The organism is Thioclava sp. PTB-PU3-1 (assembly GCF_055666785.1).
On record NZ_JBVNVL010000007.1, the window covers coordinates 1 to 56,679 of the forward strand.

Consider the following 56,679-nt stretch of genomic DNA (forward strand, 5'->3'; position numbering starts at 1 on the left):
GGGCTTGCCTCGGGACTTCCGGCCCGGGATGAAGGGCTTGATGCCCTTGTCCGGCAAGCCTTCACGATACCAGTCGGCGTCATAGCCCCGATCGGCCAACAGCCATTCGGCCTCGGGCAGGCTTGCTCAGCAGGGCCGCCGCACCGGTGTAGTCGCTGACCTGGCCGGCTGTCATGAAGAACTTGATCGGGCGGCCGTTCGCGTCCATGACGGCATGCAACTTGGTGTTCATGCCACCTGTTCTCCGGAAAACGATCCCCCGGATCGTTTTCTGATCTTCGAACTCCGCCCAATCAGCCGGCCACGCCCCCCTTATTCAACCGCAGGCTCGAAGCCGTGCGGTGCGCCTTGAGATACTTGCGCAGGCTCACTCGAACGCATGGCGTTCGCTTGCTCACATCGATCATCACTGTCTTCCGGTCGGCGGCCTCGGAAGCAAGCCCCTCCATCATCCGGGCGAAAATACCCCGTTCGTGGCTTCTCTCGGACCAGTGGCGTTCAGCCACTCACCTCCAGCGCTTCCATCGGTTTTAGAGGGTCTTCTGTGGACCATACTCTGGCGGCGCATCGGACCAACGCAAGCCATTACGATTGATGAAGACTATTCCGCTCACGACCCGCCGGTCATCGATCCGCGGTTTGCCATGGCTCTTTGGAAGTCAGGAAGGTCAGAAAACAGTCCAGTGGACTGTTATCCTGACGAACGGCCGCAGCCGCGCCATCTGCTCGTCGCTCAGCCAGAAAAGACTGCTCATCATGCCCCCATCAGTTCGGGAGCGTGAATTACGCCGGCGAGGCGGTCGCAAGCCGATAAATGGGTCCAGACCCAAGCTGGTCTATCGTTGATCCCAAGGCGTCAAGCTGAAACAGGAACGGGGCGAGGATGCACATCCTCGCCCCGTTTGGTTTTCGGCTGTCTCCCGCGTCAGAACTGCTTGGACAGTCTCAGCGAGATGCTGTTGCTGTGGCTGTTCGACCCCGAGGTGTTGCGCAGGTCGATGCTGAGCTGCGTGCCGCCCTTGAAGGCGATATTCGTGCCCAGCCCGATCGTGAGCAGGTCCTGATCGGATTGCGGCAGGTTCAGCACATATTGCGAGCCGTTCACCAGATCCGCATAGCTCATCCCCGCGGCGATATCGCGGTTCATCACCCGGTTATATTCCAGCCGGAAGTTCGGCGAGACCGTCCCGAAGCTTGTTTTTCGGGTGAAGCCGCCGCGCAGGCCAAAGTCGAACTGGGTCGAGCCGAAGCTTTGGCGGTCGAAGCTCAGCGCATCGGCCGGGTCCGCAGTGCGCTCGGTAAAGGCATTCAGATGCCCCGAGATCACCTGCATTCCCGCATAGGGCGAGAGCATCCAGTTATCCTGCCGGAACTCCATCCCGGCGCGGACCTGTGCGAAGACCTGAGAGCCATCGCGCGAACCATAGGCCATATCCGGCCCGCCCGAGATCGCGCGGCGACTGTCGAAGCCCAGCGTGCCATAGCCCGCCAGCACATCGACAAAGCCGCGTTCGCCGGTGCGGAAGGTCCCGTAGACCACCGCGTTCACGCTATGCCCGCTGGTCTTCGAGCCATCGCCGCCGATATCAGAGCGCCCGTTGCCATAGCCAAGCCCGAGCCCGAGGACCGCATCCGCGCTGGGTTGGTAGTCGAGACCCGCGCTGAGCCCGTTGCTATGAAGGTCGATTGCGCCGTCCTTCGTCAGGTTCAGCGTGCCCGCCGTCCAGATCGCGGTTTGCGGGCCGAACAGGTTCTCGGAGGTGCCGCTGGTCGAGACGGATGGGGTCGGCGCAGCAGCTGCGCCACGCGTAGCCCCTCGGCTCGGCGCGGGCGTACCGCCCGTCTTGTTCTCGAACGGATCGACCGGGTCGGCAAAACCGCGCGCGCGGGTCACGCTGGGAATGCCCAGACGCGCGCCGAAACTGTCGCGCAGGCCATTGCCGTCGCGCAGCGCTTCGAGATGCGAGGAGAAGTTCCCGATCTGCGTGCGGGCGAATTGCATCGCCATGGTGTTCTGCGCGGTCACGATCCCGATCACATCCGGATCCTGTGTCGGATCGGGCGCGACCTCGACCAGAACCGTCAGCGTGGCGCTGCCCGGCGCGTAGCTCGCATTGCCGGCGGTCGTGCCGGTGATCTGGCAGCTACCCGCCGCGACCGGCGTGACCACAGCGCCGCTGAGCGTGCAGACCGACGGCGTCGCGTTGCTTAGCGTCACCGTCAGGCCAGAGATCGCCGTCGCGGTTGCTGCGAAAGGCGCAGTGCCGATCCGCACCGGAGAGCTGACCGGGGCGAAGGTGATCGTATCGGTCTGGCGCGCCACGGTGGCGGTGATGGTGTAGCTTTGCGTCGCGATCCCATCGGCTGCGGTGGCTACCACGGTGATCGTGTTCGCCCCCGTCGCCAGCGAGACCGGTGCCGACGCGCTGCCCGAGGCGGTCGCATTGCCGTTCACGGTGAGGCTCGCGCCGCTATCCGTGGCCGTCGGCGTGACGGTGATCGAGCCCGTGCCATAGGGCAGGTCCACCGAATAGCCGCTCGTGCGCGAACTGAACACGGGGCTCAACGTGCCCTGGCTCACGCTCAGCGCCGAGAGCGTCGCGACATTTGACAGATAGGCGAACTGATCCGCGCTGGTGGCGCTCGAGGTGCCGCCCGGCGCGGTCACGCTTACATGCACCGTGCCGGTGCCCGAAGGCGCGGTCGCGGTGATCTGGCTGTCGGAATTGACGGTGAAGCCGCTCGCGGCCTTCCCCCCGAAGCTGACCGCCGTCGCGCCGGTGAAATCGCTCCCCGTCAGCGTGACGGAGGTGCCGCCGCTGGCCGACCCCTGTGCCGGGCTGATCGCGGTGATCGTGGGGGCGGCGCGCTGGATCGCGATGGTGATCGTGGCGCTTTGGAAGCTCGCATTCGGCGTGCTGGCATCATGGCCGCTTACGGTGAAGCTGTAGCTGCCATTGGCCGTGGGCGTGCCGCTGAGCGTGCCGGTGGCTGAGAGCGACAGCCCCGGCGGGAACGAGCCGGTCTTCGCGGCCGTGTCGAACGTGTAGGGCCCGGTGCCGCCCGAGACGCTCAGCGTGGCCGAGTAGCTCGTGCCGACCTGCCCATCCGACAGCGCGCCCGAGGTCACGGTGAAAGTGGGCGCCGAGACGGTGATCGTGACCGTCGCGGGAGCGGAGGTGCCCGTCGCGTTCGTGCCGGTATAGGTGAAGCTGTCCGCGCCGTGATAGCCCGCCGTGGGCGTATAGCTGATCGTGGTGCCGCTCACCTTGGTCGAGCCGTGGCTGGGCCCCGAGGCGACCGTGACCGATGTCGCCGCGCCGCCGGAGAAATTCAGCGGCACCGCGGTGTCGGTCGAGCCATATCCTACGGTGAGGCTCACGGCATTCGCGGTCGGCGCCGCCAGCGGCGAGACGCTGTTCGACGCGGCCGAGGCCGAGCCGGTGCCTGCAGAGTTGGTCGCGGTGACGGTGAAGCTGTAGCTAGTGCCGTTCGTGAGGCCCGACACGGTAATCGGCGAGCCGGTCCCGGTTCCGGTGAGCCCGCCCGGCGTGGAGGTCACGGTGTATCCGGTGATCGTCGCGCCGCCGTCGGAACCGGGTGGGGTGAAGCTGACCTCGGCTTGACTATCGCCCGCCTTCGCGGTGCCGATCGTCGGCGCGCCCGGTACGACCGCGTTCACGGCGAAGTTCTGCGTGACGGTCGGGGCGGGATTATAGGTGCTGTCGCCCGCCTGATCGGCGTCGATCGAGCAGGTGCCCCCTGAGACGAAGGTCAGCGCGCCACCTGCGGTGATCGTGCAGACTCCGGCGGTGGTCGAAGAGAAGCTGACCGTCAGGCCGGAGGACGCGGTTGCGTTCAGCGTCGGCGAGGTGCCGTAATCCTGCGCGCCCGGATTGGCGAAGGTGATGGTTTGGCCCGCCGTCGGCGTGACGCTGTTCGAGGGCGCTGAGAACCCGGCCGATCCGTAGCCGTTATCGGCGCTGACCGTGAACGTATAAGCCGTACCGGCGGTCAATCCGTTGACGGAGATCGACGTGCCGGTGCCATTCGCGGTTTTGTTTCCAGGTGAAGACACCACTGTGTAATCCTGGATCGGCGCGCCCCCGGTATCGGTGGGTGGGGTGAAGCTCACGGTGGCGCTCTCGACGCCGGCGACGGCTGTGACATTGGTGGGTGGCGGAGCCGTGGTCGGGTTGACGGTGAAACTCTGCGTGACGGTTTGCGCCGCAAGATAGCTGCCATTGCCCGCCTGATCTGCATCGACCGAGCAGGTGCCCGCCGAGACGAATGTCAGAGCGCCGCTCGAGGTGATCGTGCAGACGCTCGTCGTGGAGGACGTGAAGCTGACCGTCAGGCCGGACGAAGCGGTTGCGCTCAGCGTCGGCGAGGTGCCGTAGGTTTGCGCACCCGGATTGGTGAATGTGATTGTCTGAGCGGCCTTCGGGGTCACCGCGTTCGAGGCGCTGGAGGCAGGGCTCGTCCCGACGGAATTCGTCGCGGTGACGGTGAAGGTATAGCTGGTGCCGTTGGTCAGGCCCGTTACCGTAATCGGCGAGCTGCTCCCGGTACCGGTGAACCCGCCCTGCGTGGCGGTCACGGTGTATCCGGTGATCGTCGCGCCGCCATCGGAGGCGGGCGGGGTGAAGCTGACCTCGGCTTGTCCATCGCCCGCCGTCGCGGTGCCGATTGTGGGCGCGCCCGGCGCGACCGCGTTCACGGCGAAGCTCTGCGTGACGGTCGGGGCGGGGTTATAGGTGCCATCGCCCCCCTGATCGGCGTCGATCGTACAGGTGCCGGTCGAGATAAAGGTCAGAGCGCCACCAGAGGTGATGGTGCAGACCCCGGTGGTGGTCGAAGAAAAGCTTACCGGCAGGCCGGAGGACGCGGTTGCGCTCAGCGTCGGCGAGGTGCCGTAATTCTGCGCGCCCGGATTGGCGAAGGTGATCGTCTGTGCAGCCTTCGGCGTTACTGCGTTCGAGGGGTTCGAGGCCGGGCTCGTCCCGAAGTTATTCGTCGCGGTGACGGTGAAGGTATAGCTGGTGCCGTTCGTGAGGCCGTTCACTGTGATCGGGGAGGCGGTCGTGCCGGTTCCGGTGAAGCTACCCGGCGTTGAGGTCACGGTGTAGCCGGTGATCGGGTCGCCGCCATTCGAGGCTGGGGGCGAGAAGCTGACCTGCGCGCTGCTATCGGCGGCCGTGGCCGAGACATTCGTCGGTGCATCCGGTGCGGTCGCGGGGGCCGGGAAGGTGAATGTGACGGTGTAGGTGGTATTGGTTGTGGTATTTCCGCCCGAGGAGATGCCCGATGCGTAATAGAGCGTGACCGGAACTCCGCTGGCCGGATAGGTCGTCGGAGCGGTGTCCAGAGTGACCGTGTAAGTCGGGAAAATATAGGTGCCGGTGCTTGTGTCGAGATTCGGGGATACCGTGATCACCGCGCCTGAATTCGGATCCGTGAAGGTCTGGCTCGTGATCTGATTATTAACCGTGTCGCCCTGGATCGGCCAATAGGCGTTCGCGTTGACCCCCGTCGCGTCATAGAGGCCATATTGGACATCGAGACATTCCGCACTCACGTTGAGCGTCTTTGTCGACCCCTGCCCGCCATCCAATAACAGCGTCGTGCCGGTGCCGCAGGCGGCCAGAGAGGCGCTCGCCCCGGCGGTTGTCAGAAGCACGCCTGCCAGAAGTCGCAAAATGAAAATTCGGAGGGTCGAAATTCGCGTTATGCGAGAAAATCGGTTGGATGCCTTATTGACGGCGCATGCAATGCGACCGCTCAGCGTCAATGCCCTGAACATATCTTGTTGTCCCCACTGAAATTGCAGCGTGGCCCGGACGCATCAATGCAAATCGTCTGAAAATCCCCGTGGGGCAATTGGTAAAATAATGCGCGAGTCTCTGCTCCCTGATGTTGACGCTATGTCGCGTATTAATTTTCGTCAATCTTTAGCGCGTATTGCCGGGATCTTGCCGAAATGTGCCGACAGGGCTGTGGCGCGAAGAGCGCAGTCGCCGGGTGGCCAGGGGGCGTCATCTGCAGCGCTCTCGCGCGCGCATCGCGAGCTCCCGTTTGGGTAATTTGTCAATATAGTCCCACAACACATAGTTGTAAGTTGTCGCAGGACATATTCGCCCGTAGCCTCGCCTTAGAGGAGAATTCAAGGGAACAGTTCGATGGAACCATTTCTGGGCATGATCATGCCCGTAGCCTTCGATTTCGCGCCGCAGGGCTGGGCGTTGTGTAATGGACAGTTGATGAGCATCGCGCAGTATTCTGCGCTTTTCTCGCTTCTCGGGACCGAGTTCGGCGGGGACGGGCGGACCACGTTCGGCCTCCCGGATCTTCGTGGGCGCAGCCCGCGCGGTGCCACCATGCAGGCGCGCGGGCAAAAACTGGGGAGCGAGGCGGTCACGCTCACGGACGCCACGATGCCCAGCCACAGCCACCCTTTCGTGGCCTCGCAGCTGGCGATCGCGGGACGCGCGCCGATTGCGCCCGACGACATGGTGATCGCTTCGGGCAATATTCCCGCTGGCAATCTCTATGGCAGCGCCGAGGCGCCGGTCGCGCTGGCGCAGACCAATATCGGTCACACGGGCGGCGGAATCGCGCATCCCAACATGCAGCCCTCGCTTTGCGTCAATTACGTCATCGCCCTCCAGGGCATCTTCCCGCAGCGCGCGTAAAGCGCGCAACGGATCCGCCGGAACGGAGAGGATATATTCATGGACCCCATTGTCGGACAAATCACGCTGTTTGCCTTCCCGCGCACGCCGCGCGGCTGGCTCAGCTGTCAGGGGCAGTTGTTGCCCATCAACCAATATCAGATGCTGTTCTCGCTTATCGGAACCCAATATGGCGGCGACGGCGTCACGACTTTCGGCGTGCCGGATCTGCGCGGGCGCATTCCGCTCGGCATGGGACACGCGCCGGGGCTCTCGGTCTACAAGGTCGGCGACAAGGTCGGTGAGGAGACGGTCACGTTGAGCGTCGCGGAGATGCCGTCGCATTCCCACGCGATCCAGGCGTCGAGCCAGAGCCCGGCCGCCAACGCGACCGCCGTGCCCGGCCCGGAGGTCGAGTTCGCGACCGCAGATGGCACGGGTGTCACGCGCTACGCGGCCCAGCCCGGTGGCGCGCCCGCGACGCTGAACCCGGCCTCGATCGGGTCGAGCGGTGCGTCCCACCCGCACCAGAACATGATGCCGACCACGGTGATGAACTACTGCATCGCCTATGACGGTATTTACCCGCCGCGCTCGTAAGCGCGCCCGGTCTTTTCGGAAAGGACAGGATATGGACCCCATTCTTTGCACGGTCATGCCATTTCCCTACAATTTCATCCCCAAGGGTTGGATGCCTTGTGACGGGCAGGTCTTGCCGATGTCACAATACTCGGCGGTCTACTCGTTGATCGGGACGACCTATGGCGGGGACGGGCGCACGACCTTCGGGCTGCCCAATCTCAACGGAGGCAGTGGTTCGCCGTTGAGCGTCGTTGCCGGACAGGGCGTAGGGCCGGGGCTTACCCCTCGCGCGCTCGGCCAGCGGGTGGGCAGCGATACGGTGACGCTGACCGAAGCCGATCTGCCGCCGCATTCGCATTCGCTTTCGGTGTTTCCTGAAGGCACGGATGCGAGTGCCGCGCCGACTGCAGGCGATACCTGGATCTCGACGGGGGCCAATGGCTATACCGGCACGCCAATCCAGGATGCGACCAGCTTTGCGCCCGGCGCGATCGCACCCACTGGCGGCAGCCAGCCGCATGAGAACGATCAGCCGACGCTAGGGCTCGTCTATTGCATCGCCATGCAGGGTATCTACCCGAGCTTCGACTGAAAAAACCGCGCGCCCCGCGAGGCGCGCGACCTGCAATTCAAAGGGGCGGTCGCAGCGCGGCGCGCCCCTTTTTCGTGGGATGAGCTGCCGTGAGAAATCGCGACGCGCTCCGACCTGATCCGAACCCCTTGCCGAAGCGCCTCAATCCAGCGTCTGCCGATAGCGCAGCATCGAGATCAGCATGATCACCACGCCGATGATGAAGATCGCCCGCAAGTCGCCGGTGATGTCGGTCAGGTGCGCGCCTTTCAGCATCACCTTGCGCACGATGCGCAGGAAATGCGTGGCGGGGATCGCCGAGCCGATCACCTGCGCCCAGCCGGGCATGCCGGCGTAGGGGAACATGAAACCCGAGAGCAGGATGGTGGGCAGGATTGTCATGAAGCTCGCCTGCATGGCTTGCATCTGGGTGCGCACGAGGGTCGAGATCAGGAAGCCGAGGGCGAGGTTCACTACGATGTAGAGGTTGAACCCGATGAAGAAGGCCAGCCCCGATCCGAGGAACGGCACCCCGAACAGAAGCTTCCCGGCGATCAGGAACACGACGGTCTGGATGTAGCCGATCACGACATAGGGCAGGATCTTGCCCAGCATCACCTCGAGCGGCCGGACCGGTGTGGCGATCAGGGTCTCCATCGTGCCGCGCTCTGTCTCGCGCACGATCGCGATGGCGGTGATCAGCACCATCGTCATCGCGAGGATCACGGCGATCAGGCCGGGCACGATGTTCAGCGAGGTTTTGCTCGCCGGGTTGAATTGCTTGTGCACCACGACCGAGAAGGGCGGCGGTTGCCCTGCGACCGGGGCGAGGGGGCCCTGGAAGGTCTGCTTCACCGCAGTGTCGATGATCCCCGACAGCGCGCCGACAGCGGTGCCCACGGCCGTCGGGTCGGACGCGTCGGCGCTGACGAGCAGTTTCGGCGACAGGCCTCGCACGATGTCGCGCTCGAAATTGGGCGGAATGACCACGACGAAATTTGCCGTGCCGTCGCGGAGCGCCTGATCGCCTTCCTCAGCGCTGGTGACGATGCCCTCGAATTTGAAATAATCCGAGGTCTCCATGCCCGACAGCACCGCGCGCGCCACCGGGCTTTCATCGGCCATCTCGATCAGGGTGGGCAGGTGGTGCGGGTCGGAATTGATGATGTAGCCGAACATGACCAGCTGCAGGATCGGGATGCCGATCATCATCGCAAAGGTCATCCGGTCGCGCCGCATCTGGATGAATTCCTTGTAGAGCACCGCTCCAAAACGCGACAAAGAGAACCAACTCATGCGGAGGGGCCTCCGTTGATACCGAAATTGTCGGCCGCTGTCGCCATCAGGTAGATGAAGACCTCTTCAAGCTCGGCCTCTTTCTTCTCCCATTTGCGCGCGTCGTTCTCTCCGCTCTTTTCAGCGACGACCGCGTCGAGCCCGGCGCTGTCGGTCGAGGACACATGAAGCTGGGCGCCGAAGCGCGCGACCTGTTCGACCCGTGGATCGGCGCGCAGCTCTTCCTCCAACTGGATCAAGTCGGGGCCGGAGACCCGCCATGTGGTCAGGCCGACCTGATGCGGGATCTCGGCCGCCGGGCCGTCGATCAGCTTCTTCCCATAGGCGATGTAGGCGATGTAATCGCATTGCACCGCCTCATCCATGTAATGCGTCGAGACCAGCACCGTGACGCCCTGCTTGCTGAGCTGGCGGATTTCGTCCCAGAAGTCGCGCCGCGCCTTCGGGTCGACCCCGGCTGTGGGTTCGTCGAGAAGCAGGAGCGCGGGCTTGTGCTGCATGCAGGCGGCCAGCGCCAGACGCTGTTTCCACCCGCCCGACAGAGTGCCCGCCAACTGCTTGCCGCGCCCTTCGAGGCCTAGGGTCCGCAGGGTCTCGTCCACCACATTCTTGCGGTTCTTCACCCGATACATCCGCGCCATGAAGTCGAGGTTCTCGCGGATCGTCAGATCGCCATAGAGCGAGAACTTCTGCGTCATGTAGCCGACGTTTTCCTTGATCGCGCGCGCCTCCATGTGGATGTCGTAGCCGAGCGTGTGACCTTCGCCGCCATCGGGGGTGAGCAGGGCGCACATCATCCGGATCGTGGTGGTCTTGCCCGAACCGTTGGGCCCGATGAAGCCGTAGATCGCGCCTTTGGGCACTGACATATCGACCGCGTTTACCACCTTCTTGCCGTTGTAGATCTTCGTGAGCCCCTTCACGACGATCGCGGGCTCGCTCCGGTCGCTCACGCTGTCGGCGGGTGTCGTGCTCATTGCGGCCGCCTCAGGCTGACCGGCTGGCCCGGCAGGAGCGACACGCCCGCCGGGATTCGCGCCTCGGCCCGGAACACGAGCCGCGAGCGTTCTTCGCGCGAGTAGATGATCGGGGGCGTGTATTGCGGCTCTGAAGCCATCTTGCTGATCGTCACCTTGATGTCGGGGTCACAGCCGTCGCATTCCATCTCCAGCTGATCGCCAATGGCGAAATCCGCGCGCTCGGCCTCGGGCAGGAAGAACAGGACCTTGAGCGCGTTCGGCGGCAGGATAGACAGCACAGGCGCCCCGGCTGCGGCCACTTCCCCGGCCTTGTAATAGATCGTCTCGATCCGACCGGCCACGGGGGCGGTGACCGTCATGTCATCCAGCTGCGACCGCGCGAGATCGGCATCGGCCTGTGCTGCCTCAAGCGTTTTCTGGGCGGCCAGAACCTGCGCGCTGCGCGCGGGCAGGGCCGCCACTTCGAGCTGCGCCTTGAGCTGGGCCACCTGCGCCTCGGCTTCTTCCAGAGCGGCGCGGTCGACGTCCACCTTGGCCTGCGCGACGATCTCGCGGGCGAACAGGTCCTCGGTGCGTTTCAGCGCGGATTCCGCGAGATTACGATGCGCGATGGCTTGCTCCAGCGAGGCCTTGATCACCTCGATCTCGGGGTCGCGCGATCCGGTCTCGAGGTTGTTGAGATTGGCGCTGGCAGTCCCGATCTTGGCCTCGGCAGCCCGCAGCGCCGCCTGCTGTTTCGTCGAATCCATGTCGAAGAGGAACTGATCGGCCTTCACGTTGTCGCCTTCGATCGCCGCCAGCGTCTTGATGCGTCCGGTGACCGAAGGGGCGACATAGACGTATTCTCCCTCCACATAGCCGGAGTAATGCGGCACCGGGGCGTCCCCATAGCCGGGAATGATCGCGGTGAGCAGGGCGCTGATCCACGCAACAATGGTATCAAGCATCGGTCGAACCCTCCGGTGACAGGAAAACGCCGTGGAATAGAATGTCGAGGTGGTTCTCGATCAGCCGATCGAGCGACAGCCCGTCCTCCGGCACGACATCGAAGATCTCCGCAAGCAGAAGATGGACGACGATCGGGCCGATGATCGAGCGCAGGGTCAGTTCGGGATCGACCGGGCGCAACTGGCCTGACGCGATGCCCTGTCGGATGATTTCGGTGGCGGCGGGCAGGACGTGGTCGAACACCTCGCGCCGATACATCGCGGCGATCTCGGGGGCGACGACGGCCTCGCGGATCACGACCTTGGGCACCGCCAGCACTTTCGGATCCCCGAGCGAGGTCGCGATCAGCGAGAACAGCGCGCGCAGCGTGGAGCGCGCGTCGTCGGACGTCATCGCGACCAAGGATTGCGCCCGCGTGGCGATCGGAGAAACCGCCCGGCGCACCAAGCCTTCGAGGATCGCCTGTTTCGACGGGAAGTAGAGGTAGACGGCGCCCTTGGAGAGACCCGCCGTCTTGGCGATCTGCGCCACCGACGTATGGGCGTAACCCTTTTCATCGAAGAGCGAGAGCGCCGCGTCGAGCACCTCGTCAGGCCGCGCCTCTGCGCGACGTCGAAATTTGGGCTCGGGCGAGTCGGGATCTGTCATGGGGAGAAAATAACTGACCGGTCAGTCAGTAGCAAGAATATTGACACAGGTCCCTATATCTTTCGACAACTGCAGGAGAAAGACGGGGGCTAGGTCCGACGCCGTTGGTCTTTCGCGGAAGTTGAGGGAAAAATCGCTCAAGGCGAGCAGGCACCGTTGCGCCATGCTTCGCTCAGAGTTGCGCCGCCACGAGCACGAGCGCCACGATGGCGCGCGGGGCTTTGGGGCAAGCCTGTCTCAGCTTTCCCTGCTCACGCGGTGGCGGAGCCAGACGACACCGTCATCCAGCGTCTCGGTCTGCACCAGCTCCAGCGAATGCGCGGGGCCGGTGCCTTGTTCGTAGATCACGGGCGCGCCGCTATTGCCGTCGATCAGGGGCAGGATCAGGGTGCTGGTCGCGTCGATCAAACCTTTGGCGAGGAAGGTGCCGTTCAGCGTGCCGCCGCCTTCCAGCAGCAGCCGGTCGATCCCGAACCCCTCGGCGATGCGGCTCAGCGCGTCTTCGATATCGTCACCGTCGGGGCCGCCGAACACGACCGAGATTCCGCGGTCTATCAACCGCTCGACATGCGCCTGCGCGACGCGCTCGGAGAGCACGATCGCCATATGGTCGCCCTCGAGTTCGTCCGTATCCGGCAAGAGCCGCCCCTTTCGGTCGAATACGATGCCGAGGGTGCGGCCCGCCAGATCCGCCAGTCGATCGGGGCGCGGGGTGGGCGCGGGGTCGAGCATCGGTTCGACATGCGGCACCCAGCCTTCGAGCGAGGCGCGCCCGATGATCCAGCCTTGCCCCTCCAGACGCGCACCGACCGCATCGTAGATCGTCAGCAATTCGTCTTCGGAATAGGGCCACCCTTCGGTCTTCAACCGTCCGTCGAGCGTGGTGATCATGTGGCAAGTGATATGCGGCCGGGGCATTGCGGGGCCTTTTTTGGACAATTCGGGGGAAGAAGAAAGAGAAGGCCGAGCCGCGCGGGCCCGGCCCTCAAGGTCAGCCGTTATAGTCTTCGTCGGCGACTTTCTCGAGCCAGGTGACCGGCGAGCCGTCGATGCTTTCCTGCACCGCGATATGGCTCATCGCGGTCTCGGACGAGGCGCCATGCCAGTGCTTTTCGCCTGCCGGGAACCACACGACATCGCCTTGGCTGATCTCTTCGACAGGGCCGCCTTCGCGCTGAACGCGGCCGCGCCCGAAGGTGACGATCAGGGTCTGGCCCGCCGGGTGGGTGTGCCATGCGGTGCGCGCGCCGGGCTCGAAGGTGACGTGGCTGCCCGAGGTGCGGCCGGGCTCTTCGGCCTGAAACAGCGGATCGACGCGGACGGTGCCGGTGAACCAGTCTTCGGGGCCCTGCATCGAGGCGTTGGTGCCGGAGCGAATGATTTTCATGGGAAAACTCCTTTCTTGGGGTAGGGGCGCGCGGGCTTAGCCGCGCAGTTTTTCGAAACGATAGGTCAGGGCGGGACCGCCGGGTTGCCCATAGGCTAGCTCGGCGGTGACCATTGCAAAGGGCTCGACGAAACGCCCGGTGCGCAATCCGCCCGCATCAACCGGCGTAAAGCCGATATCTTCGATCAGCCCGCGGGCGACGGATTTCGCGCCGTCGTTATCGCCGTAGATCAAAAGCTGCGGCGGGTCGGCCTGTCCCTTGCGGGCGAAGACCGGGGCGAAGCTCTCGGAGGGAGAGGTGTTGAATGTGGCCACCCAGCGCGCATCGGGGCGCATGGTGGCGAGTTGCTCGGCCCCGGAGGTCTTGGGGCCGAGCACGAGATCGCTATTGCTCGTATCGAGCGGAACGCAGCAGTTGAGCACCACCTGGCCTGCCATGTCGCCGGCCTGAGCCAGCAAATCGTCGATGCGGCTCCAATGCACGGCGAGCAGGATCGCATCCGCATCCGCGACCGCCTCGGCCACGGAGGTCGCGCGCCCGCCGGTGTCGGCGGCGAGCCGGTCCAGCTTGGCCGGACTGCGCGAATAGGCGAAGCGCAGCTCGTGGCCGCATTGCGCCCAGATCCGTCCGAGCTTCGCGCCCATCAGTCCCGATCCGAGAATGGCGATCTTCATGGCAGGGTCCTTTATTCGGCGCGGTTCTCGAAGACGTCCTTGGCCACCGGCAGCGCCGAGAAGACCTTGGGCCAGCCCGCGTAGAAGGCCAGATGCGAGAGCATCGCGCCCGCTTCCTCCTGCGTCAGCCCGTTATCCATCGCGCGGTTGAGGTGGAAGGTCATCTGCTCGGGTTGGCCCGCCGCGATCAGGGCTGCGACGGTGACCATCGACCGGTCGCGCGGCGCGAGATCGGGGCGCAGCCAGAGGTCGCGGAACAGAAGTTCGCGGGTATTGTCGACCACGCCCATCGAGACATCGCCATAGGTGCCGCGCACGAAATTCTCGCGCGATTCTTCGGCCTCTTCATCGAGCGGCAGCAGGTCGACCTCTGCGCCGGGAAGGCTGTCCGCGGCGATCCCGCGCGCCTCGTAGACCGGGGCCATAGCTTCTGCGGCGGCGGTGGCGTTGCCCCAGCCGGTGTAGAAGGCGAGATGGGTGACGGTTTCCGACAGTTCGGCCGGCGTCACGCCGCTATCGAGTGCGAGTTCGACGAAACGCTGGAGGTTCCCGGTCTCATGGCGGGTCATCAGCGCCGCGAAGGTCACGAGCGAGCGGTCCCGCATGGACAGCTGTTCGCCGGTCCAGACCGAGCCGAGAAGGTCATTGGTGGAATAGGCTTCAAGCGCGGGGGCCGCGCGGCCAACGGCGTCGGGGATGGTGCGATCGAGCGCCTCGCCGGAGGCCGAGGACGCAATCAGGGCAAAGGCGGAAGCTGCAAAACGGGTTTTCATATCATCTCTCCTGTCGGGTTGATCTTGTCCTTCAGAGATGGGGGAGGCGGCACTCAGGTTAATGCCGCATCAAGCCAAGTCACTCATGAGCGAGATTCATCGAAAGGCCTGAAAGGCACCGCCGGGACAGGCCCGGCGGTGCGATGGTCTGGCTTAAAGCTGACCGCCATAGACGGGGAACATGCTCGCCTCGCCGTAATCCTTGATCTCCTCGATCGATTTCAGCGCCTCCATATCGGCGTCGGAAATCTCGAAATCGAGCGCCGCATTGGAGCGCATGTGATCGGGGTTGGCGGTCTTCGGTAGCGCGACCATGCCCAGTTGCAGCACGTAGCGGATCGACAGCTGCGGGACGCTGACGCCGTATTTCTCTGCCATCGCCTTGATCTCGGCATTGTCGAGGATCTGGCCGTGACCGATCGGCGAATAGGCCTCTGCGACCATGTCGTGGCTCTGGATATAGTCGATCAGCTCGAAGGGCGTGTTCGACACGTGCGCGAGGATCTGGTCGATCATCGGCTTGACCTTTGCGTTGTCGAGCAGGTTGTCGAGATCCGCCTTCTCGAAGTTCGACACGCCGATCGCGCGCAGTTTGCCCGCTTCATAGGCCTCTTCCAGCGCGCGCCACGCCTCGAGGTTGCCCTCGAAGTAGCCATCGTCACCGTGGAACTCGGTCCAGGGTTTCGGGCTGTGGATGATCATCAGGTCGATCTGGTCGAGCCCGAGCGTCTCGAGCGAGCCGTCGATGGCGGCTTTCGCATCGGCATAGTTCTTGATGCCCGCGTCGAGCTTCGTGGTCAGGAAGATCTCGTCGCGCGGAACACCGCAATTGCGGATGCCTTCGCCGACGCCGCGCTCGTTGCCATAGGCCTGCGCGGTGTCGATGTGGCGATAGCCCATCTCGACGGCGGCCTTCACCGCATCGGCCACCTTGTCATCGTCGATCATCCAGGTGCCAAGGCCCAGTTTCGGGATCTCGACGCCATTGGGGAGGGTAAGGGTTTCGTTCAGGATCATGTCTGGCTCCTTGCATTGGAGTGCGCCGCGCCCCTCATTTTTCAAGAGCACGGCTTCGGTTCATGTCCTGCAATCTAGGGCGAGATGCGCCACAGGATAATCGGCGGAATTTTTATAGCACTCATGAATGGCAAGCATGAATGCGCACGTTCATTCACCCGGGCGTGATAATAGGGGGCCGATCAGCCCCGCTCGCGCAGCGCTTCCAGCACGGCGCCGAAGGCGGAAGAAGGGCGCTGGCGACTGGGGTAATAAAGGTGAAATCCCGGGAAATAGGGGCAATATTCCTCGAGGCAGGCTTGCAGGGCGCCGCTTTCGAGATGGGGTGCGGCGAGCCGGTCCGGCACCAGCGCCAACCCGTGCCCATCTATCGCTGCATGCTGGACAAGGCCGATCGTGTTGAAACAGGCCTGACCGGAGACCTTCACCCGGATCTCGTGGCCCTCGGCATCCTCGAATTCCCAGGCATAGAGCGCGCCATGCGTCGCCAGCCGCAGGTTGATACAATTATGCTCGCTCAGATCATGCGGGGTCTGCGGCACGCCAGCCGTCTCGAAATAAGACGGCGCGCCGACGCAGAGCATCCGTTCGTCCGGGCCGATCCTTGTGGCGATCATCCCCTCGCTCACGCTGTCACCATAGCGCACCCCGGCATCGCATTGCGCCGAGGCCAGATCGGTGAAGCCGTAATCCATCACCAGCTCGACATTGATCGAGGGGTATTGCTTGAGCAGCGGCGAGAGCTTCGGCCAAAGCACGGTCTCGATCGCGTAATCGGTCGAGACGATGCGCACCGTGCCCGTGGGTTCGTCCTGCGCGTCATCAAGGGCGCGCAGCCGCGCCTCGATCATCTCGAAACAGGGGTTGAGCGTGGCCAGAAGATCCTCGCCCTCGAGCGTCGGCGCGACCGAGCGCGTGGTGCGCGTCAGCAACCGCAGCCCCAGCCGTTGCTCCAGCGCCTTGATCGTATGGCTCAGCGCGGATTGCGACACGTTGAGCCGTGCCGCGGCCTTGGTGAAGCTGCGCTCTTCGGCGACGGCGGCCAAGGCGATAAGATCGTTGATGTTTTCGCGCAGCATGAGGGAGGCCTCGCTGAATGTTGGTGTCGCCATCGGGCGGGTCTCCCTCACGATATATGCGCGTGGTTCATGACGTCCACGGATTATTCAGTCGTGGATCCGGCGGCGTCACTCCAGATAGTCTGTGTCGCTCACCTTCTCGCCCCAGGTCACGGCGGAGCCATCCACCACTTGCTGGATCGCGAAATGCGTCACATGGGTCGTGTCGGTCGCGCCATGCCAATGCTCGATGCCGGGCGGGCACCAGATCACGTCGCCTGCCTGCATCAGCTGCTTGGGCTGGCCGCGTTCCTGCACCCAGCCAGAGCCTGCCGTCACGACGAGCTTCTGACCTGCCGGATGGGTGTGCCAGGCCGAGCGCGCGCCGGGAAGGAAAGTCACTTCGCCCGCGCTCACATCGCCCATGTCAGGGCCGAAGACGGGGGCGACGAGCGCGGTGCCGGTGAAGGTATCAGAGCTGCCGATCGTGGCCGCGCGGCTCTCCGCCGGGGTCAGTTCCATCGACTGCGCGACGGCGGCGGGGGCGGCGAGAAGGACGGCGAGCGTCGTGAAGGTGCGGATCATCAGGGGTCTCCCTTGGATTGCGTTTCAATGGCGAGGCCGTGATCTCCCTGGCCTCGCTCTCATTGAGGTAAGGACCGCAGGCGCCGGGTTAATGCCGCAAAAGCCGGAAAGCCTCATGAGCAGGATTCATGGATGCTGTGCGCAAAGCGGTGATTATCTGCGGCGCGTCTCGCGGCATGTTGGAAGACAGGCGCCACCCTTCTTCCGGCGCTCTTCGTCAGTTCCCGAAAAAGGAGGCCCGAGATGTGCCAGTCCTGCAATGACACGTTCCAAACCCTGACCCGCGATGGCGAAAGCCGCCGCAATTTCCTGCGCAGCGGCGCCGCGCTGGCCGCAGCCCCCTTGGCGGCGAGCGTCGCCACGCAAGCGGCCGCGCAAGAGGCCGGCGCATCGCTCGAAGCCTCCGAGGTGCAGGCTTGGGCGGCCTTCGACACGGATGGCAGTTTCGCGCCCCATACGATCCCGCGCCGTGCCGCTGGCCCGAAGGATGTCGTGGTCGAGATCATGTATAGCTCGATCTGCCACTCGGACATTCACACCTACAAGGGCGACTGGGGGATGCCGCAGTTCCCGCTTGTTCCCGGTCACGAGATGGTCGGCCGTGTCGTCGGCATCGGCGCGGAAGTCACCAAGTTCCGCGAGGGCGATATCGCCGGGGTCGGCACGATGGTCGACAGCTGCGGCACCTGCGCCAATTGCCTTGCCGACCGCGAGCAGAACTGCCTCAACGGCACGACCTTCACCTATAATTCCGAGGACAAGATCTCGGGCGGGGTGACCTATGGCGGCTATTCCAAGAAGATCGTCGTGAAGGAAGACTTCGCGCTGCGCATCCCGCCAGGGGGCGATCTGGCCGGGTTCGCGCCGCTTCTTTGCGCGGGGATCACCACCTTCTCGCCGATCAATCACTGGGATCTGCAGCCCGGCCAGCGCTATGGCGTGATCGGCATGGGCGGTCTGGGCCATCTCGCGGTGAAGCTGGCGGCGGCGAAAGGGGCCGAGGTCGTCGTCTTCACCACTTCCGAGGACAAGATCGCCGATGCCAAGGCTTTCGGCGCCGCCGAGGCCTATCTCTGGTCCGACGAGGCCGCGATGCGGAGCCAGATGGGCAGCTTCGATCTGATGCTCTCGACCGTTCCGGTGGCCTATCCGATGCAGCAATTCCTGAACCTGCTCAAGCTCGACAAGACGCTGGTCAATGTTGGCGCGCTGTTCCCGATCGAGGGGGCGCATGGGATGATGATGGGCTTCGGGCGTCAGAGCCTCGCGGGCTCGATGACGGGCGGCATTGCCGAGACCCAGCGGGTGATCGACTTCGCCGCACATCACGGGGTCGCGGCCACCTATGAGATGATCACCCCCGAGCAGATCGGCGAAGCCTGCGAGAAGGTCGTGAACAAGCAGGCGCGCTATCGCTATGTGATCGACATGACCCAGGCCTGAAACGGCGACTGATGAGTGCCGCTCATCTGTGGCAGTATTGCGCGGGGGGTAATCCTCCCGCGCAATCGCGCATAGATTTGTCTCCAGCAGCAGGAGGGCATCGGCCATGAGCTTCACGAAGTTTCTGACACCCGTCGCGGCGCTATGGGTCGCCGCCAGCATGGCCTGCGCTCAGGAGACGAAAGGAGACAGCATGATCCCGATCACCGTGACCGCAGGCGAGACGGTTCTGACCGCCAAGCTCGAAGACACCCCGGCAGGGCGCGATTTCGCGGCGCTCATGCCGCTGGAGCTGACCCTGCGCGACTACCACGGCATCGAGAAGATCGCCGATCTGCCGCGCAAGCTCGACACGACCGGCGCACCGCGCGCCTACGAGCCGAAGACGGGCGACATCACGCTTTATGCGCCGTGGGGCAATCTCGCGATCTTCTACAAACCTTTCGCCAACTCGCCGGGCCTCGTGCGGCTGGGCGCGTTCGATGGGTCGCTCGAAGCGCTGATGAGCAATCCGACGGTTCGGTTCGAGCGGGTCGAGTGATCGCATACGGCCCTCGCGGCGTAGATCGGTAGCCCGACCCGGAAGGAGATGCCGTGACCGCTGCCGAGCCTTTGCCATTGACCGCCGCCACGCGCGCGGCTGGCGAGGACCGTCTGACGCGGTTCGCCCCGAAGATGGGCGCGGATTACGCGCAGGGGCGCAATTTCGATCACGGGGCGGGGCGGCATAGGGACGTCTCGCAACTTTCGCCCTATCTGCGACGCCGTCTTGTGCTGGAGCGTGAGGCGGTGGCGCGGGCGCTTGACGCGCATGGGCCGGAGGCTGCGGAGAAATTCGTGCAGGAGGTGCTCTGGCGGGGCTATTTCAAGGGCTGGCTGGAGCATCGCCCTGAGGTCTGGGCGCGCTATCGGGACGGATTGGCGCAAGACCTTGCCGCGCTCGACGACGCGCCCGATCTGGCCGCGCGCGTGGCCGAGGCCGAGGCGGGCCGCAGCGGGATCGCCTGTTTCGACGCGTGGGCGTGCGAGCTGCGCGAGACCGGCTATTTGCACAATCACGCCCGGATGTGGTTCGCCTCGATCTGGATTTTCACCTTGCGGCTACCGTGGCGGATCGGGGCGGATTTCTTCTATCGCCATCTGCTCGACGGCGATCCGGCCTCGAACACGCTCAGCTGGCGCTGGGTGGCGGGGCTGCATACGCGGGGCAAGTTCTACGCCGCCGAGGCCGGAAATATCGCGCGCTATACCGGCGGGCGGTTCGCGCCCGATCCCGCGCAATTGGCGGAGGTGAGCGCGGGGCTGGAGGCGGAACAGCCCGAAGGGCTGCCCCCGGTTGCGCCACTGCGCGCGCCGCGCGCGCCGCAGCCGGGGCTGCCCACGGCGCTTCTGATCACCGAGGAAGATTGCCGCGTCGAGGATTTCGATCTGAGCGCGTTCGATCTGCGCGGGGCGGCGACCCTCAGCGCCAGCCACCTGCGCTCGACGCGCGAGGTGGCGCCGCATGTCGCGCGGTTCGAGCGCGACGCACTTGCCGATGCCGCTGAGCGCGTCGGGGTGCCGGACGTGCAACGCCTGAAGGCCGGTGGCCCGTCCGCGCTGGTCGATTGGGCGCAAAGCTTCGGCGTGCGGCAACTCGTGACGCCTTACATTCCGACCGGACCGCTCGGCGATTGGCGCGAGAGCGCGGAGGCGGCGCTGGGCGAGCGCGACATCGCGCTGTGTGAGCTGACGCGGGAGTGGGATCGCGTGATCTGGCCCCATGCCACGGCCGGGTTCTTCAAGGTCAAAAAGAAGCTCCCCCAAATCCTTGCAGAGCTTGGCTTGGCCTGAGGGCAGGGGGAATTGCGCGCGCCCTTGCCGATCATCGCCGAGTGATCGCGCCGCTTCGGAATTTTCCTAGTCATCTCAAAGCTTTTGGGCTACGATTCCGACCAGACCCGGAAAACGGGCGTATTCGAGGCAGTAACGGCAGTATAGCCCATGACAGAAATGGCATTCGGCACCGTCCCCGTGCGGGCCGGTGAACCCGTCTTACCGAAATGGTGGCGCACGATCGACAAATGGGCGCTCGGCGCCGTTTTGGCGTTGTTCGGCCTTGGCATGTTGCTGGGGCTCGCAGCCTCGGTGCCGCTGGCAGAGCGTAACGGTCTTGAGCCTTTCTATTACGTCAAGCGACAGGCCTTCTTCGGGGTGGTGGCGCTGGGCGTGATGCTGGGCATCTCGATGCTCGACCCCAAACAGGTGCGCAGGCTGGGCGTGATCGGCTTCGTCGGCGCCTTCGTCGCGGTGATGCTGCTGCCGGTGCTGGGCACCGATTTCGGCAAGGGCGCGGTGCGGTGGTATTCCTTCGGCTTCGCGTCGATCCAGCCGTCCGAATTCCTCAAACCCGGTTTCGTCATCATCTCCGGCTGGTTCATGGCCGCAGCCCATGACGTCGGGGGCCCCAAGGGGCGGCTCTATTCCTTCCTGCTGATGGTCATCATCGTGGTGGCGCTCGCGCTTCAACCCGATTTCGGGCAGGCGTCGCTGGTGCTGTTCGCCTGGTCGGTGATGTATTTCATCTCGGGCGCGCCGATTGCGCTGCTCACGGGGATCGGGGCGCTGACCGTGGCGGGCGGCTTCTTTGCCTATAACTTCTCGGAACACTTCGCGCGCCGGATCAACGGCTTCCTCTCGACGGATGTCGATCCGCGCACCCAGATCGGTTACGCGACGAACGCGATCCAAGAGGGCGGGTTCTTCGGCGTCGGCGTGGGGCAGGGCTCGGTGAAATGGTCGCTGCCCGATGCGCATACCGACTTCATCATCGCGGTCGCGGCTGAGGAATACGGGCTGATCCTCGTCCTCGTGATCATCGCGCTTTACGCAACCGTGGTGATCCGGTCGCTGCTGCGCCTGATGCGCGAGCGCGATCCCTTCACCCGGCTTGCGGGCTCCGGTCTGGCCTGCGCCTTCGGCGTTCAGGCGATCATCAATATGGGCGTCGCGGTGCGCCTTCTGCCTGCGAAAGGCATGACTTTGCCGTTCGTCAGCTACGGGGGCTCTTCGGTCATTGCTTCGGGGATTGCGGTGGGTATGTTGCTCGCGCTGACTCGGACCCGGCCGCAGGGACAGATTTCGGATATTCTCGCCCGACGCGGTCGCTAAAACCCTCAGGAGGGGGACATGGCCAAGGACACGACCCCGCTACTGCTGATCGCCGCTGGCGGCACCGGCGGGCATATGTTCCCCGCACAGGCGCTGGCCGAGGCGATGGTGCGCCGGGGCTGGCGCGTGAAGCTGTCCACGGATGCGCGCGGCGCGCGCTACGCGGGCGGCTTTCCCCATACGGTGACGGTGGAGCAGATCGCCTCGGCGACGTTTGCGCGCGGTGGCGCGCTCGGCAAACTGGGCGTGCCGTTCAAGATCGCGGGCGGCGTGGCTTCGGCCATCCGCAAGAACCTGTCGGACAAGCCGACGGTGGTGGTGGGCTTCGGCGGCTATCCGACGATCCCGGCGCTGTCCTCGGCGGTGTTCCTGGGCATCCCCCGCGCCATTCACGAGCAGAACGGCATCATGGGCAAGGTGAACCGCGTCTTCGCCAAGAAGGTGAACCGCTTCGCCTGCGGCACCTGGCCGACCGATCTGCCAGAGGGCGTGCAGGGCGAGCATACGGGCAACCCGGTGCGGGCTGCCGTGCTGGAGCGGGCGGGCGCGGCCTATATCCCCCCGGGCGACTACCCGATGTCGGTCCTCGTGATCGGCGGCTCTCAGGGCGCGCGCATCCTGTCGGACACGGTTCCGGCGGCAATGGCGAGCCTTCCGGAAGCCGCCCGCGCCAATCTGCGCGTCTCCCATCAGGCGCGCCCCGAAGACCTCGACCGGGTCGTGGCCGCCTATGAGGCCGCGGGCATCAGCGCCGAGGTCGAGCCCTTCTTCAACGACGTGCCGCGCCGTCTCAGCGAATGCCAGCTGGTGATCTCGCGCGCCGGTGCGTCCTCGGTCGCGGATATCTCCGTCATCGGACGGCCCGCGATCCTGATCCCCTATGCCGCCGCCGCTGGCGATCACCAAGCGGCCAATGCGCGCGGTCTCGCAAAGACCGGCGGCGCGATCACCATCCCCGAGAGCCAGCTCTCGACCGAGAGCCTCGCGGATCAAATTTCACTGGTGCTGGACAACCCCGAGGGCGCGCTGCAGATGTCGCGCGCGGCCCTCTCCTACGGGGTGCCGGACGCCACCGAGCGGCTCGTCGCCCTCGTCGAAGACCTAGCAGGAAAGACTCAATGAACGCGACCAAACTGCCCGGAGAACTCGGCCCCATCCATTTCGTCGGTATCGGCGGGATCGGCATGTCCGGCATCGCCGAAGTGCTGATGACGCAAGGGTTCACGGTTCAGGGCTCGGATGCGAAATCCTCCAAGATCACCGACCGTCTGGCGAAGCTGGGCGCGACCATCTTCGAGGGCCAGCGCGCCGAGAATATCGGTGAGGCGGGCGTCGTGGTGATCTCGACCGCGATCAAGCCGGGCAATCCCGAGCTGGAAGAGGCGCGCCGTCGCGGTCTGCCGGTCGTGCGCCGCGCCGAGATGCTGGCCGAGCTGATGCGCCTGAAATCGAACATCGCAATCGGCGGCACCCACGGCAAGACGACGACCACGACGATGGTCGCGACGCTGCTCGACAAGGGCAATTTCGATCCGACCGTGATCAATGGCGGGATCATCCACGCTTATGGCTCGAACGCGCGCGCAGGCGCGGGCGAGTGGATGGTGGTGGAGGCCGACGAGAGCGACGGCTCGTTCAACCGTCTGCCCGCGACCATCGCCATCGTGACCAATATCGACCCCGAGCATATGGAGCATTGGGGCTCCTTCGATGCGCTGCGCAAAGGGTTTTACGATTTCGTCTCGAACATCCCTTTCTACGGGTTGGCTGTCTGCTGCACCGATCACCCGGAAGTGCAGACTCTGGTCGGCAAGCTCAACGACCGCCGCGTCGTGACGTTCGGCTTCAACGCGCAGGCCGATATCCGGGCGATCAACCTGCATTACGATGCGGGCGTCGCGCATTTCGACATCGCGCTGCAGGGCGAAGAGGGCAAGCCGGTGATCGAGGGCTGCACCCTGCCGATGCCGGGCGATCACAACGTCTCGAACGCGCTGGCCGCCGTTGCGGTGGCGCGCCATCTCGGGATGAAGATGGGCGAGATCAAGGAGGCTCTGGCGAGCTTCGGTGGCGTCAATCGGCGCTTCACCAAGGTCGGCGACGTGCTGGGCGGGGTCACGATCATCGATGATTACGGCCACCACCCGGTCGAGATTGCCGCCGTGCTGAAAGCCGCGCGTCAGGCGGTGAAGCCCGGTGCGCGGGTGATCGCGGTCCACCAGCCGCACCGCTATTCGCGCCTGCATTCGCTGTTCGACGATTTCTGCACCTGTTTCAACGAGGCCGATGTGGTCGCCATCGCCGAAGTTTTCTCGGCGGGCGAGGAACCGATCGAGGGGGCTACGCGCGACGATCTGGTCGCCGGGCTGATCGCGCATGGTCACCGTCATGCTCGTGCCATTTTGTCGGAAGATGATCTGGCTCGGCTGGTGCGTGAACAGGCGCGTCCCGGCGATATCGTCGTCTGCCTCGGGGCGGGGACGATCTCGACCTGGGCGAACAACCTGCCTGCGAAGCTGGGGGGCTGAGCAGGCGCCGGGGCGACCCGGCACGACATCGAAAAGACTTGCGGCGCTGCCACGTCGTCTCATGTGGGCAAGAAGGGCCGCGTCATGCGTGACGAGACGCATCTGAAACGCCGATTGGGTCCGTGGCTGATGACCGGCTACGGGGTCGGCGTCATGGTGGGCGCGGGTATCTATGTGCTGGTCGGCGCGGTCGCGGCGCAGGCCGGGATCTGGGCGCCGCTGGCCTTCGTGCTGGCAGGGTTGATCGCGGCGCCGTCGGCGCTGTCCTATGCCGAATTGTCCTCGCGTATCCCCGAAGCTGCAGGAGAGGCGGCCTATGTCGAGGAGGGTCTGCGCAGTCATGCGCTGGCGCTGATCGTGGGGCTGGGCATCGTGGTCGCGGGCACGGTTTCGGCGGCGGCGGTGCTGCGCGGCGGGGCGGGCTATCTGACGCTGCTGGTGCCGCTGCCGGTCGAGGGCGTGATGATCGCCTTCGGGCTGGTGCTGATCGGCGTCGCCTGCCTTGGTGTGCTGGAATCCGTGGGGCTCGCCGTGGCGCTGACGCTTGTCGAGGTGGTCGGGCTGGTTTTGGTGATCTGGGCGGGACTTTCGACCGACCCAAGCCCCGACCTCACGCCGCTGCCCGCGCCGCATTGGGCCGGGATCGCGGCGGCCGCATCGCTCGCCTTCTTCGCCTTCATCGGTTTCGAGGATATGGTGAACATGTCCGAGGAGATGCGCGACCCGATCCGCGACATGCCGCGCGCGATCCTCGCCGCGCTCGCGATCACCGCGATCCTCTATCTGACCGTAAGCTATGCCGCCGTGCGTGCAGTGCCGCTGGCCGATCTCGCCCGCTCCGAGCAGCCGCTGGCGCTGGTCTGGCAATCGGCGGGGCACGGGCCGGGCATCCTTGCCGCGATCGCGGTGGCGGCGGCGCTCAACGGAGTGCTCGCGCAGGTGGTGATGGCAGCGCGCGTGCTGTTCGGTCTTGGCCGCCGCAGTCCTGCGCTGTCCGTTTTTCATCAGGCGCATCCGCGCTTTGGCACGCCGGTCCTCGCGACTCTTCTTTGCGGTATGGCGATGATTGCGCTTGCGCTCGCTGCCCCGGTCGAGCAATTGGCCGGTATCACTTCGAAGGTGCTCCTGGGCGTCTTCCTTCTCGTTAACCTGTCGCTCGTCGCGCTGAAAAGCCGGTCCGACTATGCGCCGTTCAAAGTGCCTATGGCCGTTCCGGTCGTGGGCGCATTGGTCGCCGGAGCGGCCCTGATCGCAGCCCTGGGAGGTTTCTCATGACCGTCTCGCTCGTTCTTGCCTGTGTCTGGGCGCTCATTGCCACGCTGATCGCGATGGGACCGAGGCGGTTCCACTGGCCGGGCGCGTGGGGGCTGATCGCGTTGGGCGTGCCGCTGGTGGGCTGGGTGACCTATCAGAACGGCCCGATCATGGGGCTGCTGGTGCTGGCGGGCGGCATGTCTGTGCTGCGCTGGCCGGTCATTTTCCTTGTCCGTGCGCTGCGGGGTACGCGTGACCCCGCTGAATGAGATCGGGATCGCTTGCCTCGCCCTGCATGCGCGGCTACGAGATGCGCCATGACTGATTGTCCTTCGACCTATACCCCGCGCGGCGCGCTGACGCCGAACCGTCCGCTCGACTCGCTGACCTGGCTGCGCGTGGGCGGCCCGGCGGATTGGCTGTTCCAGCCTGCCGACGAGGAGGACCTTGCAGAGTTCCTCAAAGGGCTGCCCGAGGAGATCGCGGTCTTTCCGATGGGCGTAGGCTCGAACCTGATCGTGCGCGATGGGGGACTGCGGGCGGTGGTGATCCGCATGGGGCGGGGCTTCAACGGCATCGCCTGCGAGGGCGACACGGTCACCGCGGGCGCCGCGGCGCTCGACGCCCATGTCGCGCGCAAGGCGGCGCAGGCGGGGCTGGACCTGACTTTCCTGCGCACCATTCCCGGCGCGATCGGCGGGGCGGTGCGGATGAATGCGGGCTGCTACGGCTCTTACGTCGCCGATCACCTGATCGAAGCGCGCGTGATCACGCGGGCAGGGGAGCGGGTCACGCTCACGCCCGGGGATCTGAACTTCGCCTACCGTCAGAGCGATTTGCCCGAAGGCTGGGTGCTGACCGGCGCGACGTTCCGGGCGGAGGCCGGTGACCCCGACGCGCTTGAAGCGCATATGGCCGAGCAACTGGCCAAGCGCGACGCGACCCAACCCACCAAGGACCGCACCGCCGGATCGACCTTCCGCAACCCGGCGGGCTTTTCCTCGACGGGCCGGGCCGATGACACGCATGAGCTGAAGGCGTGGAAGGTCATCGACGACGCCGGAATGCGCGGCGCGCGCATCGGTGGCGCGCAAATGTCGGAAAAACACAGCAACTTTATGATCAACACTGGCGGGGCGACCGCGGCCGATCTCGAAAATCTCGGGGAAGAGGTGCGCAAAAAGGTTGTGCAATCGAGCGGAATTTCGCTAGAGTGGGAAATCATGCGTGTAGGAGAATTCGAGGCGTAAGACCTCCACCCTGCAACGCAATTACCGGACGGGGGTCAACCCCCGCATGAGGCGAAAGTAGCGGGTATGTCGAGCAGGGCATCCCACCGTGTGGCGGTTCTTCTGGGCGGCCCTTCTGCTGAGCGGGAGGTGTCTCTGTCCTCGGGGCGCGAATGCGCCAAGGCGTTGCGCACGGCGGGTTTCGAAGTGATCGAGATCGACGCGGGAGAGGATCTTCCGCAACGGCTGAGCGATGCCGCGCCCAATTGCGTTTTCAATGCTTTGCATGGTCGCTGGGGCGAGGATGGCTGCGTTCAGGGCATGCTCGAATGGCTCCGCGTCCCCTACACGCATTCCGGTGTGCTGGCCTCGGCGCTGGCGATGGACAAGGCGCGCGCCAAGCAAGCCTATGCCGCCGCGAACCTGCCGATCGTGCAATCCGTGATCGCGACCAAGGACGACGTGATGGCGCGGCACGTGCTGCCCGCGCCTTATGTCGTGAAGCCGAATAACGAGGGCTCGTCGGTCGGCGTCTATCTGGTGATGGATGGCGCGAACTCGCCGCCGCAGCTATCGGCCGAGATGCCCGAAGAGGTGATGGTCGAGACCTACGCCCCGGGCCGTGAGCTGACGGTTTCCGTGATGGGCGATCGCGCGCTTTGCGTGACCGAGATCATCACCGAGGGCTGGTACGACTATGACGCGAAATACCGCCCCGGCGGCTCGCGCCACGTTCTGCCCGCCGAGATCCCCGTCGAGATCACCGAAGCCTGCCTCGATTATGCGGTCCGCGCGCATCAGGTGCTGGGCTGCCGGGGCCTCTCGCGCACCGATTTCCGCTGGGACGAGGGCAGGGGGCTCGCCGGTCTCGTGCTGCTGGAGACCAACACCCAGCCCGGCATGACGCCCACGTCGCTTTCGCCCGAACAGGCCGCGCATTGCGGCATCGATTTCCCCGAGCTTTGCGCTTGGTTGGTGGAGGACGCCTCATGCGGCCGCTGAACGGTGCCCCGCCGCGCGAAGCCCCCGGGCATCGCCAAGGCCCTTCGGGCGGTATGGCCCCTCGCGTTTACCAACGCTCCAAACGTCCCGCCCGCCGCGATCCCGCGCCGTCGCGGCTTGCTTTCAAACTCGAACGGCTGTGGCTCACGCCTGCGGTGCGCGCCTTCACCCGGATCGGCGTGCCGATTGTTCTGATCGTCGCGGGTCTCGGCCTGTGGCTGGGCGATCCGGGCCGCCGCGCCGATCTCGTCGCGCAGGTGCAGGATGTGAAGGACGCGATCGAACATCGCCCCGAATTCATGGTCAAGCTGCTGAAGATCGAAGGCGCGAGTCCCGAGGTCGCCCATGCCGTGCGCGCGATGCTGCCGGTGGGGCTCCCTGCGTCCAGCTTCGATATCGACCTCGACGCCTATCGCGACACGATCCGCCGCCTCGATGCGGTGGCCGATGCGCGGCTGGTGATCCGCCCGGGCGGCGTGCTTGAGGCAGACGTGACCGAGCGCGTGCCCGCGATCCTCTGGCGCCAGCCGGGCGGGCTCGAAATGCTCGACGCGTCGGGCCACCGGGTTGCCACTCTGATTTCCCGCGAAGCGCGCCCCGATCTGCCGGTGATTTCCGGCATGGGCGCGGATAAGGCGGTGCCCGAGGCGCTGGAAATCATTGCCGATGCCGGTCCGCTTCTGTCGCGTCTGCGCGGGTTGGAGCGACTGGGCGAGCGCCGCTGGGATCTCGTGCTGGATCACGATCAGCGCATCATGCTTCCCGAGACGGATCCCGTCGCCGCACTCGACCGCATCCTCGCGCTCAACACCGCCGAGGATCTGCTTGCCCGCGATTTCACCGTGATTGATTTTCGAAACAAGGACCGTCCGACGATCCGGCTCAGCGATAACGCGCTCGCCGAATTCCGCCGGGTGCAGTCTGACATTCTCAAAGCGAGGGCCACGCAATGACCGATCTCTACGAGTTCCAGCGCGCAATGCGCAACATGCGTAAGGCAGCGATGCAACGGGGCGTGATCGCGCTTCTCGATATCGGCAGTTCCAAGATCGCCTGCCTCGTTCTGAAATTCGACAATCCGAACGGGTCCGAGGATGAGGACTCGCTGGCCGGGCACGCCTCGGTGCGGGTGATTGGGGCCGCGACGACGCGTTCGCGCGGGGTGCGCTTCGGCGAGATCGACGCGATGGCGGAGACCGAGCGCGCGATCCGGACCGCCGTGCAGGCCGCGCAGAAGATGGCCAATACCCGCGTCGATCACGTCATCGCCTGTTTCGCGGGCGCCGAGCCCCGGTCCTACGGGCTGGCGGGCGAGATCGAAGTGCAGGGCGATCAGGTCACCGAGGTCGATGTGAGCCGCGTGCTGGCATCGTGCGATATCCCGCCGCTCGGGGCAGGGCGCGAGGTGCTTCATGCGCAGCCGGTAAACTTCGCACTCGATCACCGCTCGGGTCTGGCCGATCCGCGGGGCCATGCGGGGCAGCGCCTCGCGGTCGACATGCATCTGCTGACCGTCTCCGACACCGCGATCCAGAACCTGATCTATTGCATCCGTCGCTGTGATCTCGAACTCGCGGGCATCGCCAGCTCGGCGTACGTTTCGGGCGTCTCCAGCCTCGTCGAGGACGAGCAGGAACTGGGCGCGGCCTGCATCGACATGGGCGGCGGCGCGACCGGCGTGTCGATCTTCATGAAGAAACACATGATCTATGCCGACGCGGTGCGGCTGGGCGGCGAGCATGTCACGCGCGACATCGCGGCGGGGCTGCGGGTGCCGATGTCGGTGGCCGAGCGGATCAAGACCTTCCACGGCGGCGTTGTCGCCACCGGCATGGACGATCGCGAGATGATCGAGCTGGGCGGCGACTCCGGCGACTGGGAAAAGGATCGCCGCCAGGTGAGCCGCGCCGAACTGATCGGAATAATGCGCCCGCGCGTCGAGGAAATCCTCGAAGACGTGCGCGCGATCCTCGATGCTGCGGGGTTCGAGCATCTGCCCTCGAAGCAGATCGTGCTGACGGGCGGGGCGAGCCAGATTCCCGGTCTCGACGGGCTGGCCGCGCGAATCCTCGGCCAGAATGTGCGGCTCGGGCGGCCCATGCGGGTGCAGGGTCTGCCGCAGGCCGCGACCGGCTCGGGCTTCTCTTCCGTGGTGGGTCTGTCGCTTTTCGCGGCGCATCCGCAAGACGAGTGGTGGGATTTCGAGATGCCCCCCGAAACGCTGGGCGGGCGCTCGCTGCGCCGGGCCATCCGCTGGTTCCGCGATAATTGGTGAAATGTTGCAAAAGTGAAAATTGACTGATCTCAGGCCCCTGTCGCGCGAAGTTCAAGTTCGCGTAGCGGCGGCGGTCTGGCCGCATCATCCACACAATATGCTGACGTCTGCGCGAAATACCGCTGGTCACGGAATCTGGAGCTCCAGATTTTGTGGTCCGAAGCGGTTTTTTACGTGACGCTGCGGCGATTCATCGCTAAAATCGGTCTAATTTCCATTGAAATCGGCCTGGGACAGGGTCGGGCAGCAACAACAGGCGGACATACCACATGGCGTTGAATTTGATGATGTCAGAGCACGAGGACCTGAAGCCCCGGATCACCGTATTCGGCGTCGGGGGCGCGGGCGGGAACGCGGTCAACAACATGATCGAGCAGCAGCTTGAGGGCGTGGAATTCGTGGTCGCGAATACCGACGCTCAGGCGCTGCAGCAGTCCAAGTCGCAGGCCCGGGTCCAGATGGGCACCAAGGTCACCGAGGGTCTGGGCGCAGGCGCACGTCCCACGGTGGGCGCGGCCGCGGCCGAAGAAAGCATCGAGGCGATCGTCGATCACCTCGCAGGCGCGCATATGTGCTTCATCACCGCCGGCATGGGCGGCGGCACCGGCACCGGCGCCGCTCCGATCATCGCGCAGGCCGCGCGTGAGCTGGGCGTGCTGACCGTCGGCGTCGTGACCAAGCCCTTCCAGTTCGAAGGCTCCAAGCGGATGCGTCAGGCCGAGCAGGGCCTCGAAGAGCTCCAGAAGGTCGTCGACACGCTGATCATCATTCCGAACCAGAACCTGTTCCGTCTGGCCAACGAGAAGACCACCTTCACCGAGGCCTTCTCGATGGCGGACGACGTTCTGTATCAGGGCGTCAAAGGCGTGACCGACCTGATGGTCCGTCCGGGCCTGATCAACCTCGACTTCGCCGACGTGCGTGCGGTGATGGACGAGATGGGCAAGGCGATGATGGGCACCGGCGAGGCGACGGGCGAAGATCGCGCAGTTCAGGCTGCCGAGAAGGCCATCGCGAACCCGCTCCTCGACGAGATCTCGCTGGCAGGCGCCAAGGGCGTGCTGATCAACATCACCGGCGGCTACGACCTGACGCTGTTCGAACTCGACGAAGCGGCAAACCGCATTCGCGAAGAGGTCGATGCGGATGCCAACATCATCGTCGGCTCGACGCTGGACCCCGACATGGAAGGCGCGATGCGTGTCTCCGTGGTCGCGACCGGTATAGATGCGCTGGCCACCCCGGCGGAAGTCCCGGTGCCGCGCCGCTCGCTCGCCGAGCCGCTGAAGCCCGCGGAAACCGCAGCCGAAGCTACCATCGAGCATGCGCCCGCTCCGGCGCCGCAGCCCGCTCCGGCCCCGCAGCCCGCGCCGCAGCAGGCACCGGCCGCTCAGGCAGCCCCGCAGCCCGCGCCGCAGCCGCAGCAGACCGCACAAGAGCGGACCCTGTTCGACGCGCCCGCAGCTCGCGCCACGATGGAGCAGCCGCGCGCTCAGGAAGCCGCTGACGACCTGCCGCCGCCGGCCTATCGTCCGCAGCCTGCGCCCGCGCAGGATCTGCATGTCGAAGACGGCGCGCATGACTATGTCGCACCGCGTCCGCGTCAGCCCGGCACCCCGTCGCCGGAAGCCCTGCGTCGTCTCGAGGCGGCGGTGAACAAGGCTCCGTCGAGCGCGCCCGCGCAGCGTCCGATGGCGGCGACTCGCCCGGCCGCACCGCAGCAGCCGCAACCGCAGCCGCAGGCAGAGCGTCCGCGCTTTGGCATCAATTCGCTGATCAATCGCATGACCGGCCACGGCCATGCCGAGCAGGGCCACGCGCCCCAGCAGCACGCTCCGCAGCAGCCCGCGCCGCAGCCCCAGCAGCAGCGTCCGCAGACCGCTCAGCCGCGTGCCGAGGCCTATGATGATGAGCAATCCGAGGATCAGGATCGCATCGAGATCCCGGCATTCCTGCGCCGTCAGGCGAATTAATCGCTCACAAAGACTTCACGAAACGTCGAAAAAGGCCTGCGAGAGCGGGCCTTTTTCTATTATAAATTAGGGGCTTATGTGCGTTTGCGCGGCGTTCCGCCCGATCGCGGACGCAATGTTTCAGGCCGTTACAAAGAGTGAATTGTTAACCCCGCCGTCTCTGACTAACTGATGCTGCGGCTCTCGGACCCGTGTGTTCGTGGATCGCCAGAGAAAAAAGTTGTGAGGTTATCGTGCAGACGACGCTTGCCAAATCCGTGGCCTTTTCCGGCGTTGGGCTCCATTCGGGCGCCCCGGTCGAGATGCATGTGCATCCGGCGCCTGCAGGCCATGGAATCGTGTTCCGTCGCACCGATGTGTCCGGCGTGAACCCGCGTGTGCCCGCTTTGTGGAGCAACGTGCCGAGCGCGACGCTCTGCACGCTGATCGAAAACGAGGACGGCGTTCAGGTCTCCACGATCGAGCACCTGATGGCGGCTCTCGTGGGCTCGGGCATCCACAATGCGCTGATCTCGCTGGACGGGCCGGAAGTGCCGATCCTCGACGGGTCTTCGGCCCAGTTCGTCGCGGCGTTCCGCGCGGCTGGTTTGCGTGAGCTTGCCGCTGAACTGCGCGCGATCCGCATTCTCAAGCCGGTCGAAGTGCGCAACGGTCAGGCCGTGGCGCGCATCGAACCTGCCGCGGGCCTCGAGATCGATTTTGCGATCGACTTCACCGACGCCGCGATCGGTCGTCAGAGCAAGCGCCTCAAGATGGCCAATGGCGCCTTCGTGCGCGAGTTGATGGACAGCCGCACCTTCTGCCGTCTCGCCGATGTCGACGCGATGCGCGAGAAAGGGCTCAGCCTCGGCGGCACTTTCGAGAATGCCGTGGTCGTCGATGGCGACAAGGTGCTCAGCCCCGGCGGTCTGCGTCACGCGGATGAACCCGTGCGCCACAAGATGCTCGATGCGCTTGGCGATCTCGCGCTTGCGGGCGCGCCGATCCTCGGTCGCTATCGTGGCAACCGCGCGGGTCACGCGATGACCAACCAGCTTCTGCGGGCGTTGTTCGAGCGCCCCGATGCGTGGTGCTGGGAAACCTGTTCGCCCGCGCAGGCTTACAGCTTGCCCGGCGCTGGTGTATGCTCGGCAGCGGCACTGGCATCGGCCTGAATGCATCGCGGCCCGGTCACGGGTTCGCGGGCATCGGGAAAAGGGGCGTCAAAACCCGCAAAGGCATTTTGCGCCCCGGATTTTTCTATGCTAGGACATGCCGAACGGCCTCCGAAACGGGGTAGTGATTGACGGGTCCGGGGCCTTTCTCCGGCAACGAAAGAGGGATGGGGCAGGGCATGGCGCGCGGCAAACTGGCGGCAGCGAAACTCGGGGCTCTTGGTCTTGTAATGGCGCTTTCCGCCTGCGGTACTGACCCGAACAAAGCACCGAACCTCGAAAACTTCACGGCCAAGCAAATCTACGAGCGTGGCGAATATGAGCTGGAGGTCGGCAATCCGCGCCGCCCCAATACCGCGCTGAAGTATTTCTCCGAGGTCGAGCGGCTTTACCCCTATTCGCAATGGGCCAAGCGCGCGTTGATCATGGAAGCCTATGCCCAGCATAAGGCGAAGAATTACGAAGAAGCCCGCGCTTCGGCGCAGCGATTCCTCGACACCTATCCCGGCGACGAAGATGCGGCCTATGCGCAATATCTTCTGGCGCTCAGCTATTACGATCAGATCGACGAGGTCGGCCGCGATCAGGGCCTGACCTTCCAGGCGCTGCAGGCGCTGCGCGACGTGATCGAGAAATACCCGGATTCGGAATATGCCCAGTCGGCGATCCTGAAATTCGACCTCGCCTTCGACCACCTCGCGGGCAAGGAGATGGAGATCGGGCGTTACTACCTCAAGCGCGGCAACTACACCGCGGCGATCAACCGCTTCCGCGTGGTGGTGGAGCAATTCCAAACGACGAGCCACACGCCCGAGGCGCTGGAACGTCTGGTGGAGGCCTATCTGGCGCTCGGCATCACCGATCAGGCGCAGACCGCAGGCGCGATCCTCGGCCACAACTTCCAGTCCTCGCCCTTCTATCAGGACGCTTTCAACCTGCTGCAAAAGCGTGGGTTGAAGCCCGAGGCGAAGGGCAACGGATGGCTGTCCAGCGTGTATCGTCAGGTGGTTCAGGGCAAGTGGCTCTGATCGGGGCCCTCATGGTCTGAAATGCTACATTCGCTGGATATCCGCGACATTCTGATTATCGAGAGGCTGGAGCTGGACTTCGGCCCCGGCCTCAATGTGCTGACCGGCGAGACCGGGGCGGGCAAGTCGATTCTGCTTGATTGTCTGGGCTTCGTGCTGGGCTGGCGCGGCCGGGCCGAACTGGTGCGTCAGGGCGCCGATCAGGGCGAGGTGACGGCGGTGTTCGAGCTGCCCTCCGATCACCCCGCGCGCGAGGTACTGGCCGAAGCGGGCATCCCTGTCTCGGACGAGTTGATCCTGCGCCGGGTGAATGCGCGCGACGGCCGCAAGACCGCGTGGATCAACGACCGCCGGGCGTCCGGTGACGTGCTGCGGCAGGTCTCCGCCTCGCTGGTGGAGCTGCACGGTCAATCCGACGATGGCGGTCTGCTCAACGAACGCGGTCACCGGGCGCTGCTCGATGCCTTCGCGGGCCATTCGGATCTGCTGGAGGCCACCCGCACGGCGTGGAAAGCCCGCGCGGCGGCGGCGCGCAAGCTGGAGGCGGCGCGCAGCTCGCTTGCAGCGGTGAAGGAGGAGGAAGAATTCCTGCGCTATGCGGTGAAGGAATTCGACACGCTCGATCCGAAACCCGGCGAGGAAGCCGAGCTCGACAGCCAGCGTCGCCTGATGCAGGGCGCCGCGAAAATCCGCGAAGATGTGTCGCGCGCCTTTGCCGCCCTCGGCCCGGAAGGGGCGGAGGGGATGATGCGCGACGCCGATCGCTGGCTGCAGGGCGCGGCGGACCGGGCCGAGGGGCGTCTCGACGCGCCGCTGGAAGCGTTGGAACGTGCCTTCCTCGAACTGGGTGAGGCCGCGCAGGGGGTGGAGACCGCGCTGGATGCGCTCGATTTCGATCCCCATGCCTTGGAGGCCTGCGAGGAACGTCTGTTCGCGATCCGTGGCCTTGCGCGCAAGCATGGTGTGCTCGCCGATGAACTTGCCGATTTCGCCGAAGGCCTGCGCGAGAAGCTTGCCGCCTTGGACGCGGGCGAAGAAGGGATCGGCGCGCTGGAAGCCGAGCTCGCCAAAGCAGGCGCGACCTATGACAAGGCTGCCGCTGCGCTGTCGAAGGCGCGTGCCGAGGCTGCAGGGCAGCTCGATGCCGCGATGGCGGGCGAATTGGCGCCGCTGAAGATGGACCGCGCCGTGTTCGAGACGCGGATCTCCGAGGGCGAGCCCGGTGCCGAGGGCACCGATACCGTGCGCTTCACCGTCGCCACCAACCCCGGCGCGCCGGCTGGACCGCTCAACAAGATCGCGTCGGGCGGCGAGCTGTCACGCTTCCTCCTCGCGCTGAAAGTCGTGCTCGCGCGCGGCGCCGATACGCTGACCCTGATCTTCGACGAGATCGACCGCGGCGTGGGCGGGGCCACAGCCGATGCCGTGGGCCGTCGTCTCGCAAAGCTCGCCGAGGGCGCTCAGGTCCTCGTCGTCACCCATTCCCCGCAGGTCGCCGCTCGCGGCGCGACCCATTTCCGCGTCGCCAAATCGGTCAACAACGACATGACCACCTCCGAGGTCCGCGCGCTGGCCGAAGCCGAGCGCACCGACGAAATCGCCCGCATGATCGCAGGCGCCGAAGTCACCGAAGCCGCGAAGGCGGCGGCACTGGATTTGCTGAAGGGTTAAGCGTCGGTCGCGCGTGTTTTGCGGCGATTGGACAGGTAGCACCGTACCTGATTGCGCAGGGTCTTTCGATGCATCGAGAGATAGTAACGCGCGATCGAGAGCTTCGTGCGCTGTTTCGTGTGAAAATGCGGCATATGAATGAAGTAGGGGTTGGGTTTGCGGAATGACCACCCCCAGCGATGGACCTGAAGCGGGATCTTCTTGAGTACCCAAGGCAAAGAGAGTTGATCCCGTTTGGAGCCGTGACGGAATTCCTGCCACCATAGTGACATCGCATCGGACAAATGGGGGCTGACGTGCCTTCGAAATATCACACCGTTTTCAGAGAGAGGAATTCCGCTATCAGGGGGCAACTCGTTCTTGTAGCGGGCCGCTTGAGCCGCCATTGCAAGCTTCTCTTCGCTCGTGAACCGATCGCTGGCGCAAAGGGCGATCAGTTCTTCGGAAACGTTGCGGCGCGCCGGATGTTTGAAGAGGCCGATCTCGGCACCCGATGTGATAAACTCGTTGAGCAATATCTCGAGTTCACCGACGCTTCGCATATTGCCATCGAGATAGACAGAATAGTCGTACTCGGGAAAGATTTCATGCGCGAACATCTTGCACCAGCGGTTCGCATCGCTGGAACTTAAACCCCGGGCGGGCTCTGGGAGCGGCCTGACGGTCCAACCGTGCGCCATCATCGCTGTGTTGGACAGAAGAATATAGTCGAAGGCCGGATTGAGCCGCCGAGGAGGCAAGGGCATATCGTAATCGTCTATGATGGCCGAGTAGACGACCATCTTTCTAGGGAATGAAGAGCGCGAAGCTATCGTCATAGTGACTGTCCCCTTATCCAAAGCGCCACTCGGCTCAAAGTGAAAACACGCTCCCGCGCGCGATTTTCACGAGTTCTCTGAATCTTTCAGCAATGGCGGGGGCGGAAACACGCGCGGCCATCGCCTGTGTCGCGCTCAGGGCCTGTGTCCAGTTTGGCGCGCTGAACTCGGCGGCCATCTTCGCGAATGCCGCTTTTACCGCCGTGTCGCTGTCGTCTTCGGTGAAATAGGGATAGTCCGCGCCAAGCAGCGCTTCGGCATCGGGCACCGAGCGGTTCACCAGCGGAACGGCTCCGCAGGCGGCGGCGATCATCCCCTTGGTGAATGGTTTCGTCACGCGGCCGCCTTGCGCGTCGGGGCGGACGCAGTAATGCGCGCTGTAATCTCCAAGCGCCTCGAATGTGGCCTCGAAATCTTCGGCATGGGCCGCGTTGAGCACGTCGATCTTGTCTCGCAGCGCTTCGCTCATTTGGCAGTTCAGCGGGTCGCCGAAATAGACCATGCGGAATTTGTCCTGCTGCGCGCGTACAGCCTGATTGGCGAGGCGAATATCGGGGCCGTGCAGGATTGTGTGGACTTTGGACGAAAAGCGGGGACCGCCGGCGTTCCGCTCAGAGATAAGGTCGACCAGCTGACGTTCGGATTGGTACGAGCTTGCGATGTGCAGATCGGCGGCGGGCGACAAAAGCCGGTCGAGATCGCCATCGACATAGTCGGCGCAAATTGTCCCGCCGCGTTTTTTCAAGATCGCGGCGACCTCGGGGCGCAGCACGGGCAGGGCGCTTTTCGTGACGAAGAAGATCGCGTCTTCAGGTTGGCGTGCAGCCCAGAGACGGCGCGCGATCTTGCCCCAAAGCTTCGACTTACGCGGCGCGAGGGAAATGGAGAGATCGATCTCGTCGCCAAGCTCGGGCGAAATCAGTTCAATCAGCTGATGGGCGCGCATGAAGGTGCTGCCCAGCGAGAGGTGCCGGTCGCTGCAAACGAAGACGATTCTTGGTCTTATTTCTCCCATGTCGCAACCATAGGTTAAGCGGCTGGGAGCCGCCATACGGCGTCTTACCCCGCCTCCACCACGAATTGCGCGGCGACGATTTCCCAGCCCGCTGGCGTCAGCCCGAGCGTTGCGGCCAGCGTGCAGCCGATCCGGCCCGCATCCGCGCCGTTTTCGGTGATGATCCCGGTCAGGACGAAGCGTTGGAGGACGACCGCGGCCTCGGCGCCGACGGCGCGCGATTTGGCCTTGCCGGTCACCAGTCGTGCGCGCGAGAAGGCGCCGGCGAGTTCGCCTGCGAACAATTCCGCGATCTGGGTACGGCCCGAGGCGATCCCGCCGGTGAGCGAGATGAAATCGGCATCTTCCGCGAAGAAGCCCGCCAGCGCCTGCGCATCGCGCGCGCCCCAGGCTTTCGCAAAGGCGCGCGGCAGCGCGTCCGGGGTTTCGAAGCTCATTCGTCCTGCTCCACCAGTTTGCCGGGATTGAGAATGTTCTGCGGGTCGAGTGCGCGCTTGATCTGGCCCATCACGTCCCAGCCCGCGCCATGCTCGCCGCGCATATAGCCCATCTTGCCCATGCCGATGCCGTGCTCGCCGGTGACGGTGCCCTGCATCTCGAGCGCACGTTCGGCCATCTTCGCGGCCACCTGCTTGGCGCGTTTGAATTCGTCCTTATCCTCGGGATCGAGCAGCAGGACGGAGTGGAAATTCCCGTCGCCGACATGGCCCACCACAGGGCCGATCAGCCCGGCTTCGAGGATGTCATGCTTCGTCGCGGCCACGGCCTCTGCCAGCCGCGAGATCGGCACGCAGATATCGGTCACCAGCCCCATGCAGCCGGGGCGATGCGCGATCGTGGCGGGGTAGGCGCCGTGGCGCATCTTCCACAGCTTGTTGCGGTCCTCGGTCGTCGTCGCCCATTGGAAATCGGCGCCGCCCATCTCGGCCACGACCTCGCCGAACCGCTCGGAGGCTTCGGCCACACCGCTTTCCGAGCCGTGAAACTCGATCATCAGATGCGGTTTCGCGGGGAAATCGGTGCCGTTGGCCTCGTTGAAGATCTGCGCGGTGAGGTCGTCGACAAATTCGATGCGGGCCATCGGGATGCCCATCTGGATCGTCATCTGCACCGTCTCGACCGCCGCTTCCAGCGTGTCGAAGGCACAGACCGCAGACGAGATCGCCTCGGGCTGGCCGTGCAGGCGCAGCGTCAACTCGGTGATGATACCAAGCGTGCCTTCCGAGCCCACCATCAGCGCGGTCAGATCGTAGCCTGCCGAGGATTTCTTCGCGCGGCTGCCGGTGCGGATGATGCGACCATCGGCCAGCACCACCTCCAGCGCCGCCACATTGTCGCGCATCGAGCCATAGCCCACCGTCGTCGTCCCGCTCGCCCGGGTCGCAGCCATCCCGCCAAGCGAGGCATTCGCGCCCGGATCGACCGGGAAGAACAGCCCCGTCGCGCGCAGGTCTTCGTTCAGCGCCACACGGGTCACGCCGGGCTGGACGCGCACCTGCATATCCTCGGCCAGAACGTCGACCACACGGTCCATCTTCATCAGATCGAGGCTGATCCCGCCGCGCACCGGCACCGCGTGCCCCTCCAGCGAGGTGCCAGTGCCATAGGGCGTGATCGGCACGTCATGGGCGGCGCAGATTTTCACGATCCCGCTGACTTCCTCGGCGCTGATCGGATAGGCCACCGCATCGGGCGGGGCGAAAGCGAACCATGTCTCGTTGCGGCCGTGCTGGTCGCGCGCGCCTTTCGAGGTGTCGAGCCGGTCGCCCAGCAAAGTTTCGAGTTCCGCCAGCGCCTCTGCCAATGCCATGCACGCCTCCCATTTTTGCTGCCCAAGCTTTAGGCTCAGCCGCGCGCGAGTGAAAGGGTTCCTGCGGTTTGTCGGCGGTTTTTGTCTCGGATCAAGGATTTGTCGCGAATCTCTGCCTAGCTAGCAGCGCGCAGGTCCGGCAGACTTGCGCGGCAGGCAAAAAGAAGGAGCGCGCCATGATTTTCGAGAGCCGGAAATGGGATGAGATCGAGGTCGGTCAATCGGCGGAGTTGAAGCGGCTGTGCACGGCCGATGATTTCTACGTTTTCGCGGCGGCCTCGGGCAATCACAACCCGGTTCATCTGGAGGCCGAGGACGGCGATGGCGACGGCCAGAAGGAGGCCTACGCGCCGGGCATGTTCGTGGCCTCTCTGATCACCGCCGTGCTGGGCAATCTGTTGCCGGGGCCGGGGACGCTCTATCGCTCGCAAAGCCTGCGCTTCCACGATCTCGCGGCTGCCGGGCAGGAGCTCTGCGCCCGCGTCGAGGTGCTCGAGAAGCTGCCCGGCGATCTTCTGCGAATGAAGACGGAAGTGCGCCGCGTGGGCGATGACGCGTTGATCGTCGAGGGCGAGGCCGAGGTTCACGCTCCGCAGAAACATTTGAAATTCGATGCGCTCGAAGTGCCGGGCCTGATCTCGCAGCGCCACCGCCATTTCGAGAAACTGCTGGAGAAAGCCGAGCCGCTGCCCGATCTGGTCACCGCCGTCGTCTGCCCCGAAGAGCCGGTGTCGCTCGACGGTGCGCTCCTCGCCGCCGAACATCACCTGATCGAGCCGCTGCTGATCGGCCATCCCGAAAAGATCATGTCCGTCGCGAAGGAGCTGGGCCGCGACGTGACCAAGTTCGAGATCCTGCCCGCAGAGCACCCCCGCGATGCCGCGCGCATGGCGGTGCAGCTGGTCAACGAGGGGCGCGCGGGCGCAGTGATGAAGGGCCACCTGCATACCGATGCGCTGCTGAAGCCGATGCTCGACAAGGCGACGGGGCTGCGGGTCGGCAAACGCTTCACCCATGTCTTCGTGATGGATGTGCCCGGCGTCGTGCATCCTCTGATCGTCACCGATGCCGCGATCAACATCGCGCCCGATCTCGAGACCAAGGTGCATATCGTGCAAAACGCGATCGACGTGGCGATCTCGATCGGGATCGAGGTGCCGAAAGTGGGCGTGCTGTCTGCGGTCGAGACCGTGACGCCCGCGATCCCGTCGTCCCTCGATGCGGCGCTCTTGTCGAAGATGGCAGAGCGCGGGCAGATCACCGGGGGCGAGGTCGATGGGCCGCTGGCGATGGACAATGCCGTCGATCTGGCTGCCGCGCGGACCAAAGGCATCCGTTCGGCCGTGGCGGGCCGGGCCGAGGTGCTGGTCGCACCCGGGATCGATTCCGCGAACATGCTGGCCAAGCAGCTCGCCTATATCTCCCATGCGGAAGGGGCGGGGCTGATGCTGGGCGCGAAGGTGCCCGTCATCCTGAACTCGCGCTCCGATAGCGGGATGGCGCGGCTGGCCTCCGCCGCCGTGGCCTCGATCCACTACCACCGCACCTGTGGGGACCGCGCATGAGCACCCGCGCGATCCTGACGCTGAATTCCGGCTCGTCTTCACTGAAACTTGGGCTATTTTCGGAAGATCTCGAGACGCTCGCGCTCGGCCATGTCGACCGGATCGGGCGGCGCGAGGCGGCGATGAAACTCAGCGGCCCCGATGGCGCGCCGCTGCCGCTGCCCGCCTCCGCCCCGGACGATTTCGCGACCAATGCGGCGGCGCTCCACACCGCGCTTGCGGCGTTTCAGGCGGCCTTTCCGGGACTGGAGGTGATCGCGGTCGGCCACCGGATCGTGCATGGCGGGATCGACCATGCCGCCCCCGAGCCCCTGTCCGAACCGCTGATGAAGGAGTTGGCCAAGCTCGCCCCCTTCGCGCCGCTGCACCAGCCGCATAACCTCGCAGGCGTGCGTGCGGCGGTCGATACCTTCCCCGGCACGCCGCAGGTCGCCTGCTACGACACCGCCTTTCATCGCGGCCATCCCTTCGTCAGCGACACCTTCGCCCTGCCGCGCCGCTATTACGAGAAGGGCGTGCGCCGCTACGGCTTTCATGGGCTGAGCTATGATTTCATCAATGGCGAGCTGACCCGCACCGAGCCCGACTTGCATAAGGGCCGGATGATCGTCGCGCATTTAGGCTCGGGCGCGTCGATGTGCGCGATCGAGAATGGCCAGTCGGTCACCTCGACGATGGGGTTCTCCGCGCTCGAAGGGCTGCCGATGGGCACGCGTCCGGGCGAGCTCGATCCCGGCATCCTGCTCTACATGATGGATCAGGAGGGGATGAGCGCGTCCGAAATCTCGACGCTGCTCTACAAGGAATCCGGGCTTCTGGGCATGTCCGGCATCTCCAACGATATGCGCACGCTGGAAGGATCAAGCGATCCCAAGGCGAAAGAGGCGATCGACTATTTCTGCTTCCGCATCAAACGTCAGATCGGCGCGATGGCGGCGGCGATGGGCGGTCTGGACGGGATCGTCTTCACCGGCGGGATCGGAGAGAATTCGGCGCGCGTGCGTGCGCAGGCCTGCGACGGTCTGGGATTCCTTGGGGTCGAAGTTGACGCCGAGGCCAATGCCGAGAATGCGCGCGAGATCGGGAAGGGCGCGGTGCGGGTGCTCGTGATCCCGACCAACGAGGAAATCGTCATCGCGCGGGCGGCGAAGGCCGTGCTCGACTTGTAAGCGATGGCGCTTGCGGGTCCTGCTGGACGCTCCGCGGGGGATATTTGGAGCAGTTGGAAGCAGAGCGCAGGCTTCCCTTCCAATTGCCCTAAATATCCCCGCCGGAGGCATCCGACGGCTTTCGGCGCGCGCAGTCTCAGATCGGCGCGCAGGCGGTTTGCAGCCAGGCCTTGGCGCGCTCGCTGACCTTCGGCGCGATCCGCTCCAGCACCTCGGCGTGATAGGCGTCGAGCCAGTCGCGCTCTTCGGGACCAAGCAGCTCGACATCGATCAGGCGGCGGTCGATCGGCACCCAGGTCAGCGTCGAGAAGGACAGTTGGTCGCGATTGTCGCCCTTAGCCTCGGCCTCTTCGGTGAGGATCAGGTTCTCGATCCGGATGCCGAATGCGCCCTCGCGGTAATAGCCCGGCTCGTTCGACAGGATCATTCCGGGTTCGAGCGACAGGGTCGACACCCGAGAAATCCGCGCGGGGCCTTCGTGCACGCAAAGCGCAGCGCCGACGCCATGGCCGGTGCCGTGATCGTAATCCCAGCCCTCGGCCCAAAGCGGTGCACGGGCGAGCGCATCGAGATGGGCGCCTGCCACGCTGCGCGGGAAGCGCGTGCGCGACAGCGCGATCATGCCCTGCAACACGCGGGTGAAGGGGCGTTTGGCGTCTTCCGGCACATCGCCAACGGCGACGGTACGGGTGATGTCAGTGGTGCCATCGACATATTGGCCGCCGGAATCCACCAGCAGCAACTCACCCGGTTTCACGGGGCGATTGGTGTCCTCGTTCACGCGGTAATGGACGATCGCGCCATTGCCGCCCGCGCCGCAGATCGTCTCGAAGGAGATGTCGATCAGCGCGTTGGTATCGCGGCGGAAGCCTTCGAGCGCAGTGACCACGTCGATCTCGGTCAGCTTGCCTTCCGGGGCCTCCGTATCGAGCCAGCTGAGGAACTCGACCATCGCCGCGGCGTCGCGCAGATGCGCCGCCTCCATGCCCGCAACTTCGGCGGCGTTTTTGCGCGCCTTCGGCAGGATGCAGGGATCGCGGGCCTCATGGATCTTGGTGTCGTGATCGGCCAGCAGCAGCGAGACGGCGAGCGGCGCGCTGTCGGGGTCGACCAGCACCGGGCCTTCAATGGCCTCCAGCGCGGCGGTCAGGCTGTCGGGTGGCAGGATCGAGACCCCGTCGCCCAGATGGGCGCGCAGCTCGGCGTCGAATTTCGCGTCATCGGCAAAGAGCTTCACCGCGCCATCGTCGAAGAGCACCGCGAAGGACTGAACCACCGGGTTGCGGGGGATGTCGGAGCCGCGAATGTTCAGCAGCCAGCAGATCGAATCCGGCAGGGTGAGGACGGCGGCCGCGATATCGTCGTCGCGCAAGCCCTCGGCCAGACGGGCGCGTTTCTCCGCCGCCGTTTCGCCCGCAAATTCCGGCGGGTGAATGCGGGCCGGTTCCGCGGGCGGGGCAGGGCGGTCCTCCCAGACGCGGTCCACGAGGTTCTCGCTCTCGATCAGCGCGATGCCGGTGCCGTCCAGCCCCTCGCGGATCTTCGCGATTTCGGATTTCGTGTGCAGCCACGGATCGAAGCCGATCTTGGCACCTGCGTGGGCATGGTCTTTCAGCCAGTCGTCCGGCTTCACCTCGGGCCAGTTCACCGGCGTGAAATGGTCGAGCGAGACCTCGGCGCGCACCTGCACCCGGTAGCGGCCATCGACGAAGACGCCCGCGATCTCGGGCAGGGCGATGCAGAAGCCTGCCGATCCGGTGAAGCCCGTCAGCCACCCCAGCCGCGCATCGCAGGGCGCGACGTACTCTCCCTGATGCGCATCGGCGCGGGGAATGATGAAGCCGTCGAGCCCCGCTGCGGACATGGCTTCGCGCAGCGCCGCCAGCCGGGGCGGGCCCAGTTCGGGGCGCGATTGCACCGAGAAATCCTGAAACATCAGATAGCCTTCTTGATCCCGAGGAAGCGGGCGCGGGCCCGCGGATCGCTGTCGAAGAGGGAGGCGAGCTGTTCGGTCATAGCGCCCGCCAGTTGCTCCACATCGGTGATCGTCACCGCGTGCTGGTAATAGCGCGTCACGTCATGGCCGATGCCGATCGCGATCAGTTCCACCGCGCGGCGGCGCTCCACCATCGCGATCACGTCGCGCAGGTGTTTTTCCAGATAGATCGCGGGGTTCACCGACAGCGTCGAGTCGTCCACCGGCGCGCCGTCCGAGATCACCATCAGGATCTTGCGCTGCTCCGAGCGGGCGAGCATCCGGCGATGCGCCCATTCCAGCGCCTCGCCGTCGATGTTCTCCTTGAGCAGGCCTTCCTTCATCATCAGGCCCAGATTGGCCCGCGTCCGGCGCATCGGCGCGTCGGCCCGCTTGTAGATGATGTGGCGCAGGTCGTTGAGGCGACCGGGGCTTTGCGGGCGGCCATCGGCGAGCCATTTCTCACGGCTCTGCCCGCCTTTCCAGGCGCGGGTGGTGAAGCCAAGGATCTCGACCTTCACGTCGCAGCGCTCCAGCGTGCGGGCGAGCACGTCGGCACAGATTGCCGCGATCGAGATCGGGCGGCCGCGCATCGAACCGGAATTGTCCAGAAGCAGCGTCACCACGGTGTCGCGGAACTCGGTATCCTTCTCGACCTTGAAGCTGAGCGGCGTCGTCGGGTTCGCGACAACGCGGGCGAGGCGGCCCGCATCGAGCATCCCTTCCTCGCGGTCGAATTCCCACGACCGGTTCTGCTGTGCCTGCAGGCGGCGCTGCAGCTTGTTGGCGAGCCGCGAGACCGCGCCTTTCAGCGGGTCGAGCTGCTGATCGAGATAGAGGCGCAGACGCTCCAGCTCGGCCGGTTCGGCCAAGTCCTCGGCGGCGATCTCCTCGTCGAATTCGGTCGTGTAGACGGCGTAATTCGGATCGGCCTGCGAATGCGGCGGGGGCGGCGGTGGCTCCAGCGGCGCATCGGCCTGCGGCATGTCCATCTCGTCGCTCATTTCCTGATCGGCGAGATCGTCGGAGCTGACGGAGGTCTGGGTCTGGTCGTCCTGCGCTTCCTGGCTGGATTCCGGCGTAGCCTCGGCCTCGTCGTCCTCCTGCTCGTCGCGGGCCTGATTTTCGCCCTGTTCCTCGTCGGCGTTCTCTTCCTGCTCGTCCTCGGCCTCGTCGCCCATATCCTCGTCGGGATCGTCGCCCAGCTGATCGGCATAGCCGAGATCGGCGATCACCTTGCGGGTAAGACGTGCGAAGGCGGCCTGATCGGCGAGGACGTGGTTGACGTTCTCCAAATCGTCGCCCGCCGATTGCTCGATGAAGGGGCGCCACAGGTCGAGCACGTTATCCGCGCCGGGCGGCAGTTTCCGGCCCGTCGCCAGTTCGCGCACGAAATAGCCCGCGGCGACCGAGAGCGGTGCCTCTTCCGGGGCGCGGATCTGGGCATAGCCCTTGCGCTCGGCCTCATGGGCGATCTTGGCGTCGATATTCGACAGCGTGCCGGGCATGTCGCGCGCGCCCAACGCTTCGCAGCGGGCGGTCTCCATCGCCTCGTAGATCGCGCTCGCCAGATCGCCCGAGGGCGCATAGCGGCTGTCGATCGCGGCATCGTGGTGGCGGCGGCGCATCGCCATCGCATCGGCCGTGCCGCGCGCCAGCAGAACCTCGTCACGCGTCATCCGGCGCGAGACCTGCGGCAGGCGCATCGTGTCGGCGGTCATACCCGAAGGGTCGACCGAATAGCTCACCGTCATATCGGGCGCGTCGGCCATCGTCTTGGTGGCCTCGGCCAGCGCCTTTTTGAAGGGATCCGCGGGGTTGTCGGAAGGCTTGCTCATAGCCTCAGATAAAGCATCGCGCGCGTCCGCCCGCAAGAGCCGATCGCGCGAGACGCGCGCGGCAGGTCGGCCCGATTTGAGCGGGGCGGGGGGCTGGGAAAGTTCCCGCTGCTGGCGCGCGGTATCCGTTCACCTATGCACATATCGGACGGGTTGGATGGGCCCGAACAGGGCTTACGTAGAGTTGAACACGAGACGCACGCCTCCCCCTGTGGCCCGACTTCCCCAATTGAAGGCCCCGTGCGACACACCGGACGACATATACCGGAAAGGAGTTCGACATGAGCGAGACTTTGAACATCGGCCTGATCGTCGGCACGACGCGCGAAGGGCGCTTCGCTGACCGCGCACTCGAATGGTTCGAGACCAAGATCGATGCGCGCGACGACATGCGCTACGAGGTTCTGGATCTGCGCGAAGCCGCGCTGCCCTTCTTCGACGAGGTGGCTCCGCCGGCAGCGAAGCCCGTGACCAGCGAGAAGGCACAGGCCTGGGGTGAGAAGCTCAAGGAATTCGACGGGTTCATCGTGGTGACGGCGGAGTATAACCACTCGATCCCCGCCACGATCAAGAACGCCTTCGATTATGCGTTCGAGGGCTGGCGTCGCAAGCCGCTGGGCACCGTCGGCTATGGCGGCGTGGGTGCTGCCCGCGCGGTCGAGCATCTGCGGCTCGTCGCGATCAATTTCGGCATGGTCCCGGTCGCAGGCGCGGTCAGCATCGGCGGTGCGGATTTCGTGAAGGCCGCGCAAGGCACGCCGATCGCGGAGCTGGGCGATCATCTGGACGGTCCGGCGAAGACGCTGCTCGACGATATGGCGTTCTGGGGTCAGGCGGCGAAGCTGGCCAAGGGCGAGACAGAAAATCGTCAAGCCGCGTGATCCAAACGGATCTGCCACACGTAGTAGTAGAGTAACGAGTTTGCCCGGCCCCCGCGCCGGGCGTTTTTATGCGCGGCTTAGCGCGACCGAAGTTACTGGAAAAGCCCCGTGCAGATCATCGGCATCCAGTCCGCGTGCAACGTACTCAGCGGGAAGGCGCGGCGATCCTGCGAGCCCTTCGCGGTCTGCCCGCGCCGCGTCATGACGTAATCGCCATTGAGCAGGTTCACGTCGCAAGTGCCGGTATCCTCGGGATCGATCCGGTCGTAATAGCGGTAGCTGTAGCCCGAGACGACGAAGCCGCCATTGCGCCACGCAATGGAATAGGCGCTTTCCCACGGGGTGCGCCCGATCCCGATCTGTTCGGAATGCAGCTTGAATGCGCTGTCGGAAAGCGGCTCGAGCGCGGGCGTCTGCCCGCCCATCTGGCCAGAAAAGACCACCCGTTCGATCGTCATCTCGCGTTTCAGCCCGAAGGTCGGATCGCCGAGATAGATCACCAGATCGGCCGCATCCGCGCCGTTCTGCACCAGCATCGCCGCATCCTGCGTGCCGTCGCCGTTCCAATCCCCGGTAAGGGAGGCGAAAATCTCGCCATCCTTGGGCGCCTCCTGAGCTGCCGCCGCGAAGGGCAGCAGCGCCGCGAAGAGCGCGCCCCGGATCGCGAGGCGCGGGATCACGAGGCGATAGCCGCCGCCGATTCCGGCAGTTCCTCGTCGAAGAGGCGCTGGTAGAACTCGGCCACGGTCTGGCGCTCCAGCTCGTCGCATTTGTTCAGGAAGCTCAGACGGAACGCATAGCCGATATTGTCGAAGATGCGCGCGTTCTGCGCCCAGGCGATCACCGTGCGCGGCGACATCACTGTCGAGAGATCACCATTCATGAAGGCGGTCCGGCTGAGATCGGCCACGGTCACCATCTGGCTGATCACCTTGCGCCCAGCCTCGGTGTTGTATTGCGGGTTCTTCGACAGAACGATCGCGACCTCGGCGTCATGGCTGAGATAGTTCAGCGTCGAGACCAGCGACCAGCGGTCCATCTGACCTTGGTTGATCTGCTGGGTGCCGTGATAGAGGCCGGTCGTGTCGCCCAGACCCACCGTGTTCGAGGTGGCGAACAGGCGGAAATAGGGGTTCGGCGTGATCACTTCGTTCTGGTCGAGCAGCGTCAGCTTGCCGTCGGCTTCCAGCACGCGCTGGATCACGAACATCACGTCGGCGCGGCCCGCATCGTATTCGTCGAAGACGATCGCGGTGGGGTTGCGCAGAGCCCAGGGCAGGATGCCCTCGTGGAACACGGTGACCTGTTTGCCATCCACGAGCTTGATCGCATCCTTGCCGATCAGGTCGATCCGGCTCACGTGGCTGTCGAGGTTGACGCGCACGCAGGGCCAGTTCAGCCGGGCGGCGACTTGCTCGATATGCGTCGATTTGCCGGTGCCGTGATAGCCCTGGATCATCACGCGGCGATTGTAGGCAAAGCCCGCGAGGATCGCCATCGTGGTATCGGGGTCGAATTTGTAGGTGGAGTCGATCTCCGGCACGCGGTCGGTGCGCTCTGCAAACCCTTTGACCTTCATGTCGGAATCGAGGCCGAACACCTCGCGCAGGTCGATTTCTTCAGTGGGCTTGGCGGTCTGGTCGAGCATCGCGGACGTCCTTTCGTGGTTGGGTCGATTTGTGAACCATCGCGCGCAGGCGTGCAAGGGGGCGATGACGCGTGATGCGCGAGGCTGCGATCGGCCCGTTCCCGCCAGCGTGGCTTGGTTTGAGTTGACCCGGACCCGCCATCCGCTAGAAAGGCCGCAAAGCTTGAGGTGCATCATGCAGCATTACGAATACAAGGTCATCCCGGCGCCCGCGCGCGGCGACAAGGAGCGCGGCCTGAAATCGGGCGCGGACCGCTTCGCCCATGCGCTCTCGGGCGTGATGAACGAGATGGCCACGCGCGGCTGGGAATACCTGCGCGCAGAGACCCTGCCCGCGGAAGAGCGTACCGGGCTCACCGGCAAATCCACGGTCTATCACAACCTGCTCGTCTTCCGCCGTCCCACCAGCGCCGATCCGGCGCGCGCGGTCGGCGCACATCCCGATCCCGAGGATGCTGCCAATGACGAGGACGCGCCCGAGGCCAAGCGCCGCGCGCTTCTCGCCGATGCGCCCGAGGGCCGCGCGCCGAAACTGCGCGCCAACCGCGACGGGGCTTCGAAAGACGAAGACTGACGCAGGGCAGGGGCGTTGCGAAGGCGGCGTCCCGAAAGCGGGGCTGCGCGTCCTGAGCCGCCAGTTCCAAGACCTGCCGCGCGCCCCATCTCGGCGCGCCGGTTGTGTTGTCGTAGGGGCGCCCCGCACCGACCCTTGATCCGAGCAAATAGCGGCCCCATTTCCGCCCGACCCCCTTTCAACATCTGTCATTTCCAGTAGACTGCGTGACCCGACTCGGAGGCAGGCCTCAAACGCCGCCCCGAAGTGGCATTCGGGCAGCAGGCAAGAGGCAAGCATGAGCAACAGCGATCCTTTCGGCTTTAACATTTCGGCCGCGGCGGACAAGAAGCGCCGCTCGCGTGGCAGGCGCGGCATGTCGGGGGCTTTCGAGACCTCGACCCGGATCTGCGACAAGGAAGGCTGCAACGAGCCGGGCAAGTACCGTGCGCCGAAAAGCCCGAAAATCCTCGATGACTACTATTGGTTCTGCAAGGACCACGTCCGCGAGTACAATCTGAACTGGAACTATTTCCAGGGTCAGTCCGAGGAGGAATTCCAGGCCTTCCTCGACAATGCGACCGTCTGGGAGCGGCCGACCAAGCCCTTCAGCAAGGCCAAGGAAGAGGCCGGCTGGGCGCGTCACGGGATCTCGGACCCGCATGAGATCCTCGGCGACAACGCCACGAAGAACCCCGGCCGGACGATGGGCCGCAAGCTGCCGCCGACCGAACGTCGCGCGCTCGATATTCTCGAGGCGAAGGACTCGATGACCAAGGCCGAGGTCCGCAAGTGCTACAAGGCGCTGATCAAGGTGCTGCACCCGGATATGAACGGCGGCGACCGCTCTCAGGAAGAGATGCTGCAAGAGGTCGTCTGGGCCTGGGATCAGCTGAAGGACAGCCGCAACTTCAAGTGACGGTAGGGGGCTCTGCCCCCCGTCTCCGGAGGGCGACAAGTCTCAAGCAAGCGGGGGCTCTGCCCCCCGCGCTAACGCGCGTCCCCCGGGATATTTTCGCAAGAGCGAAGACGCCTTTTTACATGTCTTCGCTCTTTTGAAATATCCCGGGGTGAATGCCGCAGGCAGAGGGGCAGCGCCCCTTAGACCCCTTCCACTCGCGCGCACCCGCCCCATCTCTAGGGGAGGAGGTGCTTCATGAACCCGTTTCCAAGTCTGCGCGCCGCTCTGGCGCTCGCCCTGACGATCCCCGTCCTCTCGAGCCTCGGCCTCGGCCTCGCGCCACTCGCCACGCCTGCCGCCGCGCAGAACGTGGGCGAGAAGCCCGCGAGCCGCGATCTGCCATTCGTGCTCAAGCCGATCGCGCAGCTGGAAAACCCTTGGGCCATCGCGCCCTTGCCCGACAGCTCGGTTCTGGTGACCGGCAAGGCGGGCAAGATGTGGCATGTCACGGGCGGCGGGGCGCAGGCGATCAGCGGGCTGCCGAAGGTGCAATATAGCGGCCAGAACGGGCTGCTCGACGTCGCTGTCCCGCCCGATTTCCCGGACACGCACGCGGTCTATATCACCTATGTCGCGCCGGATAACGCGCTGCATCTGGCGCGCGGCGTGCTGGACGGCAGCAAGCTGACGCAGCTGAAGACGATCTGGCAGCAGACGCCCGGCGGGCGTGGTCAGCCCGGCGGGATCGTGGCCTTCGGGCCGGACGGGATGCTCTACCTCACAGTGGGCGATCGGATGCAGCCCGACACCGCGCAGGATCCCGACAACCCGCGCGGCAAGATCCTGCGCCTGACCCGCGATGGCCAGCCCGCGCCTGGCAATCCCCATGAGGGGGCGGGGGGCGTGCGTGCCGAGACCTGGACCGAGGGGCACCGCAACCAATACGGCCTTGCCTTCACGCCCGACGGCAAGCTCTGGGAGCATGAGATGGGGCCGCGCGGCGGCGACGAGTTGAACCTGATCGAGAAGGGCAAGAATTACGGCTGGAACGCGGTCTCGAACGGGCGGCACTATTCCGGCCTGTCGATCCCCGATCACGACACGCGGCCCGACTTCGCGGCGCCGAAACTGTGGTGGACGCCGGTGATCGCGCCAGCGGGTCTCGCCGTCTATGAGGGGCGCGACTTTCCCGACTGGCAGGGCGATATGCTGATCGGCGGGCTTGCGGGCAATGGGCTCGCGCTGATCGCGGGCGACGGCTCGGATCAGATCGCTCGCTGGGATTTGCAGATGCGGGTGCGCGACGTGGCCGTGGGGCCCAAGGGCGAGGTTTGGATCATCGAGGATGCGGGGGACGGCGCGCTCTATCAGCTGCTGCCGAAGTGATCTTCCCGAGTGCGTAAATGAAAACGGCGGCGCGCGCCTTTCAGCGCAGCACCGCCGCCTTGGACATAGGCCGGGCGGATCATGCCCGGCCTTTCGCGTTGCGGGCTTACATCCGGCCCTTCCACGGCACGACCTTCTTCTCGACCCAGCGCATCGCGAGATCGAAGCACCATGCGATGCCGCCGATCAGGAAGATGCCCACCAGCACGGTCGAGGTCTGCAGGAATTGGCTGGCCGAGAGGACCATATAGCCAAGCCCCATCGTCGCCGCGACCATCTCGGCGGCGACCAGCGTCGTCCAGCCGAAGCCCACACCGATGCGCATCGCTGTCAGGATTTCCGGCAGTGCCGAGGGCAGCACCACCTCGCGCAGCACCTGCGCCCGGCTCGCGCCCAGCGAATAGGCGGCGTGGATCTGCTCGATCGCGACCGAGCGGACGCCTGCGCGCGCACCGAGCGCCACCGGGGCCAGCACCGACAGGAAGATCAACAGCACTTTCGAGGTCTCGCCGATGCCGAACCAGATGATCATCAGCGGCAGATAGGCCAGCGGCGGGATCGGGCGGTAGAACTCGAGGAAGGGATCGAACAGCCCGCGCATCACCGGGCTCATCCCCATCGCCAGACCCAGCGGAATGCCGATGATACAGGCCAGCGCGAAGGCGGCGAAGACACGGCCCGCGGAGACGAGGATATGCTCCCACAGCGGCACGCCGGTGAAGCCGGTCGAGATCAGGCCGAAGAGCTTCTGCACGACCGCGACGGGCGAGGGCAGGAACAGCGGCGCGATCAGGCCGGAGGCCGTCACGATCTGCCACAGGCCCAGCACCACCAGAACGGCCACGACCGAGATCTTGATCGTGTTGCCTTCGCCCGGCACGCCATAGGTCTGGCCGGGTTTGGTGGGGGCTTGGCGGAAGATGCGTTTGATCATCGGGGCGGGGCGGCTGTCATCTTGGATATCCATGGTCATGCGGCCTTCTCCTCGTCTGCGAAGATGATGCCGAGAATGGTCTCGCGCATCGCGATGAATTCGGGGGATGCCTTCACGTCGCGGGCGCTCTCGCCTGCGAGGAACCGGCGCGAGAAGGGCAGGTCGAAGCGATGCGTGATCCGGCCCGGACGGGGCGACATCACGATCAGCTTGGAGCCCATGAAGAGCGCCTCTTCGACCGAGTGGGTGATCAGGAACACCGACTTGCCCTGCGCCTCCCAGATTTTCAGGATCAGTTCCTGCGCGCGTTCGCGGGTCAGCGCATCGAGCGCACCGAGCGGTTCGTCCATCAGCAGGATGCGCGGATCGGCGGTGAGCGCCCGGCCGATGCCCACGCGTTGCTGCATCCCGCCCGAGAGCATGTAGACGGGGCTGTCCTCGAACCCCTCAAGGCCCAGCACGGTCAGGAATTCGCGGGCGACCTTGTAGCGTTTCTCCTTGGCGACGCCCTGCAGTTTCAGCCCGAAGGCGAGGTTGTCGAGCACGTTCATCCACGGCATCAGCGCGTGTTTCTGGAACACCACGGCGCGGTCCTGGCCGGGGCCGGTGACGGGGGCGCCGTCGAGTTTGATCTGGCCCGAACTGGGCGCGAGGAAGCCCGCGATCAGGTTCAGGAGCGTCGATTTCCCGCAACCCGAGGCGCCGAGGGCGACCACGAATTCGCCCGGCTCGATGGTCAGCTCGACATTGCGAAGGGCTTCGACCGGCTCGGATTTGTCACGGGCGGGGTAGAGTACGGAGGCGCGGCGGATTTCAAGCATCTGGGCTTCCTTTCCGGGGCGGAGCTGGGGAATGGGAAACGCCCGGCCAGATCTCTGGCCGGGCGCTGGGGCGTGTCTTTATTCGCCCATCGCGTCTTGCAGCGGCTTGAGCGTGATGAACTGCGAGTAGTCATCCGCGACGGAGTCGATCCGGCCCGCTTCCTTCAGGAATTCGGCTGTCGATTTGATCGCAGGCGCCATCGCACCACCCAGCCAGTCGGAGCCGACCTGATCGGCAGGCTTGAGGAAGGTGTAGCCCCCGAGGATGCCCGGAACCTGTGCAGCGTCCGCACCGGTATTCGTGGCGATCTCTTTCACCTCGTCGCTATCGGCGGTCCAGGCGTCCTTGTTGTCGATATAGGCGGCGTCGGCCTCGGCGGTGACCTTCACGAAGCCTGCGACGGCTTCCGGGTTTTCCTCGGCCCACTGGCTGTTGACGACCCAGCCGTCAAAGGTCGGGTAGCCCCATTTCGCGGTCTCGTCCGCGCCCATGATGCGGGTGCCCGATTTCAGCAGCTGCGACTGCACCGGGTCCCAGATCCATGCGGCGTCGATGGCGTTCTGCTCCCACGCGGCGGCAATCTGGTCGGGCGACATCGACAGGATCGTCAGGTCGCTTTCCGAGATGCCCTCATGCTTGAGCGCGCCGGTGAGCGAGAAATGCGCGGTCGAGCCGACCGGCACGGCCACGCGCTTGCCCTTGAGGTCGGCCAGCGACGAAATCCCCGAGCCGTCATGCGCGATCAGGCTCTCGGCCTGACCGATCACGTCTCCGATCATGAACAGCTTGATCGGAACGCCCTGGCTGGCGGCGATGGCGAAGGGCGAGGAGCCGAGCGCTGCGAGCTTCACGTCGCCCGAGGCCATCGCCGCGATCACATCGGTGCCCGAGGCGAATTTGCGCCACTCGACATCGTAGCCCATCGCCTTCGCGTATTCCTCGGTGTTCACTTTGGTCATCATCGGGATCGGCGTCCCGAAATTGCCGATGATCAGCGTTTCGGCCGAGGCGGCCGTGGCCATCGGCAGCAGGCCGATCAGCGCGAGCGTCGCGTAACGAGCGGTTTTTTTGAACATGGCTATCCTCGTCTGTTGGATTGCGGGCCGTTTGCGGCCTCTTTCGGGGAGGGGCCGGGGCGGTCGCCCGCCCGGGCCGGTGTTGATCCGTGTCAGGCGCTGAGCTTGGCCAGCGCGCGATCGATCGTCTCGGTGATCCGGGTGATCTCGGAGGGGCCGACAATCAGCGCGGGGCTCAGGCACAGCGTGTTGTTGAAGCCTTTGAACGAGCGCGAGGTCTTGCCGATGATGACGCCTTCCGCGTCGCAGGCACCGACCACACCTTCGACGAGCTTCTCGTCGAGCGGCTCTTTCGTGGCGCGATCCGCGACCAGTTCCAGCCCGCAGAACAGGCCCTTGCCGCGCACATCGCCCACGACGGCGTGCTTTTCCTTCAGCTCCATCAGGCGGTCCATCAGCAGATCACCCATCGCGTTGGTGTTCGCGAGCAGGTTCTCGTCCTCGATGATGCGCATGTTCTCCAGCGCCGCCGCCGGACCCGCCGTGCAGCCGCCGAAGGTGGAGATGTCGCGGAAATAGCTCATCGGATCGTCGGGATCGGAGCGGAATTTCTCGAAGACTTCCTCTGTCGTGATCAGGCACGAAATCGCGGCATAGCCCGAGGCCAGCCCCTTCGCGGTGGTCACGAAATCGGGCTTGATGCCGTAATGCTGGTAGCCGAACCATTCGCCGGTGCGGCCCATGCCGCAGACAACCTCGTCCATATGGATCAGGATGTCGTATTTGGTGCAGATTTCCTGAACCCGCTCCCAATAGCCCGCGGGCGGGGTGATGACGCCGCCGCCTGCCGTGATCGGCTCGAGGCAGATCGCGCCCACCGTGTCGGGGCCTTCGCGCAGGATGACCTCTTCGATCGCGTTCGCGGCGCGCAGGCCGTAATCCGCGTCATCCCATTGCGCGCGATATTCGAGGCAATGCGGCACGGCGACGAACCCGTCGGGGAAGGGGCCATACTGGTCGCGGCGCTGTTCCTGACCGCAGGCCGCCATCGCGCCCAGCGAGGTGCCGTGATAGTCGCGCTCGCGGTAGAGGATCTTCCACTTCTTGCCGCCGTGATGCTTGTGCGCGATCTGGCGGACCATCTTGAAGGCTTTCTCATTCGCCTCGGAGCCCGAGTTGGCGAAGAAGACGCGGCTCAGGCCCGGCGTCTTTTCGACCAGACGGGCGGCGAACTGCGCCGCCGGGATCGTGCCCGCCGAGCCTGCGAAATAGTTCATCTTCAGAAGCTGGTCGCGCACGGCATTGGCGATGCTCTCGCGGCCATAGCCGACATTGACCGTCCACACGCCGCCCGAGACCGCATCGAGATAGTCGCGACCATTCTGGTCCCAGACCGTCATGCCCTTGCCCTCGACAAGAATGCGCGGATCGCGGTGGTCCAGGGCTGCGTGCTGGAACAGGTGGTGCCAGACATGGGCGCGGTCGGCTTCGACCGTGGCGCTGATATCGTTGAACTGACCGTCCATCGGGGTTTCCCTTTCCTTTGGGTTCGGCGCCAATCAAGCATTGCGGCAGCGCAGCATGTGAGGGCCAGAGCGCCAATTCCGATGGGGCCAGATTTCGGCGTCGATGTATTTCGGGCAGAGGTTTTAAGCCCTGAGCTGGGCAAATGACCGGAAATTGGGCGATTGCCGAAGATCGGGCGGCGTCTGGACCGCTCGACCTTGCTCTTCGATGGGGCCAGAGCGCAGATGCGAGGGCAATTCAAAGGAGCCAGATCATGGATCGCTTGCCCGTCTCCATCGACCGTAACAGCCCCGAGCCGCTGCAAAGCCAGCTGCGTCAGGCGCTGATCGCGGCGATTCACGCGGGCAAGATGGCGCCGGGGCAGAAGGTGCTGTCCTCGCGCGCGCTGGCCGAGAAGCTGGGCATCGCGCGCAACACCGCCACCGCAGTCTATGACGAGTTGGTCGCGCGCGGCTATCTCGAGGCGCAGCCGCGCCGCGGGCTCTTCGTCGCCACCCGCGGACAGGGAAAGGGCCAGAGCGTCGCAGGCGCTTCCGTCGTCGATTGGCAGGCCCGCATCGGCGTCACCCCATCGAAACTCAACCATATCCGCAAGCCGCTGAACTGGCAGGACTATCCCTATCCGTTCATCTTCGGGCAGGTCGATCCGCGGCTGTTCCCGCTCAACGCGTGGCGCAATTCCTCGCGCGATACATTGGGGCGGGCCTCGCTCGACTGGTGGGCGGCGGATCGCGCGGTCGATGACGATCCGATGCTGATCGAACAGATCCGGACCCGCATCCTGCCCGAGCGCGGCATCTATGCGCGGCCCGAGGAGATCCTGATTACGCTCGGCGCGCAGGAGGGGTTCTACCTGCTCGCGCAGCTTCTGGCGGGGGCGGGCAAGCGCGTGGGCTGCGAGATGCCGGGCTACCCGGATTCGC

The 56,679-nt window shown here is 65.1% G+C and carries 50 protein-coding genes and 1 pseudogene (1 of these 51 only partly in view); 26 read left to right on the top strand and 25 right to left on the bottom strand.

Going from position 1 to position 56,679, the window contains the following annotated elements; translation table 11 throughout:
* A pseudogene (locus ACZ7GB_RS16525) lies at positions 1 to 755 on the bottom strand (IS5 family transposase); the annotation flags it as partial.
* Positions 756 to 925: 170 nt separating this feature from the next.
* Positions 926 to 5,680: a fibronectin type III domain-containing protein gene (locus ACZ7GB_RS16530; RefSeq protein ID WP_472159572.1), complete on the bottom strand. Its 4,755-nt coding sequence runs from the start codon at positions 5,678 to 5,680 to the stop codon at positions 926 to 928.
* Between the two features lie 499 nt (positions 5,681 to 6,179).
* On the opposite strand from ACZ7GB_RS16530, the gene ACZ7GB_RS16535 reads away from it, so the two are divergent.
* From ACZ7GB_RS16535 to ACZ7GB_RS16545, 3 genes are read left to right on the top strand one after another with little or no spacing between them, the layout of a single operon-like run.
* Entirely contained in the window at positions 6,180 to 6,692 is a 513-nt protein-coding gene (locus ACZ7GB_RS16535; protein WP_078523019.1) for a phage tail protein, read from the top strand.
* 39 nt (positions 6,693 to 6,731) lie between these two features.
* Positions 6,732 to 7,271: a phage tail protein gene (locus tag ACZ7GB_RS16540; protein WP_472159574.1), complete on the top strand. Its 540-nt coding sequence runs from the start codon at positions 6,732 to 6,734 to the stop codon at positions 7,269 to 7,271.
* A 55-nt stretch (positions 7,272 to 7,326) separates the two neighbouring features.
* A complete protein-coding gene (locus ACZ7GB_RS16545; protein ID WP_472159733.1) occupies positions 7,327 to 7,845 on the top strand; it encodes a phage tail protein in 519 nt (172 codons plus the stop codon).
* 141 nt (positions 7,846 to 7,986) lie between these two features.
* Here ACZ7GB_RS16545 and ACZ7GB_RS16550 read toward each other — a convergent pair whose 3' ends face one another.
* From ACZ7GB_RS16550 to ACZ7GB_RS16600, 11 genes are all read right to left on the bottom strand, one after another.
* A complete protein-coding gene (locus ACZ7GB_RS16550; protein ID WP_472159576.1) occupies positions 7,987 to 9,120 on the bottom strand; it encodes an ABC transporter permease in 1,134 nt (377 codons plus the stop codon).
* Complete coding sequence (locus ACZ7GB_RS16555) at positions 9,117 to 10,097, bottom strand: ABC transporter ATP-binding protein (RefSeq protein ID WP_472159577.1); 981 nt, start codon at positions 10,095 to 10,097, stop codon at positions 9,117 to 9,119. The genes ACZ7GB_RS16550 and ACZ7GB_RS16555 overlap by 4 nt, the downstream gene beginning before the upstream one ends.
* Complete coding sequence (locus ACZ7GB_RS16560; RefSeq protein WP_472159578.1) at positions 10,094 to 11,047, bottom strand: HlyD family secretion protein; 954 nt, start codon at positions 11,045 to 11,047, stop codon at positions 10,094 to 10,096. Before ACZ7GB_RS16560 ends, ACZ7GB_RS16555 begins: the two co-directional genes overlap by 4 nt.
* The gene (locus ACZ7GB_RS16565; RefSeq protein ID WP_472159579.1) at positions 11,040 to 11,696 is read right to left on the bottom strand and encodes a TetR/AcrR family transcriptional regulator; all 657 of its coding nucleotides are present in this window, start codon (positions 11,694 to 11,696) and stop codon (positions 11,040 to 11,042) included. Before ACZ7GB_RS16565 ends, ACZ7GB_RS16560 begins: the two co-directional genes overlap by 8 nt.
* Positions 11,697 to 11,933: 237 nt before the next feature.
* Positions 11,934 to 12,614: a dihydrofolate reductase family protein gene (locus ACZ7GB_RS16570; protein ID WP_472159580.1), complete on the bottom strand. Its 681-nt coding sequence runs from the start codon at positions 12,612 to 12,614 to the stop codon at positions 11,934 to 11,936.
* Positions 12,615 to 12,687: 73 nt separating this feature from the next.
* Positions 12,688 to 13,083 carry a (R)-mandelonitrile lyase gene (locus tag ACZ7GB_RS16575; RefSeq protein ID WP_078601764.1) on the bottom strand — a complete coding sequence of 132 codons (396 nt, stop codon included), beginning with the start codon at positions 13,081 to 13,083 and terminating at the stop codon, positions 12,688 to 12,690.
* Positions 13,084 to 13,119: 36 nt separating this feature from the next.
* Positions 13,120 to 13,758, bottom strand: a complete 639-nt coding sequence (locus ACZ7GB_RS16580; RefSeq protein WP_472159581.1) for an NADPH-dependent F420 reductase — start codon at positions 13,756 to 13,758, stop codon at positions 13,120 to 13,122.
* A gap of 11 nt (positions 13,759 to 13,769) precedes the next feature.
* The gene (locus ACZ7GB_RS16585) at positions 13,770 to 14,531 is read right to left on the bottom strand and encodes a carboxymuconolactone decarboxylase family protein (RefSeq protein ID WP_472159582.1); all 762 of its coding nucleotides are present in this window, start codon (positions 14,529 to 14,531) and stop codon (positions 13,770 to 13,772) included.
* A gap of 153 nt (positions 14,532 to 14,684) precedes the next feature.
* Entirely contained in the window at positions 14,685 to 15,548 is an 864-nt protein-coding gene (locus ACZ7GB_RS16590; protein WP_472159583.1) for an aldo/keto reductase, read from the bottom strand.
* A gap of 182 nt (positions 15,549 to 15,730) precedes the next feature.
* Positions 15,731 to 16,660: a LysR family transcriptional regulator gene (locus ACZ7GB_RS16595; protein ID WP_472159585.1), complete on the bottom strand. Its 930-nt coding sequence runs from the start codon at positions 16,658 to 16,660 to the stop codon at positions 15,731 to 15,733.
* A gap of 75 nt (positions 16,661 to 16,735) precedes the next feature.
* Positions 16,736 to 17,191 (bottom strand): (R)-mandelonitrile lyase, encoded by a 456-nt coding sequence (locus ACZ7GB_RS16600; protein WP_472159587.1) that lies wholly within the window; start codon positions 17,189 to 17,191, stop codon positions 16,736 to 16,738.
* A 243-nt stretch (positions 17,192 to 17,434) separates the two neighbouring features.
* Here ACZ7GB_RS16600 and ACZ7GB_RS16605 point away from each other — a divergent pair, with 243 nt between their 5' ends.
* The 16 genes from ACZ7GB_RS16605 (at position 17,435) to recN (ending at position 35,898) form a co-directional block, all read left to right on the top strand.
* Positions 17,435 to 18,634: an NAD(P)-dependent alcohol dehydrogenase gene (locus ACZ7GB_RS16605; protein ID WP_472159588.1), complete on the top strand. Its 1,200-nt coding sequence runs from the start codon at positions 17,435 to 17,437 to the stop codon at positions 18,632 to 18,634.
* A 106-nt stretch (positions 18,635 to 18,740) separates the two neighbouring features.
* Positions 18,741 to 19,175: a cyclophilin-like fold protein gene (locus ACZ7GB_RS16610; protein WP_472159590.1), complete on the top strand. Its 435-nt coding sequence runs from the start codon at positions 18,741 to 18,743 to the stop codon at positions 19,173 to 19,175.
* Positions 19,176 to 19,228: 53 nt separating this feature from the next.
* Complete coding sequence (locus tag ACZ7GB_RS16615; RefSeq protein ID WP_472159591.1) at positions 19,229 to 20,467, top strand: FAD-binding domain-containing protein; 1,239 nt, start codon at positions 19,229 to 19,231, stop codon at positions 20,465 to 20,467.
* 150 nt (positions 20,468 to 20,617) lie between these two features.
* Positions 20,618 to 21,784 carry a peptidoglycan glycosyltransferase FtsW gene (locus tag ACZ7GB_RS16620; RefSeq protein WP_078523003.1) on the top strand — a complete coding sequence of 389 codons (1,167 nt, stop codon included), beginning with the start codon at positions 20,618 to 20,620 and terminating at the stop codon, positions 21,782 to 21,784.
* Between the two features lie 18 nt (positions 21,785 to 21,802).
* A complete protein-coding gene (locus tag ACZ7GB_RS16625; RefSeq protein WP_472159592.1) occupies positions 21,803 to 22,906 on the top strand; it encodes a UDP-N-acetylglucosamine--N-acetylmuramyl-(pentapeptide) pyrophosphoryl-undecaprenol N-acetylglucosamine transferase in 1,104 nt (367 codons plus the stop codon).
* Positions 22,903 to 24,312 carry a UDP-N-acetylmuramate--L-alanine ligase gene (gene murC, locus ACZ7GB_RS16630; RefSeq protein WP_078523001.1) on the top strand — a complete coding sequence of 470 codons (1,410 nt, stop codon included), beginning with the start codon at positions 22,903 to 22,905 and terminating at the stop codon, positions 24,310 to 24,312. The genes ACZ7GB_RS16625 and murC overlap by 4 nt, the downstream gene beginning before the upstream one ends.
* 84 nt (positions 24,313 to 24,396) lie before the next feature.
* The gene (locus ACZ7GB_RS16635; protein ID WP_472159593.1) at positions 24,397 to 25,587 is read left to right on the top strand and encodes an APC family permease; all 1,191 of its coding nucleotides are present in this window, start codon (positions 24,397 to 24,399) and stop codon (positions 25,585 to 25,587) included.
* Positions 25,584 to 25,835 (top strand): DUF2484 family protein, encoded by a 252-nt coding sequence (locus tag ACZ7GB_RS16640; protein ID WP_078601773.1) that lies wholly within the window; start codon positions 25,584 to 25,586, stop codon positions 25,833 to 25,835. The genes ACZ7GB_RS16635 and ACZ7GB_RS16640 overlap by 4 nt, the downstream gene beginning before the upstream one ends.
* Before the next feature lie 48 nt (positions 25,836 to 25,883).
* On the top strand, positions 25,884 to 26,816 hold the full coding sequence (gene murB / locus ACZ7GB_RS16645) for a UDP-N-acetylmuramate dehydrogenase (protein WP_472159595.1): 933 nt from the start codon (positions 25,884 to 25,886) through the stop codon (positions 26,814 to 26,816).
* Positions 26,817 to 26,882: 66 nt separating this feature from the next.
* Positions 26,883 to 27,797, top strand: coding sequence for a D-alanine--D-alanine ligase (locus tag ACZ7GB_RS16650; protein WP_472159596.1), 915 nt, complete (start codon positions 26,883 to 26,885; stop codon positions 27,795 to 27,797).
* The gene (locus ACZ7GB_RS16655) at positions 27,785 to 28,750 is read left to right on the top strand and encodes a cell division protein FtsQ/DivIB (RefSeq protein ID WP_472159598.1); all 966 of its coding nucleotides are present in this window, start codon (positions 27,785 to 27,787) and stop codon (positions 28,748 to 28,750) included. Before ACZ7GB_RS16650 ends, ACZ7GB_RS16655 begins: the two co-directional genes overlap by 13 nt.
* Entirely contained in the window at positions 28,747 to 30,072 is a 1,326-nt protein-coding gene (gene ftsA / locus ACZ7GB_RS16660) for a cell division protein FtsA (RefSeq protein WP_078522995.1), read from the top strand. Before ACZ7GB_RS16655 ends, ftsA begins: the two co-directional genes overlap by 4 nt.
* Before the next feature lie 269 nt (positions 30,073 to 30,341).
* A complete protein-coding gene (gene ftsZ / locus ACZ7GB_RS16665; RefSeq protein ID WP_472159600.1) occupies positions 30,342 to 32,045 on the top strand; it encodes a cell division protein FtsZ in 1,704 nt (567 codons plus the stop codon).
* A 233-nt stretch (positions 32,046 to 32,278) separates the two neighbouring features.
* Positions 32,279 to 33,199: a UDP-3-O-acyl-N-acetylglucosamine deacetylase gene (lpxC, locus tag ACZ7GB_RS16670; RefSeq protein ID WP_078522993.1), complete on the top strand. Its 921-nt coding sequence runs from the start codon at positions 32,279 to 32,281 to the stop codon at positions 33,197 to 33,199.
* Positions 33,200 to 33,378: 179 nt separating this feature from the next.
* Entirely contained in the window at positions 33,379 to 34,227 is an 849-nt protein-coding gene (locus ACZ7GB_RS16675) for an outer membrane protein assembly factor BamD (RefSeq protein ID WP_078523038.1), read from the top strand.
* A 21-nt stretch (positions 34,228 to 34,248) separates the two neighbouring features.
* Positions 34,249 to 35,898 (top strand): DNA repair protein RecN, encoded by a 1,650-nt coding sequence (gene recN / locus ACZ7GB_RS16680; protein ID WP_472159602.1) that lies wholly within the window; start codon positions 34,249 to 34,251, stop codon positions 35,896 to 35,898.
* Here recN and ACZ7GB_RS16685 read toward each other — a convergent pair.
* The 4 genes from ACZ7GB_RS16685 to ACZ7GB_RS16700 form a co-directional block, all read right to left on the bottom strand.
* Positions 35,895 to 36,716 carry a glycosyltransferase domain-containing protein gene (locus ACZ7GB_RS16685; protein ID WP_472159604.1) on the bottom strand — a complete coding sequence of 274 codons (822 nt, stop codon included), beginning with the start codon at positions 36,714 to 36,716 and terminating at the stop codon, positions 35,895 to 35,897. The genes recN and ACZ7GB_RS16685 overlap by 4 nt on opposite strands.
* 34 nt (positions 36,717 to 36,750) lie before the next feature.
* On the bottom strand, positions 36,751 to 37,488 hold the full coding sequence (locus ACZ7GB_RS16690; protein ID WP_472159605.1) for a hypothetical protein: 738 nt from the start codon (positions 37,486 to 37,488) through the stop codon (positions 36,751 to 36,753).
* 287 nt (positions 37,489 to 37,775) lie between these two features.
* Positions 37,776 to 38,168, bottom strand: coding sequence for an SgcJ/EcaC family oxidoreductase (locus tag ACZ7GB_RS16695; RefSeq protein ID WP_078542649.1), 393 nt, complete (start codon positions 38,166 to 38,168; stop codon positions 37,776 to 37,778).
* Complete coding sequence (locus ACZ7GB_RS16700) at positions 38,165 to 39,541, bottom strand: FAD-binding oxidoreductase (RefSeq protein ID WP_472159607.1); 1,377 nt, start codon at positions 39,539 to 39,541, stop codon at positions 38,165 to 38,167. Before ACZ7GB_RS16700 ends, ACZ7GB_RS16695 begins: the two co-directional genes overlap by 4 nt.
* Before the next feature lie 176 nt (positions 39,542 to 39,717).
* Between ACZ7GB_RS16700 and ACZ7GB_RS16705 the strand changes: the two genes are divergently transcribed.
* Positions 39,718 to 41,106: a bifunctional enoyl-CoA hydratase/phosphate acetyltransferase gene (locus tag ACZ7GB_RS16705; protein WP_078571677.1), complete on the top strand. Its 1,389-nt coding sequence runs from the start codon at positions 39,718 to 39,720 to the stop codon at positions 41,104 to 41,106.
* Positions 41,103 to 42,275, top strand: a complete 1,173-nt coding sequence (locus ACZ7GB_RS16710) for an acetate/propionate family kinase (RefSeq protein WP_472159608.1) — start codon at positions 41,103 to 41,105, stop codon at positions 42,273 to 42,275. The genes ACZ7GB_RS16705 and ACZ7GB_RS16710 overlap by 4 nt, the downstream gene beginning before the upstream one ends.
* Positions 42,276 to 42,411: 136 nt before the next feature.
* Here the strand turns inward: ACZ7GB_RS16710 and ACZ7GB_RS16715 are convergent, their stop codons facing one another.
* Both ACZ7GB_RS16715 and cobT read right to left on the bottom strand, forming a co-directional pair.
* Positions 42,412 to 44,211, bottom strand: coding sequence for an aminopeptidase P family protein (locus ACZ7GB_RS16715; protein ID WP_472159609.1), 1,800 nt, complete (start codon positions 44,209 to 44,211; stop codon positions 42,412 to 42,414).
* Positions 44,211 to 46,088: a cobaltochelatase subunit CobT gene (cobT, locus tag ACZ7GB_RS16720; protein ID WP_078606197.1), complete on the bottom strand. Its 1,878-nt coding sequence runs from the start codon at positions 46,086 to 46,088 to the stop codon at positions 44,211 to 44,213. Before cobT ends, ACZ7GB_RS16715 begins: the two co-directional genes overlap by 1 nt.
* A gap of 281 nt (positions 46,089 to 46,369) precedes the next feature.
* On the opposite strand from cobT, the gene ACZ7GB_RS16725 reads away from it, so the two are divergent.
* A complete protein-coding gene (locus ACZ7GB_RS16725) occupies positions 46,370 to 46,969 on the top strand; it encodes an NADPH-dependent FMN reductase (protein WP_078522983.1) in 600 nt (199 codons plus the stop codon).
* A gap of 92 nt (positions 46,970 to 47,061) precedes the next feature.
* Here the strand turns inward: ACZ7GB_RS16725 and ACZ7GB_RS16730 are convergent, their stop codons facing one another.
* Complete coding sequence (locus ACZ7GB_RS16730) at positions 47,062 to 47,649, bottom strand: hypothetical protein (protein ID WP_472159611.1); 588 nt, start codon at positions 47,647 to 47,649, stop codon at positions 47,062 to 47,064.
* Positions 47,646 to 48,617, bottom strand: coding sequence for a cobaltochelatase subunit CobS (cobS, locus tag ACZ7GB_RS16735; protein ID WP_152844941.1), 972 nt, complete (start codon positions 48,615 to 48,617; stop codon positions 47,646 to 47,648). Before cobS ends, ACZ7GB_RS16730 begins: the two co-directional genes overlap by 4 nt.
* Before the next feature lie 175 nt (positions 48,618 to 48,792).
* Between cobS and ACZ7GB_RS16740 the strand changes: the two genes are divergently transcribed.
* The 3 genes from ACZ7GB_RS16740 (at position 48,793) to ACZ7GB_RS16750 (ending at position 51,457) form a co-directional block, all read left to right on the top strand.
* Positions 48,793 to 49,191, top strand: coding sequence for a DUF4177 domain-containing protein (locus tag ACZ7GB_RS16740; RefSeq protein WP_078547594.1), 399 nt, complete (start codon positions 48,793 to 48,795; stop codon positions 49,189 to 49,191).
* Positions 49,192 to 49,468: 277 nt separating this feature from the next.
* A complete protein-coding gene (locus ACZ7GB_RS16745) occupies positions 49,469 to 50,089 on the top strand; it encodes a DnaJ domain-containing protein (protein ID WP_078522979.1) in 621 nt (206 codons plus the stop codon).
* 237 nt (positions 50,090 to 50,326) lie between these two features.
* Positions 50,327 to 51,457: a PQQ-dependent sugar dehydrogenase gene (locus tag ACZ7GB_RS16750; RefSeq protein WP_472159613.1), complete on the top strand. Its 1,131-nt coding sequence runs from the start codon at positions 50,327 to 50,329 to the stop codon at positions 51,455 to 51,457.
* Positions 51,458 to 51,563: 106 nt separating this feature from the next.
* Here ACZ7GB_RS16750 and ACZ7GB_RS16755 read toward each other — a convergent pair whose 3' ends face one another.
* The 4 genes from ACZ7GB_RS16755 to ACZ7GB_RS16770 all read right to left on the bottom strand — a co-directional run bounded on the left by ACZ7GB_RS16755 (position 51,564) and on the right by ACZ7GB_RS16770 (position 55,755).
* Positions 51,564 to 52,430 carry an ABC transporter permease subunit gene (locus ACZ7GB_RS16755; RefSeq protein ID WP_232621617.1) on the bottom strand — a complete coding sequence of 289 codons (867 nt, stop codon included), beginning with the start codon at positions 52,428 to 52,430 and terminating at the stop codon, positions 51,564 to 51,566.
* Positions 52,427 to 53,212, bottom strand: a complete 786-nt coding sequence (locus ACZ7GB_RS16760) for a taurine ABC transporter ATP-binding protein (protein WP_078601787.1) — start codon at positions 53,210 to 53,212, stop codon at positions 52,427 to 52,429. Before ACZ7GB_RS16760 ends, ACZ7GB_RS16755 begins: the two co-directional genes overlap by 4 nt.
* A 78-nt stretch (positions 53,213 to 53,290) precedes the next feature.
* Positions 53,291 to 54,289 carry a taurine ABC transporter substrate-binding protein gene (gene tauA, locus ACZ7GB_RS16765; protein ID WP_472159615.1) on the bottom strand — a complete coding sequence of 333 codons (999 nt, stop codon included), beginning with the start codon at positions 54,287 to 54,289 and terminating at the stop codon, positions 53,291 to 53,293.
* 92 nt (positions 54,290 to 54,381) lie between these two features.
* A complete protein-coding gene (locus tag ACZ7GB_RS16770; RefSeq protein WP_472159617.1) occupies positions 54,382 to 55,755 on the bottom strand; it encodes an aminotransferase family protein in 1,374 nt (457 codons plus the stop codon).
* Between the two features lie 254 nt (positions 55,756 to 56,009).
* Here ACZ7GB_RS16770 and ACZ7GB_RS16775 point away from each other — a divergent pair, with 254 nt between their 5' ends.
* Positions 56,010 to 56,679 carry the start of an aminotransferase-like domain-containing protein gene (locus tag ACZ7GB_RS16775; RefSeq protein WP_078601790.1) on the top strand. 836 nt of this gene lie beyond the right edge of the window, so the window shows 670 of its 1,506 coding nt (coding positions 1-670); the start codon lies at positions 56,010 to 56,012; its stop codon lies off the right edge, out of view.

Coding starts and splice junctions, on each gene's coding strand:
- ACZ7GB_RS16555 (WP_472159577.1), bottom strand. CDS start 10,097: ATGAGCACGACACCCGCCGACAGCGTGAGCGACCGGAGCGAGCCCGCG.
- ACZ7GB_RS16545 (WP_472159733.1), top strand. CDS start 7,327: ATGCCATTTCCCTACAATTTCATCCCCAAGGGTTGGATGCCTTGTGAC.
- ACZ7GB_RS16725 (WP_078522983.1), top strand. CDS start 46,370: ATGAGCGAGACTTTGAACATCGGCCTGATCGTCGGCACGACGCGCGAA.
- ACZ7GB_RS16745 (WP_078522979.1), top strand. CDS start 49,469: ATGAGCAACAGCGATCCTTTCGGCTTTAACATTTCGGCCGCGGCGGAC.
- ACZ7GB_RS16565 (WP_472159579.1), bottom strand. CDS start 11,696: ATGACAGATCCCGACTCGCCCGAGCCCAAATTTCGACGTCGCGCAGAG.
- ACZ7GB_RS16710 (WP_472159608.1), top strand. CDS start 41,103: ATGAGCACCCGCGCGATCCTGACGCTGAATTCCGGCTCGTCTTCACTG.
- cobT (WP_078606197.1), bottom strand. CDS start 46,088: ATGAGCAAGCCTTCCGACAACCCCGCGGATCCCTTCAAAAAGGCGCTG.
- ACZ7GB_RS16750 (WP_472159613.1), top strand. CDS start 50,327: ATGAACCCGTTTCCAAGTCTGCGCGCCGCTCTGGCGCTCGCCCTGACG.
- ACZ7GB_RS16675 (WP_078523038.1), top strand. CDS start 33,379: ATGGCGCGCGGCAAACTGGCGGCAGCGAAACTCGGGGCTCTTGGTCTT.
- ACZ7GB_RS16685 (WP_472159604.1), bottom strand. CDS start 36,716: ATGACGATAGCTTCGCGCTCTTCATTCCCTAGAAAGATGGTCGTCTAC.
- ACZ7GB_RS16625 (WP_472159592.1), top strand. CDS start 21,803: ATGGCCAAGGACACGACCCCGCTACTGCTGATCGCCGCTGGCGGCACC.
- ACZ7GB_RS16590 (WP_472159583.1), bottom strand. CDS start 15,548: ATGATCCTGAACGAAACCCTTACCCTCCCCAATGGCGTCGAGATCCCG.
- murB (WP_472159595.1), top strand. CDS start 25,884: ATGACTGATTGTCCTTCGACCTATACCCCGCGCGGCGCGCTGACGCCG.
- ACZ7GB_RS16570 (WP_472159580.1), bottom strand. CDS start 12,614: ATGCCCCGGCCGCATATCACTTGCCACATGATCACCACGCTCGACGGA.
- ACZ7GB_RS16560 (WP_472159578.1), bottom strand. CDS start 11,047: ATGCTTGATACCATTGTTGCGTGGATCAGCGCCCTGCTCACCGCGATC.
- ACZ7GB_RS16540 (WP_472159574.1), top strand. CDS start 6,732: ATGGACCCCATTGTCGGACAAATCACGCTGTTTGCCTTCCCGCGCACG.
- ACZ7GB_RS16535 (WP_078523019.1), top strand. CDS start 6,180: ATGGAACCATTTCTGGGCATGATCATGCCCGTAGCCTTCGATTTCGCG.
- cobS (WP_152844941.1), bottom strand. CDS start 48,617: ATGCTCGACCAGACCGCCAAGCCCACTGAAGAAATCGACCTGCGCGAG.
- ACZ7GB_RS16595 (WP_472159585.1), bottom strand. CDS start 16,660: ATGGCGACACCAACATTCAGCGAGGCCTCCCTCATGCTGCGCGAAAAC.
- ACZ7GB_RS16620 (WP_078523003.1), top strand. CDS start 20,618: ATGACAGAAATGGCATTCGGCACCGTCCCCGTGCGGGCCGGTGAACCC.
- ACZ7GB_RS16585 (WP_472159582.1), bottom strand. CDS start 14,531: ATGAAAACCCGTTTTGCAGCTTCCGCCTTTGCCCTGATTGCGTCCTCG.
- ACZ7GB_RS16705 (WP_078571677.1), top strand. CDS start 39,718: ATGATTTTCGAGAGCCGGAAATGGGATGAGATCGAGGTCGGTCAATCG.
- ftsZ (WP_472159600.1), top strand. CDS start 30,342: ATGGCGTTGAATTTGATGATGTCAGAGCACGAGGACCTGAAGCCCCGG.
- ACZ7GB_RS16740 (WP_078547594.1), top strand. CDS start 48,793: ATGCAGCATTACGAATACAAGGTCATCCCGGCGCCCGCGCGCGGCGAC.
- ACZ7GB_RS16550 (WP_472159576.1), bottom strand. CDS start 9,120: ATGAGTTGGTTCTCTTTGTCGCGTTTTGGAGCGGTGCTCTACAAGGAA.
- ACZ7GB_RS16635 (WP_472159593.1), top strand. CDS start 24,397: ATGCGTGACGAGACGCATCTGAAACGCCGATTGGGTCCGTGGCTGATG.
- ACZ7GB_RS16640 (WP_078601773.1), top strand. CDS start 25,584: ATGACCGTCTCGCTCGTTCTTGCCTGTGTCTGGGCGCTCATTGCCACG.
- ACZ7GB_RS16655 (WP_472159598.1), top strand. CDS start 27,785: ATGCGGCCGCTGAACGGTGCCCCGCCGCGCGAAGCCCCCGGGCATCGC.
- ACZ7GB_RS16755 (WP_232621617.1), bottom strand. CDS start 52,430: ATGACCATGGATATCCAAGATGACAGCCGCCCCGCCCCGATGATCAAA.
- ACZ7GB_RS16575 (WP_078601764.1), bottom strand. CDS start 13,083: ATGAAAATCATTCGCTCCGGCACCAACGCCTCGATGCAGGGCCCCGAA.
- ACZ7GB_RS16650 (WP_472159596.1), top strand. CDS start 26,883: ATGTCGAGCAGGGCATCCCACCGTGTGGCGGTTCTTCTGGGCGGCCCT.
- ftsA (WP_078522995.1), top strand. CDS start 28,747: ATGACCGATCTCTACGAGTTCCAGCGCGCAATGCGCAACATGCGTAAG.
- recN (WP_472159602.1), top strand. CDS start 34,249: ATGCTACATTCGCTGGATATCCGCGACATTCTGATTATCGAGAGGCTG.
- ACZ7GB_RS16600 (WP_472159587.1), bottom strand. CDS start 17,191: ATGATCCGCACCTTCACGACGCTCGCCGTCCTTCTCGCCGCCCCCGCC.
- ACZ7GB_RS16605 (WP_472159588.1), top strand. CDS start 17,435: ATGTGCCAGTCCTGCAATGACACGTTCCAAACCCTGACCCGCGATGGC.
- tauA (WP_472159615.1), bottom strand. CDS start 54,289: ATGTTCAAAAAAACCGCTCGTTACGCGACGCTCGCGCTGATCGGCCTG.
- ACZ7GB_RS16695 (WP_078542649.1), bottom strand. CDS start 38,168: ATGAGCTTCGAAACCCCGGACGCGCTGCCGCGCGCCTTTGCGAAAGCC.
- ACZ7GB_RS16715 (WP_472159609.1), bottom strand. CDS start 44,211: ATGTTTCAGGATTTCTCGGTGCAATCGCGCCCCGAACTGGGCCCGCCC.
- ACZ7GB_RS16700 (WP_472159607.1), bottom strand. CDS start 39,541: ATGGCATTGGCAGAGGCGCTGGCGGAACTCGAAACTTTGCTGGGCGAC.
- ACZ7GB_RS16760 (WP_078601787.1), bottom strand. CDS start 53,212: ATGCTTGAAATCCGCCGCGCCTCCGTACTCTACCCCGCCCGTGACAAA.
- murC (WP_078523001.1), top strand. CDS start 22,903: ATGAACGCGACCAAACTGCCCGGAGAACTCGGCCCCATCCATTTCGTC.
- ACZ7GB_RS16580 (WP_472159581.1), bottom strand. CDS start 13,758: ATGAAGATCGCCATTCTCGGATCGGGACTGATGGGCGCGAAGCTCGGA.
- ACZ7GB_RS16770 (WP_472159617.1), bottom strand. CDS start 55,755: ATGGACGGTCAGTTCAACGATATCAGCGCCACGGTCGAAGCCGACCGC.
- ACZ7GB_RS16610 (WP_472159590.1), top strand. CDS start 18,741: ATGAGCTTCACGAAGTTTCTGACACCCGTCGCGGCGCTATGGGTCGCC.